General features: G+C 62.7%; 45 protein-coding genes (1 of these 45 running past the window's edge). 13 read left to right on the top strand and 32 right to left on the bottom strand.

Annotation, left to right across the window (positions count from 1 at the left end; all coding sequences use genetic code 11):
- The 4 genes from DF200_RS00230 to DF200_RS00215 all read right to left on the bottom strand — a co-directional run.
- On the bottom strand, positions 1-349 hold the 5' portion of the coding sequence (locus tag DF200_RS00230; RefSeq protein WP_109136300.1) for a flavodoxin. It extends 131 nt beyond the left edge of the window; 349 of the gene's 480 nt are visible here — the first part of the coding sequence; it begins with the start codon at positions 347-349; its stop codon lies beyond the left edge, outside the window.
- Positions 350-445: 96 nt separating this feature from the next.
- Positions 446-1990: an amidohydrolase family protein gene (locus tag DF200_RS00225; RefSeq protein WP_109136299.1), complete on the bottom strand. Its 1545-nt coding sequence runs from the start codon at positions 1988-1990 to the stop codon at positions 446-448.
- Between the two features lie 7 nt (positions 1991-1997).
- The gene (locus tag DF200_RS00220; protein ID WP_241520052.1) at positions 1998-5354 is read right to left on the bottom strand and encodes an ABC transporter permease; all 3357 of its coding nucleotides are present in this window, start codon (positions 5352-5354) and stop codon (positions 1998-2000) included.
- The gene (locus DF200_RS00215; RefSeq protein ID WP_109136298.1) at positions 5348-6049 is read right to left on the bottom strand and encodes an ABC transporter ATP-binding protein; all 702 of its coding nucleotides are present in this window, start codon (positions 6047-6049) and stop codon (positions 5348-5350) included. The genes DF200_RS00220 and DF200_RS00215 overlap by 7 nt, the downstream gene beginning before the upstream one ends.
- A 285-nt stretch (positions 6050-6334) precedes the next feature.
- On the opposite strand from DF200_RS00215, the gene DF200_RS00210 reads away from it, so the two are divergent.
- Positions 6335-6988 (top strand): TetR/AcrR family transcriptional regulator, encoded by a 654-nt coding sequence (locus DF200_RS00210; RefSeq protein WP_170112457.1) that lies wholly within the window; start codon positions 6335-6337, stop codon positions 6986-6988.
- Between the two features lie 58 nt (positions 6989-7046).
- On the opposite strand, the gene DF200_RS00205 is transcribed toward DF200_RS00210, so the two are convergent.
- The 4 genes from DF200_RS00205 to DF200_RS00190 form a co-directional block, all read right to left on the bottom strand.
- Positions 7047-8222 carry a pyridoxal phosphate-dependent aminotransferase gene (locus DF200_RS00205; protein WP_109136297.1) on the bottom strand — a complete coding sequence of 392 codons (1176 nt, stop codon included), beginning with the start codon at positions 8220-8222 and terminating at the stop codon, positions 7047-7049.
- Between the two features lie 267 nt (positions 8223-8489).
- Positions 8490-9827, bottom strand: coding sequence for a radical SAM family heme chaperone HemW (hemW, locus tag DF200_RS00200; RefSeq protein ID WP_241520051.1), 1338 nt, complete (start codon positions 9825-9827; stop codon positions 8490-8492).
- A gap of 53 nt (positions 9828-9880) precedes the next feature.
- Entirely contained in the window at positions 9881-11758 is a 1878-nt protein-coding gene (gene lepA, locus DF200_RS00195) for a translation elongation factor 4 (RefSeq protein WP_109136460.1), read from the bottom strand.
- 123 nt (positions 11759-11881) lie between these two features.
- Entirely contained in the window at positions 11882-12763 is an 882-nt protein-coding gene (locus tag DF200_RS00190; RefSeq protein WP_109136296.1) for an aldo/keto reductase, read from the bottom strand.
- 194 nt (positions 12764-12957) lie between these two features.
- On the opposite strand from DF200_RS00190, the gene rpsT reads away from it, so the two are divergent.
- Positions 12958-13218, top strand: a complete 261-nt coding sequence (rpsT, locus tag DF200_RS00185; RefSeq protein ID WP_109136295.1) for a 30S ribosomal protein S20 — start codon at positions 12958-12960, stop codon at positions 13216-13218.
- 95 nt (positions 13219-13313) lie between these two features.
- Here the strand turns inward: rpsT and DF200_RS00180 are convergent, their stop codons facing one another.
- The 4 genes from DF200_RS00180 to hrcA all read right to left on the bottom strand — a co-directional run bounded on the left by DF200_RS00180 (position 13314) and on the right by hrcA (position 17487).
- On the bottom strand, positions 13314-14057 hold the full coding sequence (locus DF200_RS00180; protein WP_109136294.1) for a trimeric intracellular cation channel family protein: 744 nt from the start codon (positions 14055-14057) through the stop codon (positions 13314-13316).
- Between the two features lie 99 nt (positions 14058-14156).
- A complete protein-coding gene (locus tag DF200_RS00175) occupies positions 14157-15149 on the bottom strand; it encodes a nucleoside hydrolase (RefSeq protein ID WP_109136293.1) in 993 nt (330 codons plus the stop codon).
- A 9-nt stretch (positions 15150-15158) separates the two neighbouring features.
- Positions 15159-16307 carry a molecular chaperone DnaJ gene (gene dnaJ, locus DF200_RS00170; protein WP_109136292.1) on the bottom strand — a complete coding sequence of 383 codons (1149 nt, stop codon included), beginning with the start codon at positions 16305-16307 and terminating at the stop codon, positions 15159-15161.
- A 73-nt stretch (positions 16308-16380) separates the two neighbouring features.
- The gene (gene hrcA, locus DF200_RS00165) at positions 16381-17487 is read right to left on the bottom strand and encodes a heat-inducible transcriptional repressor HrcA (RefSeq protein WP_109136291.1); all 1107 of its coding nucleotides are present in this window, start codon (positions 17485-17487) and stop codon (positions 16381-16383) included.
- A gap of 288 nt (positions 17488-17775) precedes the next feature.
- On the opposite strand from hrcA, the gene tkt reads away from it, so the two are divergent.
- Both tkt and tal read left to right on the top strand, forming a co-directional pair.
- Positions 17776-19881, top strand: a complete 2106-nt coding sequence (gene tkt, locus DF200_RS00160) for a transketolase (protein ID WP_109136290.1) — start codon at positions 17776-17778, stop codon at positions 19879-19881.
- 171 nt (positions 19882-20052) lie between these two features.
- On the top strand, positions 20053-21156 hold the full coding sequence (gene tal / locus DF200_RS00155; RefSeq protein WP_109136289.1) for a transaldolase: 1104 nt from the start codon (positions 20053-20055) through the stop codon (positions 21154-21156).
- Positions 21157-21296: 140 nt separating this feature from the next.
- Here tal and DF200_RS00150 read toward each other — a convergent pair whose 3' ends face one another.
- From DF200_RS00150 to DF200_RS00090, 12 genes are all read right to left on the bottom strand, one after another.
- Complete coding sequence (locus DF200_RS00150) at positions 21297-22856, bottom strand: aminotransferase class I/II-fold pyridoxal phosphate-dependent enzyme (protein WP_109136288.1); 1560 nt, start codon at positions 22854-22856, stop codon at positions 21297-21299.
- 260 nt (positions 22857-23116) lie between these two features.
- Complete coding sequence (locus tag DF200_RS00145) at positions 23117-23956, bottom strand: HAD family hydrolase (RefSeq protein WP_170112460.1); 840 nt, start codon at positions 23954-23956, stop codon at positions 23117-23119.
- Between the two features lie 117 nt (positions 23957-24073).
- Positions 24074-24322, bottom strand: coding sequence for a preprotein translocase subunit SecG (secG, locus tag DF200_RS00140; protein ID WP_109136286.1), 249 nt, complete (start codon positions 24320-24322; stop codon positions 24074-24076).
- 70 nt (positions 24323-24392) lie between these two features.
- The gene (gene tpiA / locus DF200_RS00135) at positions 24393-25199 is read right to left on the bottom strand and encodes a triose-phosphate isomerase (protein WP_193903084.1); all 807 of its coding nucleotides are present in this window, start codon (positions 25197-25199) and stop codon (positions 24393-24395) included.
- A 68-nt stretch (positions 25200-25267) separates the two neighbouring features.
- A complete protein-coding gene (locus tag DF200_RS00130) occupies positions 25268-26476 on the bottom strand; it encodes a phosphoglycerate kinase (RefSeq protein WP_109136284.1) in 1209 nt (402 codons plus the stop codon).
- A 178-nt stretch (positions 26477-26654) separates the two neighbouring features.
- The gene (gene whiA, locus DF200_RS00125) at positions 26655-27611 is read right to left on the bottom strand and encodes a DNA-binding protein WhiA (protein ID WP_109136283.1); all 957 of its coding nucleotides are present in this window, start codon (positions 27609-27611) and stop codon (positions 26655-26657) included.
- A gap of 201 nt (positions 27612-27812) precedes the next feature.
- Complete coding sequence (gene rapZ, locus DF200_RS00120; RefSeq protein WP_109136282.1) at positions 27813-28730, bottom strand: RNase adapter RapZ; 918 nt, start codon at positions 28728-28730, stop codon at positions 27813-27815.
- Entirely contained in the window at positions 28730-29623 is an 894-nt protein-coding gene (locus DF200_RS00115) for a shikimate dehydrogenase (RefSeq protein ID WP_109136281.1), read from the bottom strand. Before DF200_RS00115 ends, rapZ begins: the two co-directional genes overlap by 1 nt.
- Before the next feature lie 244 nt (positions 29624-29867).
- Positions 29868-31823, bottom strand: coding sequence for a YhgE/Pip domain-containing protein (locus DF200_RS00110; RefSeq protein ID WP_109136280.1), 1956 nt, complete (start codon positions 31821-31823; stop codon positions 29868-29870).
- A gap of 28 nt (positions 31824-31851) precedes the next feature.
- A complete protein-coding gene (locus tag DF200_RS00105) occupies positions 31852-34767 on the bottom strand; it encodes an MMPL family transporter (RefSeq protein ID WP_241520050.1) in 2916 nt (971 codons plus the stop codon).
- Positions 34733-35119 (bottom strand): ArsR/SmtB family transcription factor, encoded by a 387-nt coding sequence (locus tag DF200_RS00100; RefSeq protein ID WP_109136278.1) that lies wholly within the window; start codon positions 35117-35119, stop codon positions 34733-34735. The genes DF200_RS00105 and DF200_RS00100 overlap by 35 nt, the downstream gene beginning before the upstream one ends.
- Before the next feature lie 148 nt (positions 35120-35267).
- Positions 35268-36560, bottom strand: coding sequence for an NADH:flavin oxidoreductase/NADH oxidase family protein (locus DF200_RS00090; RefSeq protein WP_109136276.1), 1293 nt, complete (start codon positions 36558-36560; stop codon positions 35268-35270).
- A 309-nt stretch (positions 36561-36869) separates the two neighbouring features.
- Between DF200_RS00090 and DF200_RS00085 the strand changes: the two genes are divergently transcribed.
- Complete coding sequence (locus tag DF200_RS00085) at positions 36870-37736, top strand: LysR family transcriptional regulator (RefSeq protein WP_109136275.1); 867 nt, start codon at positions 36870-36872, stop codon at positions 37734-37736.
- Between the two features lie 39 nt (positions 37737-37775).
- Here DF200_RS00085 and DF200_RS00080 read toward each other — a convergent pair whose 3' ends face one another.
- Positions 37776-39200, bottom strand: coding sequence for an MFS transporter (locus tag DF200_RS00080; protein ID WP_109136274.1), 1425 nt, complete (start codon positions 39198-39200; stop codon positions 37776-37778).
- Positions 39201-39340: 140 nt separating this feature from the next.
- On the opposite strand from DF200_RS00080, the gene DF200_RS00075 reads away from it, so the two are divergent.
- On the top strand, positions 39341-40264 hold the full coding sequence (locus DF200_RS00075) for a LysR family transcriptional regulator (RefSeq protein ID WP_109136273.1): 924 nt from the start codon (positions 39341-39343) through the stop codon (positions 40262-40264).
- 89 nt (positions 40265-40353) lie between these two features.
- On the opposite strand, the gene DF200_RS11200 is transcribed toward DF200_RS00075, so the two are convergent.
- Together DF200_RS11200 and DF200_RS00065 are read right to left on the bottom strand one after the other, a co-directional pair.
- Positions 40354-40761: a DapH/DapD/GlmU-related protein gene (locus DF200_RS11200; RefSeq protein ID WP_206603394.1), complete on the bottom strand. Its 408-nt coding sequence runs from the start codon at positions 40759-40761 to the stop codon at positions 40354-40356.
- Positions 40762-41092: 331 nt separating this feature from the next.
- On the bottom strand, positions 41093-41926 hold the full coding sequence (locus tag DF200_RS00065) for an aldo/keto reductase (protein WP_109136271.1): 834 nt from the start codon (positions 41924-41926) through the stop codon (positions 41093-41095).
- 152 nt (positions 41927-42078) lie between these two features.
- Here DF200_RS00065 and DF200_RS00060 point away from each other — a divergent pair, with 152 nt between their 5' ends.
- Positions 42079-42507: a MerR family transcriptional regulator gene (locus tag DF200_RS00060; protein WP_109136270.1), complete on the top strand. Its 429-nt coding sequence runs from the start codon at positions 42079-42081 to the stop codon at positions 42505-42507.
- A 200-nt stretch (positions 42508-42707) separates the two neighbouring features.
- Here the strand turns inward: DF200_RS00060 and uvrC are convergent, their stop codons facing one another.
- Complete coding sequence (gene uvrC / locus DF200_RS00055; RefSeq protein ID WP_109136269.1) at positions 42708-45044, bottom strand: excinuclease ABC subunit UvrC; 2337 nt, start codon at positions 45042-45044, stop codon at positions 42708-42710.
- A 15-nt stretch (positions 45045-45059) separates the two neighbouring features.
- Entirely contained in the window at positions 45060-47981 is a 2922-nt protein-coding gene (uvrA, locus tag DF200_RS00050; protein WP_109136459.1) for an excinuclease ABC subunit UvrA, read from the bottom strand.
- Positions 47982-48284: 303 nt separating this feature from the next.
- On the opposite strand from uvrA, the gene DF200_RS00045 reads away from it, so the two are divergent.
- The gene (locus DF200_RS00045; protein ID WP_109136268.1) at positions 48285-50690 is read left to right on the top strand and encodes a carbon starvation CstA family protein; all 2406 of its coding nucleotides are present in this window, start codon (positions 48285-48287) and stop codon (positions 50688-50690) included.
- Between the two features lie 107 nt (positions 50691-50797).
- Complete coding sequence (locus tag DF200_RS00040; RefSeq protein WP_109136267.1) at positions 50798-50995, top strand: YbdD/YjiX family protein; 198 nt, start codon at positions 50798-50800, stop codon at positions 50993-50995.
- On the opposite strand, the gene DF200_RS00035 is transcribed toward DF200_RS00040, so the two are convergent.
- Together DF200_RS00035 and DF200_RS00030 are read right to left on the bottom strand one after the other, a co-directional pair.
- On the bottom strand, positions 50996-51292 hold the full coding sequence (locus DF200_RS00035) for an acylphosphatase (protein ID WP_241520048.1): 297 nt from the start codon (positions 51290-51292) through the stop codon (positions 50996-50998). It abuts the gene before it with no gap.
- A 49-nt stretch (positions 51293-51341) separates the two neighbouring features.
- Positions 51342-51710, bottom strand: a complete 369-nt coding sequence (locus DF200_RS00030) for a metallopeptidase family protein (protein ID WP_109136458.1) — start codon at positions 51708-51710, stop codon at positions 51342-51344.
- Positions 51711-51929: 219 nt separating this feature from the next.
- On the opposite strand from DF200_RS00030, the gene DF200_RS00025 reads away from it, so the two are divergent.
- A complete protein-coding gene (locus tag DF200_RS00025) occupies positions 51930-53420 on the top strand; it encodes an MATE family efflux transporter (protein ID WP_109136265.1) in 1491 nt (496 codons plus the stop codon).
- Positions 53417-53905: a KdsC family phosphatase gene (locus tag DF200_RS00020; protein WP_206603393.1), complete on the top strand. Its 489-nt coding sequence runs from the start codon at positions 53417-53419 to the stop codon at positions 53903-53905. Before DF200_RS00025 ends, DF200_RS00020 begins: the two co-directional genes overlap by 4 nt.
- 45 nt (positions 53906-53950) lie before the next feature.
- Here the strand turns inward: DF200_RS00020 and DF200_RS00015 are convergent, their stop codons facing one another.
- Positions 53951-54274, bottom strand: a complete 324-nt coding sequence (locus DF200_RS00015) for a hypothetical protein (RefSeq protein ID WP_109136263.1) — start codon at positions 54272-54274, stop codon at positions 53951-53953.
- A gap of 178 nt (positions 54275-54452) precedes the next feature.
- On the opposite strand from DF200_RS00015, the gene DF200_RS00010 reads away from it, so the two are divergent.
- Both DF200_RS00010 and DF200_RS00005 read left to right on the top strand, forming a co-directional pair.
- Positions 54453-56054: an ABC-F family ATP-binding cassette domain-containing protein gene (locus DF200_RS00010; RefSeq protein ID WP_109136262.1), complete on the top strand. Its 1602-nt coding sequence runs from the start codon at positions 54453-54455 to the stop codon at positions 56052-56054.
- A 151-nt stretch (positions 56055-56205) separates the two neighbouring features.
- Complete coding sequence (locus tag DF200_RS00005; RefSeq protein ID WP_109136457.1) at positions 56206-57243, top strand: cation diffusion facilitator family transporter; 1038 nt, start codon at positions 56206-56208, stop codon at positions 57241-57243.
- The last annotated feature ends 428 nt before the right edge of the window (positions 57244-57671 follow it).

Here is a 57671-nt window from a genome sequence, read left to right as displayed (position 1 = left end):
TGGACCCGGAGGTCGCGAACGTGACGATGGTCCTGCCCTCCCAGTCCTCGCTTTCGAGGAATGTGCGCACGACGCGCGGCGCGGTCTCCCACCACAGCGGATATCCGACGAACACGGCGTCGTAGCCGCTCACGTCGATCGGCGTCTTCAGCTCCGGTCGCATGGCGCGGTCGCGATGCTCCACGCTGGTGCGGCTGCCGGAGTCGCGCCAGTCGAGGTCGGCGGCGGTGTACGGCTCGGCGGGTTCGATCTCTTTGAGATCGGCGCCGATCGCGTGCGCAAGGCGTCCGGCGACCTCACGGGTGGTGCCGGTGGCGGAGAAATACGTGACGAGCATGCGCTTGGACATGATGCTTCCTTTCCTTCATCCCGATACGGGCAGTCTGTCGTTCGATTTCAGTAATACCCACCTCAAGCGCTCGAAGACAAACGCATGCGAGATCGATCAGCGCCGCCGGCCGGTGAAGGGCATGGGCCTGCGATGGGGCGCGACGGCCGTGCCCGCGACCGAGCCGTCGGGTTCGGACACGTCAGCATTGAGGTGGACGGTGAGCGGGCCGAAGGGCAGACGCACGCGAATGTCGAACGAATGCCGCGTCCCGTCGCGCACGCCATCCCGGTAGGATGCCACGATTCCCATGACCTTTGCCTTGCCATGGAACGAGGTTCGGGTCATGTCATCGTAGGAGACAATCACAGGGATCGCGATTACGCCCACCGGCGAGTTGAGCCGCACGTCATAGCGGGCGGTGAGCGCCGGGTCGTCGCAGGGATCGGGTGCAAGGCGCGCGGCGGCGGCATCACGAACGGCCCCGGCGATCTTTGGGGCGGCCTCGTGCGGCGGAACAGGCACGCGCACGGCCACATGCCTACGCGGGAAGAGGTCACGCAAGAGCCGCACATGCCACCGTCCGTCCCGCTTCACCGCGACATTCCCCGCGGGCTCGGAAGCCGCCCGGGCCAATGCCGGGATCCCCGCGAGCTTCGGGTTGACGGCGAGCGCATTGCCGGTGAACGCCATACGCTTCTGCTCCTCGGTGAGCTTGTCGGTCCCTTCCAGCGCCCGAGCCTGACTGAGCACCGCCTCGATGGGCGTGTAGGGGGTGTCCGACCCGTACAGCAGGTGGGTGTCCGGCACGTTGCGTAAAAGGTCGGCGAGCTGCTTGGGCTCACTGAATCCGGCAAGGTCGTAGTACACATGGGACATGGCGTCCATATAGTCGACACGGCGGTCCGGGTCAGCGAAGCGCAGCATGAACGCGAAGCTTTCGAACCGGTCTGCGAGGACGGAGACGAACGCGCCGGCATGCGGCATCACCCAGCGGATGTTCGGGAACTTGACGAACGTATCCTCCAGCACCATGTTGGTGAAGGCCCGCGTGGTTTCCACGAAGTATTCGAAAGCAGGAAGGGACAGGCCCTCGCACGCGCCGGGCACGGACACGTGCGGCGCGGTGGGATGGACGATCGCCATTGCGCCGCGGCCGTCCAGTTCGCGCATCACCGGATCGAGTCGGGGGTCACCCAGATACACGCCATGGTGGTTGGTCGTCAGTCCCACGCCGTCGGCCTTGAGCTCGTCGAGCGTGCGCCGGGCCTCTTCCGCGGACGCTTCGGCCCATGGCAGGGGCAGTGTGGCAATCAGCCCGAACCGGGTCGGGTTCTCGGCGACGATTGCCGCCCCCTGATCGTTGATCTTCCGTGCCAGCCGCAGACAGTCGTCCGCCTGCAGCAGGAAGACATTCGGCGAGGAGAGTTCCAGATGTGCGTAGGCGATGCCGAGCAGGTCCATCTTGTCACGCTGCCAGTCGGGAGTCCAGTAGTCGGGCGTGGGATAACCGTCCGGGCTGCCGGGATAATGCGCGCGCAGGAATTCCAGGTACGCGGGAGGCAGGTAGTGCGACTGGAAGTCGATCTTGCCGCGGAAGCGCAGCGGGGCGGCATCATTCGATTCGACCGGATGGTTCACGGTTTTCCTTTCTTTCTCCATTCCCGGCTCATTCCACGCTCTTCAACGCGCCGAGCATGTCCACGTCCTTGAGCCGACGCCAGACCACCCAGCCGAGCATGGCGAGCACCGCGACCACCACGGCGAGCGGCACGGCGAACGCGGGCCAGGCGAGGGCCGGGTCGAACATGACCTCGTCCGGCGGCACCTCGGTGATGATGTATCGGTGCAGGCCGGCACCGAACACGTATCCGGCCAGCACTCCGAACGCGGACAGGACGATCGTTTCGCGATAGATGTACATGGTCGTCTCCCCGGTATGGAAGCCGAGCACCTTGATGGTGGACAGTTCGCGGATGCGTTCGGACACGTTGAGGTTGGTGAGGTTGTAGAGAATCACCACCGCGAGCAGCGCGGCCACTAGGATGAGCACCTCCATGATCTGGTCGAGCGAGTCGACGATCGTGGCCACTTGGTTCTTCATGGTGATGTTCTGCACCACGCCCCTGACCCCGTCCACGGCCATGAGGTCCGCTCCCTGCCTGTTGGCGTTGTCCACGGATGAGTCCTTGAGGCGGACCATGTAGGCGTTGGACTGGTAGTCGGCGTCGAACGCACGACCGTAGCCTCCGGAGGACATGAACATGAAGTGACCGATGTACATTTCGGTCACGCCGTCCACACGCACCTGACGCTTCGCGCCGTCGGGATCCGTCACGGATATGGCGTCCCCGGCCTTGGCGCCGAGCATATCCGCCATACGTTCGGAGATGATCGCGCCGCGGTCAGTCATGACCTGCGGGTCGTGCGAGACACGGTCGCGCAGGGTGATGTAGTCGCCGAAGTTGTAGGCGTCGTCGGTGACGATGAGCGTGATCGTCTGCTTGTCGCCCTGTTTGCCGGCGGTGGTGGTGAGCTCCTCGTAGCGGATTGGCGCGGATTGGTCGATCGCCCTGTTGCCGTCATCCCCGTCCGCCGGGGCGACGGCCTTGGATACGGCGTCGCGCTGGTCCGCGTTGTTGTCTGATTTCTCCGCCACGATCAGGTCGTAGTGTATGATGCCGCCGAACTGGTGCTCGCCGATCTGGCCGATCGACGCCTGCACGCCCAGTCCCGCGGTGAGCAGTGACACTGCGCCGGCCACGCCGAAGATGGTCATGAGTCCGCGCGACTTGTAACGGAACAGGTTGCGGGCCGTGACCTTACGGGTGAAGTTCAGGCGCTCCCACACGGGCGCGATCCGCTCGAGGAAGATCTTCGAGCCCTTGGCGGGAGGCTTGGGCAGGAGCAGCACGGCGGGCCTCTCCTTAAGCTCGCGGGACGCGGCGATCCACGCGGGGGCCACGGCGCTCGCCCATGCGAGTAGGAACGCGGCGGCGGTCACGCCCAGGTGGAAGTGCAGCTCGATGCGCGGCATGGTGAATCCGGAATCATAGGCGTGGTAGACGATGAGCGGCAGGATGGTGTGCCCGGCCGCCACGCCCAGAATCGTGCCGGCCGTGGAGGCGGAGAAGCCGTAGACGAGGAATTTCTTCATGATGTCCGCGTTCCCATATCCCAACGCCTTAAGGGTGCCGGAGTTGGTGCGCTCCTCGTCCACCATGCGGCCCATGGTGGTGAAGGTGACCAGCGCGGCCACGAAGTACAGGAAGATCGGGAAGATGCGCGCGAGCTTCATGACGATGTCCGCGATGATCTCGTACACGCGATATCCCTCGGAGGTGAGTCCCTCACGCCGTCCGTCGATCGAGTACGCGGGCACTTCGAGGGTGTCCACCTTTTCGCTCGCCAGTTTGATCTGACGTTCCGCGTCAGCGATCTGCTTCTCGGCCTCGGGCTTGGCGTCATTGAATTCCTTGAGCTTCTGGTCGTATTCGTCCTCGGCCTTCTCGAGGTCGCGCTGGCCTTGGATCATCTGTGAGGCACCGTCGGACGCCGATCCGGATGTGGCCGTGGAGACGGCGTGCCCGAGTTCGGTCTGCTTGGATGCAAGCAGTTTTTGGGCTTCCGCGATCGCGGCCGCGTTCTTTTGGTACTCCTCGGATCCCTGATCGAGCTTGGCGGCCCCTTCGTTGAACTGTTCAAGACCGCTGTTGTATTGGTTCAGCATGGCGTTGTATGTGTCCGCGGCCGTGTTCCAGTCGGCGAGCGCCTGATCGTACCGCCCCTTGAGGCTTTGGTATGCCTTGCCGGTTATTCCGGTTTTCTTCCATGAAGCGAGGAGACGGCCAGTGGCGTCGAGCGCTGTCTTGGATGCGTCGAGCGCCGCGCGGGCCACGGTGAGCTGCTTGCCGGCCTGATTGAGCTGCAGCCAGGCGAGTTCAAGACCGCTCTGGCCCTGATTGAGTTGCTGTGCGCCGGCAGCGAGCTGGGTTTGGGCGGCGGAGAGCGTGGAGTTGGCGGAAGCGATCTGCGAGGTTGCGCCGGCGAGTTCGGCGGCCGCGGAGGATGCCTGGTCGACGGCGTCGAGCTGGCCTTGGGTAATCTGGTCCTTGCCGGATTCGATCTGCGCCTTGGCGTCGTCAAGCCGGGCTTGGGCGTCCGCGAGCTGCTGTTTGGCGTCGTCCACCTGCTCCTGCGCCTTGGCGATCTGCTCACGGCGTTCGGAGCGGATGGAGGCGCGGCGGGCGGCGGGCTGGTTGGCGAGCCGCCGGGAGAGCATGGTCTTGTGGTCCTGCACGCGGTCGCGGTAGGCGTCATCCCAGTAGTTCAGTCCGGCTGTGTCCTCAAAGGTGACGCGGCCGATCATCGCCACTGACGAGTCGAACGTGCCCGCAGTGACCACGGCGTATCCGTCAAGCTCGCCGGATCCGGCGGTGGACTGTCCCATGTTGAGGTTGGAGACGATGTCGCTGGCCTCTACGAAGCCGACCACGGTGAAGTCGGTCCGTTTGAGCACGGTATCGCCGGCGATGTCCGGCATCTCGGTCACGCTGATGGAGCTGCCCACTGCGAACCGGTCGCGCTCCCCTGTGTCAAGCGCGATCTCCCCGGTCGCTTGCGGCAGCCGGCCCTCCATGACCTCGTAGGTGGAGACGGTTTCGGGCAGCGAGTGGACGCGCAGGCTGTGGTCACTGTCCGCGATCGTCACATCCTTGAAGTAGCCGAATTCAGCGTCCTTCACGCCGACGGTTTCGCGGATGATCGCCTCGTCGTCGGCGGTCAGGCCGTAGTCGCTGATCACGGTCACGTCCGCGAGATTGTGCTCGCCGTAGAACGCGCGGCCGGTGGCACGCATGTCGGGCGCGGTGGCGAACAGACCTACGAGAGCGAACGATCCCAAGATCATGAGGCTCACGATGGAGGCGAACCGTCCCTTGGACTTGGCGAGGGTGGTGCGGATGTCACGCCACAGCATGCGCTTGCGGAGCCTGCGAGGCTTACGGTGCGTCATGGCGTTCACCATTCCAGGTCCTCGATGTCCATGGGGTGCTCGTTGATCTCGATGTCCTTAACTCGCGCGTCGTGCATGTGGATCACACGATCGGCGATGGGCGCGATGGCGGAGTTGTGGGTGACGATCACCACGGTGGCGCCCTTGATTCGGCTCTGGTCCTGCAGGATACGCAGCACCTGCTTGCCGGTGTTGTAGTCGAGCGCGCCGGTCGGTTCGTCGCACAGGAGGATCTTGGGGTTCTTGGCCACGGCGCGTGCGATGGCGACGCGCTGCTGCTCACCACCGGAGAGCTGCGCCGGGAAGTTGTCGATGCGGTCCTTCAGCCCCACGTCCACGAGCGCCTGAACCGGGTCCTGCGCATCGCGCACGATTTCGGAGGCGAGTTCCACGTTCTCCCGGGCGGTGAGGTTGGCCACGAGGTTGTAGAACTGGAACACGAACCCGATGTCGGTGCGGCGATAGTCGGTCAGCTGACGTGCGGTGTAGTTCGAGATGTCCTTGCCGTCGATGATCACCTGTCCCTCGCTGTTGGTGTCCATGCCGCCCAGAATGTTGAGTACGGTCGATTTCCCCGCGCCGGACGAACCGAGGATGATTGCCAGTTCACCCTTCTCGATGCCGAAGCTCACGTCATTGTTGGCGACGATGACGGTGTCTCCCATGTGGTAGCGCTTGTAGCTGTGCACCATCTCGATATATGCCACGGATCCTTCGCCTCCTTGTGTCCCTTATGGTTGCCTCAACCACTGAATAAACAACATGTTGATATAATGATTTCGATGATAGGAATCGATGACCTACCCGGTCAATCAACATCTTCCGATGATCCGTTCAGATTAGACACTGTTCCCCAAACCGTTCATATCGCCATAAATCACCCATTAAAAAGACAACATGTTGATATAATGCATCGGTATCAGCATCCCCTCGCAGCAATGCAGACCCCATGGCGCGGCCACAGACGACCGCATGAATCCAAGGAGCACCACATGCCTTCCACCACATACACCGCAATATCCGAGAGCGCGCCGGCCAAGCGCAACACGAAGACCGAGGCCAGGATCAAGGCGGCCTTCACCACGCTGATGCAGGCCAAGGGCTTCGACTCGATGACGGTCAGCGACATCGCCCGCACCGCGGGCATCAACCGCGGCACCTTCTACATGCACTATCTCGACAAGATGGACCTGCACCAGCAGCTCGTCGACGACGCCATCGAGGACCTGACGCGCATCCTCGTCACCGATGCCGCATCCCCCGGCGCGAACGCCACCGCACCGCACCGGGGCAAGGCCATCTGCGACGCGTTCCAGTCGAACTCCATAGCCGACGCCCTGCGCTACATCCGCGACGACTACGCCTTCTTCAGCGTCGTCTCCCGCTCCGGCAACGACATGCAGCTCTACTACCGCATGAAGGAGGTGCTCAAGCGTCTCATCGTCGCGCAGGCGACACGGTTCGGTGCCGAACCGAAGACCGATTACAACGGCATCCCCGCCGACTACGCGATGGAGATCCTCGTCTCCGCGGTCTCCTCGATCATCTGGCTGTGGATCCGCCGCGGATGCAAGGAGAGCCCGGAGGAGATCTGCCGGATCATCGAAGTCAACAAGACCACCGCACCGGTGGACATCCTGTGGTGAGCATCACGAGCGTCACGAGTGCCACCCGCCGGAGCGCCCCGCCAAACACGATCACGGATCAACGCCCGGAGTCAAGTCCTTCGAGCCATATACGCATACGGTTCAGGCCTTCGGCGGTGTCCTCCCGCGTACCCACGTAGGACAATCGCACATACCCGGCGCCGCGAGCGCCGAAGCCGGATGCCGGCGTGACCACGACCCTGCCTTCGCTGAGCAGACGCACCGCGAACGTATGGTCATCCATGCCTGTCGCCGTGACGTTGACGAGCACGTAGAACGCACCATCCGGGACATCGCAGCGGACCAGCGGCATATCGGCGATCGCATCGACCACCATGTCGCGGTTGGCGCGGTAGGCGTTCTTCATCGTCGCAAGGATGTCCGACGAGCCTTCAAGAGCCGCGACCGCACCGGCCTGCAGCGCACCGGGCACGCAGGAGACGACGTTCTCCTGCATCACCATCATCCGGTCGATGACCTTCTTCGGACCGAAGACACAGCCGATGCGCCATCCGGTCATCGCGTATGTCTTGGAGAGGGAATCCACGACGAGCGTGCGTTCCTTCATGCCGGGGATCTGCGCGATGGACATGCATGGTGTGCCATCATCGTAGACGAATGCGCGGTACACCTCGTCGCTGATCACCCACAGATCATGGCGTTTCGCCACGTCGGCGATGCGCGCGAGCTCGCCGGGCTCGATGATCGCGCCGGTCGGATTGGACGGGGAGTTGAGCAGCAGGGCGCGCGATTGCGGAGTCACCGCGGCCTCCACGTCCTCGGCCCGCATGCGCCATCCGTTGTTCTCATGCAACGGCACCGGCACGACGTGCGTCTGCGTCATCTGCGCCTGACCGAAGTAGTTCGCGTACCCGGGGTCGGGGATGAGGATGTCGTCGCCCGGATCCATCGTCGCTGTCATCGCAAGGAACACGCCCTCCATGCCGCCCGTGGCGACGATGATCTCCGACTCTGGGTCGTAGTGCGTGCCGTCGTCGCGTTCGCGGGCGGCGCACCATGCGTGGCGCAGCGCCTCCGCTCCCCTGTTGGGCGTGTAATGCGTGTCGCCGGCGAGCGCCGCCCGATATGCCGCGTCGACCATCGGCCGGGGTGTGTCGAATCCCGGTTCGCCGATCGCGAAGGAGATCGCGTCGGGCACGTGCGAGGCGAGTTCGAACATCTCGCGAACCGACGGGTACAGCGCCTCGCGGGCGCGGTTCGATATCTCCGGCATGGCTGCTACGTCCTCTCCAAGCTGCTTTATGACCGACGTTGTGCCGATGATAACGCGTCTGCGTTTCGGCGGAGACCAATCTCAAACGTGACGGCCTGCGGTGCGGACCACTATGACGCGTATGGTCGGGAGCGCCTTGAACGCCATGGACCATGGCGTTCCGTGCAAGACCTGCCGAGCAGACCCGAGACGGGCAGTCGGCACCGGACTCCACACTGCAGGAGGCCGGGTGTATGCCGCGTCGGGCGACGGACGTCCTCATATCGCTCACACACCGATGAGGTCGAAGAGGCGCTCGATGACGGCGTCGTTGAGGAGACGCCCCTTTCGCGTGGGGATGGCATGGACGCCATCGGTTCCGACGCCACCGGAACCCCGGGTCAGGGTGATGAGCCCCTCATCGACCATGGGCTTGAGTTGAGTGGGATCGATGGGCTTGAGCCGTGAGGAGCCGTCCGCATCAGTGTCGGAGGAGGATGCGATAGCCCGGTTGAGGCGATTCAGATCGAGCCCTTCGCGGATGCGCAGACCGAGCATGATGAGCTCTTCGAGGTTCTCGTGCGGGGTGATCTCCTCGCTGCCTCCCCACGGCACGCGGCCTTCGTTGATGGCCGTGCCCCACATGCGTGGATGCGAGATATCCCATGCACGAAGGGCGTTCATGCCTGTGATCTGTTCCTTCGGTTGCGCCGACGCCGTCTCTCCCCCAGTCAGCTTCTCTGACAGCGCCCTCGTCAGAGGGGGCCGGGCACCCGCATCAACGCATGCATTGTAGTGCGAATGCGCGCCGGGGCCGATGCCCGCCCAGTCGACGTTCCTCCAGTAGCCGAGGTTGTGACGGCTCTCATAGCCGGCTCGCGCCCAGTTCGAGACCTCGTACCATTCGAGGCCGGCCTTCGAGAACAGGTCGTCGGCGATCTCGTATTTGGCTGCCTCATCGTCGTCATCCGGCTTGGGCAGCGTGCCCGCGGCGATCCGACGCCCCATCTTGGTCGTTGGCTCGACGGTCAGCGCGTAGGCGGAGATATGGTTGACGCCGAGCCCGATGGCGGTCTCGACCGAGGTGCGCCAGTCGTCGAGGCGCTCCCCCGGCGCCCCGTAGAGGAGGTCGACGCTGGTCCGGGGGCCGGCCGCATCGGCGGCGCGCACACCCGCCTCGACGTTCGCGGGCGTGTGCGTGCGGTCGAGGGTCCTCAGCACATGCGGCACGGCGGACTGCATGCCGAAGGAGATGCGGGTGAATCCGCCTTCGGCCAGACGGCCGATGTAATATTCGTTGACGGTGTCCGGGTTGGCCTCGGTGGTGATCTCCGCTCCGGGCGCGAGCCCCCAGATGCGTCGGACCGCGTCAAGCATCGTCACGAGGTCGTCTGCGGAAAGAATCGTGGGCGTGCCGCCGCCGAAGAACACGGTCGACGCCGCAGGCTCGTCGATGCCGCGCGTCTCCTGCCACCGTCTGGTCAGTTCCATCTCGCGGATGGCCATGTTCGCATAGTTGCCGCGTGAGGCGCCGCCGCCGAGATCGGCCGCGGTGTAGGTGTTGAAGTCGCAGTATCCGCAACGGCGCAGGCAGAACGGCACGTGGACGTATATCTCGTAAGTCACGTCAAAGACCTTTCTTCGGTCCGGTTCGGTCGCGGTCCGGCCGCCCGGCGCAGTCAGCCTTCCTTCTTCTGCGCGGCGCGGATCTTGTCCTTGGTGTCGCGGTCCGTGGGCTCGTCGGTGGACAGGGCGGCGATGAACGCCTCCTGCGGCACCTCCACATGGCCGAGCATCTTCATGCGCTTCTTGCCGGCCTTCTGCTTCTCCAACAGCTTGCGCTTGCGTGTGATGTCGCCGCCGTAGCATTTGGCGAGCACGTCCTTGCGCAACGCGCGTATGGTCTCGCGCGCGATGATGCGCGAGCCGATGGCCGCCTGGATCGGGATCTCGAACTGCTGGCGCGGGATGAGCTCACGCAGCTTCTTGGTCATCATCACGCCGTAGCTGTACGCCTTGTCGCGGTGGACGATGGCGCTGAACGCGTCCACCCTGTCGCCCTGGATGAGGATGTCCACCTTCACGAGGTCGGCGCTCTGCTCGCCGTCCTCATGGTAGTCGAGCGACGCATAGCCTTTCGTGCGGCTCTTGAGCTGGTCGAAGAAATCGAACACGATCTCGGCGAGCGGCATGCGGTAGTGCATCTCCACACGGTCGGTGCTGATGTATTCCATGGTGCCCATCTGCCCGCGGTTCTCCTGGCACAGGTCCATCACCGCGCCGATGAACTCCTTGGGCAGGATGATGTCGGCCGCGACCATGGGCTCCACGATGCGTTTGATCTTCCCCTCGGGGAATTCGCTCGGATTCGTGACGTGATGCACGGTGCCGTCCTCGCCGGTCACCTCATAGGTGACGTTCGGCGCGGTCTGGATGAGGTCCAGCCCGAATTCGCGGGAGAGCCGCTCGGATACGATCTCCATGTGCAGCAGCCCCAGGAAGCCGCAACGGAAGCCGAATCCGAGGGCGACGGACGTCTCCGGCGTATAGACGAGCGCGGCGTCATTGAGCTTGAGCTTGTCAAGCGCCTCACGCAGTTCGGGGAACTGCGCATTGTCCACGGGAAACAGGCCCGAATACACCATGGGCTTCGGATCGCGGTACCCGGGCAACGGATCGGATGCCGGCCTCACCGCGGAGGTCAGCGTGTCACCGACCTTGGACTGGCTCACGTCCTTCGCCCCCGTGATGATATACCCCACCTCGCCGGCGCCCAACGCCTTCGTCGGCGTCATGTCCGGGCTGATCACACCGATCTCGATCGGCTCATGGGTCATGCCGATGCCCATCATATGGACCTTCTCGCGGCTGTGCAGCTCGCCGTCCTCCATGCGGATGTAGGTGACGATGCCGCGATAGGAGTCATAGACGGAGTCGAAGATCAGGGCTCGCGCCGGGGCCTCGGGATCGCCGTGGGGCGCCGGCACATCCATGACGATCTGGTCGAGCAGGTCGGCCACGCCCTCGCCCGTCTTGCCGGACACGCGCAGCACCTCGGACGGCTCGCAACCGATGAGTCCCGCGATCTCCTCGGCGTGCTTCTCGGGTTCGGCGCTCGGCAGATCGATCTTGTTGAGCACGGGGATGATGGCCAGATCATGGTCGATGGCCATGTACAGGTTCGACAGCGTCTGCGCCTCGATGCCCTGCGTGGCGTCCACGAGCAGCACGGCACCCTCGCATGCGGCCAGAGCGCGGGAGACCTCATAGGTGAAGTCGACGTGCCCCGGCGTGTCGATCATGCCCAGGGTGTATTCGGTGCCGTCGAAGGTCCACGGCACGCGCACGGCCTGCGACTTGATGGTGATGCCGCGCTCCTGCTCGATGTCCATGCGGTCGAGGAAGCGGTCGTGCATCTCACGTTCGGGGACGATGCCGCTCAGCTGCAGGATGCGGTCGGCCACGGTCGATTTGCCGTGGTCGATGTGCGCGATGATGCAGAAGTTGCGAATCAGCGACTGATCGGTGTATCCGGGCTTGTTGTGCGGCTCTTTCACCAAACGTGTCTCCTTGCTGTACTGAAATTCCAAAAAGACAAGTATACGGCCTGCCATCGGCAATCCCGGCGGTGCGACGCCGGGCCGGAAAGCCGATGGCAGGCCGTTCGCAGACGCGTGGGATCAGGCGACGTTGCCGCGGGAGAACTGGTCCGCCCACGACTGGGAGTTCACGTTGGTGGCGGGGTCACCCGAGACGCGGCCCGAAGGATCGTGCAGCGCGTCGATGGCCTTGACCTCCTCGTCCGTGAGACGGAACCCGAACAGGTCGAGGTTCTGCCGCATGCGGTCGGGATGCGACGACTTGGGGATGATCACGCGTCCGGACTGGATGTGCCAGCGCAGCACCGCCTGGGCGGGGGTGACGCCATGCGCCTCGGCGGCGGCCACCACCTCGGGGGCGTTCATGTCGGCGCCGTGGCCGAGCGGGGAATACGCCTCCACCACGATGCCATGCTCGGCGCAGTATGCCCTCACATCGGGCTGCGAGAAGCGCGGATGCACCTCGATCTGGTCGATCGCCGGCGTCTCCCCGGTCTCGTCTATCAGACGCTGGATGTGCTCGGGCAGGAAGTTCGACACGCCCGCCGCGCGCAGCACACCCTGCTCGCGGAACTCAAGAATCGCCTTCCAGCTCTCCACATACCGCCCGATGAGCGCGAACGGCCAATGGATGAGGTACAGGTCCAGCCTGTCGAGCCCCAGCCGGCGCAGGGAATCCTCGAACGCCACCTTGGTGGACTCGTAGCCCTGGTCGCAGTTGCGCAGCTTGGTGGTGACGAACACCTTGCCCGCCATGCCCGTGGCCTTCAGTGCGGCCCCGACGCCCTCCTCGTTGTAGTATGCGGCCGCGGTGTCGAAGTGTCGGTAGCCGATCTCCAACGCCTCCTCGACGGCCTTCTGCGTATCCTTGCGGGGAATCTGGAACACGCCGAACCCGACCTGGGGGATGCCCACTCCCCCGGCGAGCTCCACATCCGCCACGGGATTCTTTCCATCGCTCATCGTTCACGCCTTTCGCTAATCGAAGGTCAAACGCATCCTCATAGATGCGTTCCCAGCGTACCGCCGCCGCACGGCGACACGGCATATCGTCTTATCTGACAGAAGAAATTCCCCGGATGGTCGCCAACGACTGTAAAACCGTGATATCATATCCGTTTGTATGTCCGTTTAGAACACGTCGTTTGGAGTACATAGTGGCAAACATCAAGTCGCAGAAGAAGCGCGTCCGGACCAACGAGAAGGCGCACATCCGCAACGTCGCCTACAAGAGCGAGCTGAAGACCGAGATCCGCAAGGTCCGCGAGGCCATCGCCGCCGGCGATAAGGAAGCCGCCCAGGCCGCCTACAAGGTCGCCTCCCGCAAGCTCGACAAGGCCGCCGGCCGTGGCATCATCCACAAGAACCAGGCCGCCAACCGCAAGTCCGGCCTCGCCGTGGCCATCAACGCCCTCTGATTACTGATTACGCGGTTCCGTCGCGTAGATTCAAATCCCGCAGGATGTTTCCCGCGGGATTTTTTTATCGGGTCTTCGGGGCGACGCCGGCAACGTCATTCGTCCCCGTCCCCGGCCTTCCCCTCGTCGGGGTGGATGACGGGACGCCTGAGATACCGGCCGTTCGGGGGAAGATGCGAGCGATGACGCTTCAGGGCGCCGGGGAACGTGATGTTGAATGCGACGGATAGCATGCGAAGCACGAATACGATGATGACTATGCAGACGTCCAGTATCATCTCGCCGTCGAGCCCCAGACGCCAATGGTCCGTGGCCCTCGCCGCGAAGACGGTGAGAAGGCAGCCGATGAACGAGGGAACGGCGTACAGGTGCTTGTCCCGGAGGATGGAGGGCACCTCGTTGAGCAGCACATCGCGGATGGTGCCGCCGGCCAGCGCGGTGAACATGCCGAGGAACGCGGCGGTCATGCCGGAGGAATGATAGGCCAGCGCCTTGGCCGTCCCGTTGACGGCGAACAGACCGAGGGCCAGGGCGTCGGTCACGATCATCGACCATTTCAGATGTTCGATCTCCGGATGGACTATCGCCACGATGAACCCGGAGGCCAGCGCGGTGAGCACGAACCCCCGATCGGTGATGCCCACGGGCGGCAATGCGCCCAACAGCACGTCACGGGTGATACCGCCGCCAAGCGCGGTCACCCATGCGATGACCAGAATCGAGAAGAGGTCGTATTTCTTATGGATGGCGGCGAGCCCGCCGGAGAGCCCGCAGATGAACACCGCCAGATATTCGATGCCGAGGAACACCGCATTGCTTTCCAAGGCGACCTGATCCATCGTCCCTCCCCGTTTTCCGAGAAAACCGGTAAGACATTAGCATGGCGGACGCCTGACACGCCGACGCGAAAGGGGAAGGTTCATCTTCCGTTAACCGGATCACGTGCGTACGGCGTCCGCCGGACGGGAATGCTCCCCCACATGGAGCGTCCGATAGATATAGGATTTGTACCTTGCCGGGTGGAGCCGGCTGCATATGCGCACGTTCGGCTCGTTGCCGGTGAACCGGTCCCTGTCGATGATGGTCGCGCCGTAGCCCGGTCCGCCGCAGGAGTCCACCTGCATGTAGTAGGCGTCGCATTCGGCGATGCACGAGGGGTGCAACGCCGCCGCCATGGCCGCCGGATCCGCCATGTCGAGGCATGGTCTGCCGAATCGTCGGCGGTTGAGCTCCATGAGGTTGCGGTTGCAGTCGATGGCGAAGCGTCCGAGATCGCCGCTGTCGCGGATGTCCCCGATCTCAGTCGGATCGAGCATGCAATCCCCCAGACAGGCGTCCCAGCCCACGAACATGATGTCCGGCAAACCGGATTCCACGACGATGCGCGCCGCTTCCGCATCCTGCCATACGTTGAATTCCGCGGCCGGGGTCACGTTGCCCGGCCCGAACCCCGTGCCGCCCATGGCCACTATCCGCCGGGCCCTGGCCATGGTGACGGGCGCGAGCTTGATGGCCAGGGCGATGTTGGTGAGCGGTCCGAGGGCGATCACGTCGATGCTGCCCGGTTCCCCGTCCTCCAGCGCTTCGAGCATCCGGATCACGGCGTTGCCCTCCGAGACATGGAGGCGATGCGGGCGAAGTCCCAGATCCCCCATGCCGTCATGGCCATGGGTCTCATACGCATAGACGAGCTCGTTGAACAGCATGTCTCGCGATCCGCGGTAGACCGGAGGCTCATAGGCCCCGGCGTGTTCGATGGTGGTCAACACGTTGTCCACCGCCTGGTCCACGGGCACGTTGCCCGACACCGTGGTGAACATCTTGATCTCGTATCCGGGGTCGTTCAACGCCATGGCGATGGCCATGGCGTCGTCGGACCCGCAGTCCGTGTCGATGATGACGGGACGCCTGCCGTCTCGTTGGTCGGTCATCGCGTCATCCTAGCTCAGGGCGTCCTTCAGCTTGGAGAAGAATCCGCGCGGCTTTCCCGCCTGACGGGGCTTCGGCCCCTGGCTGACGTGGCGTGATTCGGCGTCGGCGTCGTGGGATTCCGCGAACTCCTCGATGAGCCTGCGCTCCTTGTCGGTGACCTTCCTCGGAATCACCACGACGACATGCGCGATGATGTCGCCGCGCTCCCCCTGGGACCGCAGGCGTGTGACGCCGAGGCCGTCGAGGGTCACGGTGTCGTCCTGCTGGGTGCCCGCCGGGATGCTGATCCCCCTGCGTCCGTCGAACGTGTCGATGTCGAGGTCGTGGCCGAGCACGGCCCAGCTCATCGGGATCTCGATCCAGCAATGCAGGTCGTCGCCGTCACGCACGAAGGTCTTGTCCTGCGCCACATGGACGTCGATGTAGAGGTCGCCGGCGGCGCCGCCGCACTCGCCGACCTCGCCCTGCGAGGCGAGGCGCAGACGGGTGTCGTCGGTGATGCCGGCCGGCACGGAGACGCCGACGCTCCTCTTGGAGCGGATGCGCCCATGCCCCATGCACGACGGGCAGGGGCTCTCGATGATGGTGCCATGCCCCTCGCAGCGCTCGCAGGGTGCCGAGGTCATCATCTGCCCCAGCATGGTGCGTACCACCTTCTGCGCGAAGCCACGCCCCTTGCAGTCGGGACAGGTGACCGGCGAGGAGCCGTTGGCGGTGCCGCTGCCCTTGCAGTCGGGGCACAGGGCCATGGTGCGGATGTCGACGTGCGCCGTGCCGCCGAACACCGCGGTCCTGAGGTCGATGGTGACGTTCGCCAGCGAGTCGCGGCCCGGCTGGGTGCGCGGGACGGGCCCCTGGGAGCCGCCGCCGAAGCTTTGGCCGAAGAACTGGCCGAAGATGTCGCCCATGTCGAATCCGGCGGCGCCGCCGAATCCCCCGCCGTTGGGGTCGTTGGGGTCGACGCCCTGATCGTACATGCGCCGCTTGTCCGGGTCGGACAGCACCTCGTAGGCGGAGTTCACCTCCTTGAATTTGTCCTCGAACTCGGGACCCGCGATGTCGGGATGGTATTTGCGGCTCATCCTTCGGTACGCCTTCTTGATCTCGTCCTCGCTGGCGGTGCGGTCCACTCCCAGTACTTCGTAATAGTCAGCCAATGTCGTCTTTCCTGTTGTCGTCGGTTTGATGGTGATGTGGTCGACGGTGCCCGTCGATGATTATGACACAAGACTAGTGGCCGGTGTCGTCGTCGGCGCCGCCCTCCTCGTTCGTCATGAAGTCCGTGAGATACCGCGCCACGGCCCTGACCGCGGATATGGTGGTCGCGTAATCCATGTGAGTCGGGCCTATGGAGCCCACGAAGGCGACAGGTTCGCCGCCCGACGGCGTCTCCCCCGCCTCGTCCCCCTCCTCCTTCGCCGAGGACTGGCCGTAGCCGGTGGTGACCACGGACGCGTGCATGAGACCGGGCGTATGCGTCTCCGAGCCGATGGCTATGCCCACGCCGTGAGACTGGGTCACCTCGCTCAGCGCGGTCATGAGCCGCATGATGACGGCCTGCTCCTCCAAGGCGTCGAACAGGGGGGCGATCACCGCCATGTCGGCCGTCTGGCCGTGGGTGAGCTGTGACGTGCCGGCCATGTACAGATTGCTCGCCTGCTCCTGCGTGGCCAGTTCGTCGTATACCCGCGCAAGCGCATCCATGACCCCCCTGTTGGCGACGTCGGGCTCCTCCTGCGCCAGCAGGCCGACGTCGATCCCGCACCGCCTCAGGGAGCGTCCCGCGCACTTGGCATTGACCCTTGCGCTGATGCGTCCCAGCACCTCGTCCGACGGCCGGTCGGCGCTGATGATCGTGCGTTGCTCCACACGTCCCGTGTCCGTGATGACCACGACCAGAACCGTCGCGGACGAGACCGGCACCATCTCCATGTGGCGCAGGGCGGAACGGGCGAGCGACGGGGACGCCACCACCGCGACCTGTCCGGTTATCTGCGCCAGCAGACGCGCCGACCGCCTCAGCGTGTCGTCCAGGCTGACCGACCCCGACAGGAACGTCCGGATGCCCCGTTTCTGCGCCGGGGACAGCGGGACGACGGTGGCGAGCCGGTCCACGAAATACCGGTACCCCTTCTCGGTGGGTATCCTGCCGGCCGACGTGTGCGGCTGGATGAGGTATCCCTCGTCCTCCAGCGCCGCCATGTCGTTGCGCACCGTGGCCGAGCTGACGCCCAGATCGTGTGTCCTGGTCAGGGCGCCGGAGCCCACGGGCTCCTGGGTCCGTATATAGTCCTCGATGACGGCCCGGAGCACCAGCATGCGCCGTTCGTTCGCCATGTGACCCTCCTTGGAGATAACGCATCGTCTGATGGGAAGACCCCGTTCTTTTTTAGCACTCCCGAGTACGGAGTGCTAGCCGAGGGCGAAAACGAAACCAAACGAACAGCCGTGAACATTTTCCTAACATATTGCGATAGGAAATGTGTCGTGAAGTCTTCGCGCCGGGATACCATGAAAGGGCAAATGAAGCCGATATGCACGTTCCGATTGGAAAGCGTATGTTGTTTACGCTCACAAATTTGAACGTGCGCGTTGGTTCCATCCGATTGGAAGGAAAGTTGATCCATGACCGAATTCAAGGAGACCGAACTGGACGAGCGCGCCATCAAGATGGCCAAGGTTCTTTCGGCCGATGCGGTCGAGAACGCCGGAAGCGGCCACCCCGGTTCCCCCGTCTCGCTGGCGCCCATCGCCTACACCCTTTATCAGCACTTCATCAAGCATGATCCGAACGATCCCAATTGGGAGGGTCGAGATCGCTTCATCCTTTCCGGCGGCCACGCCTCGCTCACCCAGTACGTGCAGCTGTACTTCTCCGGCTACGGACTGACGCTCGACGACCTCAAGCACTTCCGCGGCGGCGCCGACACCCGCACCCCGGGACACCCCGAATACGGCCTGACCCCGGGCATCGAGATGACCACGGGCCCGCTGGGCCAGGGCTTCGCCTCCGCCATCGGCTTCGCCTACGGCGAACGCTTCCAGCGCGGCCTGCTCGACCCGGAGACCCCGAAGGAGGAGTCCCCGTTCTACCACAAGATCTGGGCCATCTGCGGTGAAGGCGACATCGAGGAGGGCATCTCCGGCGAAGCCGCCGCCCTCGCCGCCAACCAGAAGCTCGGCAACCTGACCGTGATCTTCGACGCCAACCGCATCCAGATCGAAGGCGACACCAACCTGGTGCTCGCCGAGGATGTGCTCAAGCGCTTCCAGGCCTACGGCTGGTACACCGACGAATTCAGCTTCATCCAGCCCGACGGCTCCTACAAGGAGGACGTCGAGGGCCTGGCCGAGGTCATCGCCAAGGCAGAGAAGTCCGCGCCCGACCAGCCGAAGCTCATCAAGGTCCACTCCCTGATCGCGTGGCCGACCCCGGGCAAGACCAACGACCCCTCCTCCCACGGCTCCAAGCTGGGCGCCGAGGCCGTCGCCGGCCTCAAGAAGCTGCTCGGCTACGACCCCGAGCGTAGCTTCCAGATCGACGAGGAGGCGCTTGCCCACGCCCGCAAGGTCGCCGACCGCGGCCTTGCCGCGCACGCCGCCTGGGACGAGAAGTTCGAAGCCTGGCGCAAGGCCAACCCGGACAAGGCGGCCCTCTACGACCGTCTGAAGGCCGGAGAGCTGCCCGAAGGCTTCGACAAGGCCATCGACGACCTCGAAGCCACCTTCGAGGTCGGCAAGAAGGTCGCCACCCGCGGCGCCTCCGGTTCCGTCCTCAACGCCATCGCCTCCGTCATGCCGGAGTTCTGGGGCGGCTCCGCAGACCTTGGCGGCTCCAACAAGACCGATCTCAAGGGTGCCGCCACCTTCGCGCCCGAGGAGTGCGCCACCAAGCAGTGGCCGGTCTGCAACGAGTTCGGCCGCCAGCTGCACTTCGGCGTCCGCGAGTTCGCCATGGGATGCATCACCAACGGCATCCTCCTCGGATCCCACACCCGCCCGTTCGGCGGCACCTTCTTCATGTTCTCCGACTACGAGCGCTCCGCCGTCCGTCTGGCCGCCCTCATGGAGATCCCGAACCTGTACGTGTGGACGCACGATTCCGTCGCCGTCGGCGAGGACGGCCCGACCCACCAGCCGGTCGAGCACCTCGCATCCTTCCGCGCCATGCCGCAGCTTGAGGTCGTACGCCCCGCCGACGCCTTCGAGACGGCCGAGGCGTACCGTCACTTCTTCGAGAAGAAGAACACGCTGCCCACCGCCATGGTGCTGTCCCGACAGGGCCTCCCGGTGCTCGCCGAGACCGCCGAGAAGGCCAAGGAGGGCGTGAGGAAGGGCGCCTACGTGCTCGTCGACTCCGAAGGCACCCCGGACGTCATCCTCATGGGCTCCGGCTCCGAGGTCCAGCTCGCGGTCGAGGCGGCCAAGACGCTCGCCGCCGACGGCGTGAAGGCCCGCGTGGTCTCCGTCCCGTCGTTCGAATGGTTCGAGGAGCAGGACGCCGAATACAAGGAGGCCGTGCTTCCGTCCGCCGTGAAGGCCCGCGTGTCCGTCGAGGCCGGCGTGGCGATGCCTTGGTACAAGTACCTCGGCTCCTACGGCAAGCCCGTCTCCATCGAGCAGTTCGGCCTGCAGGGTGACGGCGCCCAGAACCTCGTCGACCTCGGCATCACCGCCGATCACGTGGTCGAGGCGGCCAAGGCGTCCATCGCCGAGGTTCAGGCGGCCTGATTCCGACATCAACCGACAAATGAATGTGGGTCCCCTTTCCCGAGGGGAGCACGCGGGTTCATACCCGAACCGGGGGAGCAGTCAAGCCCACTCCCCCGGTTCCGAACGGACATGCTCCCCTCGATTGCACGGGAAGGGGCCCGGGGCGAGATTTCATCAAGGAGAAATGAAATGACTGAAGCAACTCAGCGCACGTCCGACAACGGCGTTTCCATCTGGCTGGACGACCTGTCCCGCTCCCGCATCGAGTCCGGCTCCCTGCAGGACCTCATCGCCAACAAGAACGTGGTCGGCGTCACCACCAACCCGTCCATCTTCCAGAAGGCCCTGAGCCAGGTCGGACCGTACGACGAGCAGCTCAAGGAGCTGGGCAAGGTCGACGTCGAGACCGCAGTGCGCGAGCTCACCACCACCGATGTGCGCAACGCCACCGACATCTTCCGCGAGATCGCCGAAGCCACCGACTTCGTCGACGGCCGCGTCTCCATCGAGGTCGACCCCCGTCTCGCCCACGAGACCGAAGCCACCGAGAAGCAGGCTGTCGAGCTGTGGGAGAAGGTCAACCGTCCGAACGCGATGATCAAGATCCCGGCGACCCTCGAAGGCCTGCCGGCCATCACCGCCACCCTGGCCAAGGGCATCTCCGTCAACGTCACCCTGATCTTCTCGCTTGAACGCTACGAGCAGGTCATCGACGCCTACATCGAGGGCATCGCCCAGGCCGCCGCCAACGGCCACGACCTCAAGCACATCGGCTCCGTCGCCTCCTTCTTCGTGTCCCGCGTGGACACCGCGGTCGACAAACTGCTCGAAGCCAACGGCTCCGACGAGGCCAAGGCCCTTGAGGGCAAGGCCGCCGTCGCCAACGCTCGCCTCGCATACGAACTCTTCGAGAAGAAGTTCGCCTCCGACCCGCGTTGGGCCGACCTCGCCGCCAAGGGCGCCAAGGTCCAGCGTCCGCTGTGGGCCTCCACCGGTACCAAGAACCCGGCCTACTCCGACTGCAAGTACGTCGACGAGCTCGTCGCGAAGCACATCGTCAACACCATGCCCGAGAAGACGCTGAACGCCCTGGCCGATCACGGCGATGGCGCTCCGTCCATCGAAGGCACCTACGAGGAGTCCCACGCCATCATCAACAAGCTGGCCGAGCTGGGCATCAACCTCAAGGACGTCACCGACAAGCTTGAGGCCGACGGCGTCGCCGCCTTCATCAAGTCCTGGGATTCCGTCCTCGCCGACGTGCAGTCCGGCATCGACCGCGTCAACGCCTGAGATTCCCTACCGTCATGGGCTATCGACGTTCATCGATGACCCATAAGCCTAGATGACATAACAAGGCTTTGGTCCCGAGAGAGGACCAAAGCCTTGTTGTCTTGTGGGGACACCCGACGCATCCCACGATCACCGTCCGTCTACTGCCTGTAGTAGCTGAGGAAGTCGGCGAGTTTGTCGGTGGCGTCCTTGAGCACTTCGATGCGGGGGAGGTAGACGATGCGGAAATGGTCGGGTTCATGCCAGTTGAACCCACCTCCCCGGGTGATGAGAATCCGCTCGTCATGCAGCAGGTCAAGCGCGAACTGCTCGTCGTCGGAGATGTTGAACTTCTTCACATCGAGTTTGGGGAAGATGTAGAAGGCCGCCTTCGGTTTGACCGCGGTCACGCCCGGAATGGAGTTCAACGCATTGTAGATGTAATCGCGCTGCTCATAGATGCGTCCGCCGGGGATGATGTAGTCGTTGACGCTCTGATGCCCACCGAGAGCGGTCTGCACGATGGATTGGGCCGGAACGTTCGAGCATATGCGCATGTTCGTGAGCATGTTGATGCCTTCGATATAGTCCCTCGCCACGTTCTTGTTGCCGCTCAGCACCATCCAGCCCACACGGTATCCGGCGATCATGTGGGACTTCGACAATCCGGAGAATGTTACACAGAACAGGTCTGGTGCAAGCGACGCGATAGATATGTGCTGCATACCATCCATGACCAGACGGTCGTAGATCTCATCGGAGAAGATCATGAGCTGGTGCTCGCGGGCGAGGTCCACGATCTGCTGTAGCACCTCCCTGGGATACAGCGCGCCGGTGGGGTTGTTCGGATTGATGACCACGATCGCCTTGGTGCGGTCGGTGATCTTGACCCGCATGTCGTCGATGTCCGGATACCATTCGGCCTGCTCGTCGCACAGGTAGTGCACGGCCGTGCCGCCCGCCAGGTTCACGCAGGCCGTCCACAACGGGTAGTCGGGGCTGGGGATGAGCACCTCGTCGCCGTTGTCGAGCAGGGCGGACATCGAGAGGTTGATGAGCTCGCTCACCCCGTTGCCGGTGTAGATGTCCTCGATGGAGACGTTGGGCAGGTTCTTCAGCTGGGAGTACTGCATGATGGCCTTGCGCGCGGAGAACAGGCCCTTGGACGCGGAATACCCCTCGCATTCCGGCAGCTGGTGGGCCATGTCGTATATGACCTCGTCCGGGGTTCTGAACCCGAACGGGGCCGGGTTGCCGATGTTGAGTTTGAGGACGTGCGTGCCGGTGGCCTCCATGCGCGCGGCTTCGTCGACGACCGGTCCACGGACGTCGTACAGCACGTTGTCGAGTTTGGTTGATTTGGTGAAGCGACGCATTGCCTGTCCTTTCGGCTCTGTGATGGTCTTCCGTTCGGTTTCCATGGGGTTCAATCCATCGGATTCCGATGTTCTGACGGCCGGTACGCCGGCGTCGCCCGCCTGTTCGGCCCGTTCCATCGGGGCGTCCCCGCCGGCGAGCCAGTCCTCGCGGACGCCCAGCGTATCGGCGAGGAATCGCATGATGTCCGGTCGGGGCGTGGTCTTGCCGCTGGCGTATTGGCTGACATGGCTTTTCCCGAGCTTGACGTTGGCCGCGGCTGCGGCATGCACGAAATCGATCTGCTTCATATGACGTAACGCCATGGCGTAGTTCAGTCTGGATGCGAAAGATGCCTCACCCATAGCTCTCCTTATGGTTCAAGACAAAGTTCAATGTTCAATTGGAAACGACTATACCACCCATCTGCGATCCGCACATCATCGGCGCGGCACCAGGGACGACCAGTGTCCCCTGCGTCCGCATCCGCGTCCAGCCACAAATGTTCAATATTGAACTTCCGATGGATACTACATAGATATATTAGGGGGTATTCAATCCGTAAACTACGTAGTGTTCTAAAACCAGTTTCCCTTATTGCGAAACTTGGCGAAAAACTTGATCGCTACAGGTTGAAGTTCCGTTCGATCCACTGTGCTACCCCATCCTCGTTGTTTGCCGGGCAAATCTCATCGGCGATGGCCAGCACCCTCGGATTGGCGTTCGCCACCGCAACTCCCCTGCCGGACAGTTCAAGCATCCGCACGTCGATGAGGTCGTCGCCGAATGACGCGATCGAGTCCATTGGAATGTGCATTCTTTCGCCCAGCAGGTTCAACGCATGTTCCTTGTTCGCCGACGGATTCATCAGCATCCACATGACCCCCTCGCTGATGCTGACCGTGAAATCGGATGGAATCAGCGGCCGCAAAACATCCCATTGCTCCGCCTGCGGCAGGATGATGATCTTATCGGCGATGCCATCCGGAACATCGGTGAAATCGGTATACCGAAAACTCTGGGTCTTCCACATCGTACGCACATCGAAGTTCGTGTATCTGACGTCGTTCATCACAATGCCGATTCTGACATCGGGAAGCACGTCGAGAATGGTTCTGCATACCTCGCAGGCTCGACGGGAGGGAAAACCAATCTTCATCAGATGCCCGTCATCGGGCATCTGTCCACTTGTCAGCATTCGCTCGTTTGATCGTGCCGGATCGAAATCCACCAATGCGCCGTTGAGATATACGCATGCGTCGACCGGCAGCCGGCTGACGAACCGCATGGCCGTACTGACCGGACGCGCGGTGGCTATGGCGAACTTCACCCCCAAGTCGTCATGCATGCGGATGATGGTCCTGATGGTGCGTTCGGTGATGAATCTTCTCTCGAAGGTATCCCCGTCATGGAGCAACGTGCCGTCGAGATCGGCTACAATCATACGGAATCGTTCATCGGACATCATTCTCCTGTGCTCCTCTATACAAGTTCGGAACCGGCGGTAGGACCGCCTCGTTGGCAAAAGAAAAAACCCGCGGTGCGCAATCCGCGGGCTGAAAACCTGATGCAGAAGATTTGCTCAGATGAGATTGTACTTGGCCATCAATCCCAATGCGATGATAATGGCGACCCAGATAAGGGCGACGATGATGGTCAGACGATTCAGATTCTTCTCGGCGACGCCTGAGGTTCCGGCGTTTGCGGTCAGTCCACCGCCGAACATATCGGAGAGGCCGCCGCCCTTGCCCTTATGCATAAGGATCAGCAGGGTCAGCAGGATGCTGGCGATGACGACGATGATTTCAAGAATGATCTTGACAATGGCCACGGTTACCTCCGGTCGTTTGACTCGTACTTACGATACTCCATGCTCGGGATAAAGTCGATGATGGATGGCGTCATCGCCGCGCCTTGGCCGCCTTGGCGGTAAGCCTTGCGATGGTGGCGAATTCGTCGGCGTCGAGGGCCGCTCCCCCGACCAGGAACCCGTCGATGTCCGGCCCATCCTCCATGAGCTGCGTCGCCTTGGAGGAGTTGACCGATCCTCCGTACAGGATACGGATGCGGTCGGCGACATCCTGTCCGTAGACTTCGCCGAGATGGGAGCGAATCGCCGCTGCAGCCTGTTGCGCCGATTCGGGAGTCGCGACCATGCCGGTGCCGATGGCCCAAACGGGTTCATAGGCGATGAGCATCTGCTCGGCCTCCTTGTCGGAGAGGTCGCGGATGACATCCTGCACCTGTCCGACGGCGAATTCGAGCTCGATGCCCTGCCGTCGTTCCTCGAAGCTCTCTCCCACACACAGGATGGGCTTCATGCCCGCAGCCAATACGGCCCTCACCTGATCGACGATGTTGGCATCGTCTTCGGGATGGTATTTGCGTCGTTCCGAATGACCGACGATGACATAGGTGCAGCCAAGACTGGCAAGCATGTCGGCGGAGACGTCGCCGGTGAAGGCGCCCTGATTGGTGACGGACACGGTCTGCGCCCCATAGGTGAGTTTAAGTCTGTCGGCCTCGATGAGCACCTGCACGCTGCGAATCGAAGTGAACGGCGGCATGAGCGTCACTTCGCAGCGTTTGAAGTCGAAATGGGCATCGCGTAGCGTCCAGGCAAGCTTCTGCACGAAATACGTTGCTTCAAGATGGTTGAAGTTCATCTTCCAGTTGCCGGCGACCACGGGAATGCGAGTCATGGAGATCCTTACGCAAGGAGCCGGCTCCCGCCCCTATGACGATGGCGGGGCGGGAGCCGGGAATGATGGGATGATCAGTCGAGGACGCTCAGGCCCGGCAGGGTCTTGCCCTCAAGGAACTCAAGGGAGGCGCCGCCACCGGTGGAGATGTGCGAGAAGCCGTCCTCCGGGAAGCCGAGGTTGCGCACGGCCGCTGCGGAGTCGCCGCCGCCGACGATGGTGAACGCGCCGGCGTGCGTGGCGTCGACCAGCGCCTCGGCCACGGCCTTGGTGCCTTCGGCGAAGGTCGGGACCTCGAACACGCCCATCGGGCCGTTCCATACGACGGTCTTGGAATCGACGATCTTGTCGTGGAAGAGCTTGCGGGTCTCCGGACCGATGTCCAGAGCCTCCTCGTCGGACGGGATGGCGTCGATGGCGACGGTCTTGGGGTCGATGACCGCGTCGTCACCGGCCGGGAAGCCGGGGTTGACGACCACGTCGACGGGGAGCAGGAGCTCGACGCCGTTCTTCTTGGCGGTCTCCATGTATTCCTTGACGGTCTCGATCTTGCTTTCGTCAAGCAGGGAGTTGCCGACCTCGTAGCCCTGGGCCTTGAGGAAGGTGTAGGCCATGCCGCCGCCGATGATGAGGCGGTCGACCTTGCCCAGAAGGTTGGAGATGACGCCGAGCTTGTCGGCGACCTTGGCACCACCGAGGACGGCGGTCAGCGGGTGCTCGGCGGCGTCGGTGGCCTTGGAGAGGGCCTTGACCTCCTTCTCGACGAGCAGACCGGCGGCGGCGGGCAGGTCCTTGGCCACATCGTAGTTGGAGCCCTGAGCGCGGTGTACGACGCCGAAGCCGTCGGAGACGAACACATCGCCCAGTGCGGCGATCTTCTTGGCGTACGGTTCGCGGACGGACTCGTCCTTGCTGGTCTCCTCCGGGTTGAAGCGGACGTTCTCCAGAAGCACGACGTCGCCGTCCTTCAGTGCGGCGACCTTGGCCTGGGCGTCCTCGCCGTAGGTGTCCTTGGCGAGCTCGACGTTGACGCCGAGCAGCTCGCCCAGACGCTTGGCAACAGGAGCGAGGCTGAGTTCGGGAACGACCTTGCCCTTCGGGCGGCCGAGGTGGGCCATCAGAATGACCTTGGCGCCCTGCTCGCGCAGAGCCTTGATCGTAGGCAGAGCAGCCTTGATACGGCCATCGTCGGTGATGGTGGTGCCATCAAGCGGAACGTTGAAATCAGCACGGACCAGCACGCGCTTGCCCTGGAGATTTCCGAGATCCTTGAGAGTTTTCATTGATATCCTTTCCTGCTGCGGCGCTACGCCGGAACGACGGTTGACGATTCCCACGAAGATGCTCGCATCTGCTTGCGCCACTTGCATCTTACCTTGTCAAACGGATAATCAGCGGCTTTCGGAGCGGGGATGTCATCACACGGACCCGCGGACCGGGAACGCGGAGGCGCACCCATGCCTACTGGTTCTGATCGGCCTCGGCGCGCTGCTTCTCGACCTTGTTGGCGAGCTGCAGCAGACGGCGGATGCGGCCTGCGATGGCGTCCTTGGTGACGGGCGGGTCTGCGAGCCGGCCGAGCTCCTCCAGACTGGCGTCTCGATGGTCGAGCCTGAGCTGTCCGGCCGCACGAAGGTTCTCGGGAATGTCGTCGCCCAGAATCTTGAACGCCTTCTGCACCTTCTCGCTGGCCTCCACCGCGGCCTTGGCGCTGCGACGCATGTTGGCGTCGTCGAAATTGGCCAGACGGTTGGCCTTGCCGCGATATTCGCCGTCGTTGCGCTTGCCGCTCCATTCACGTGCGGTACGGGACGCCCCCATGAGTGTGAGCATCCGCTCGATGACGTCGGGGTCGCGCAGCGTCACGCGTTCGGAGCTGCGTACCTGACGGGGCTTGGCGGAGATGCCGAGTCGGCGCGCCGCGCCGACGAGGGCCAATGCCGCCTCCGAGCCGGGGCAGATGATCTCCAGATAGCTGGCCTTGCCCGGGTCGGATAGTTCACCGTGTGCGAGGAAGGCACCGCGCCAAGCGGCCTTGATCTGCGCGATGTTGCCGGAGACGATCTCCGCGGGCAGGCCCCGGACGGGGCGCTTGCGGCGGTCGAGCAGTCCCGACTGCAGGGCAAGGGCGCCTCCGGCCTTGAGCACGCGGACGGAATACCGTTCGACGATGCCGGTCGGGGTCTTGCGCGCGACCTTGATCAGGTCGGCCTCATGGCCGTACACCTCCTGAATGGTACGTTGCAGCCACTGAGCTGATGCCAACGAATCAAACTGGCTTTCCACCACGATATGACGTTGGATAAGGTGAAGACCGCCGCCGAAGCGAATCATGGCGGCCGCCTGGGCCTTCTTGGCTGCAGGCAGTTCGTCATCTATTGCGGCCAGTTCGCTTTTGACTTCATCTACCAGAGCCAAGAGCTAACCTCCTTTAAGTTGTACAGCTTCAATATCGGTTGCACGGCCTTATTCCCACGGGGAGACAACATGTGTACCGGCTATCTGTGTTACCTAATCAGGTGGACAAAACCGGGGGTGTCATCCCCGTTTCGACTTGGGATTTCAGGATATGAGATGATGTCACGCACCAACTCCGCCGAAGATCCGGACTGCGGGGTTTCAGCGATGCTTCTTCAGCTCACGGGCGGAAACGGTGACGTTGAGCCCTTGTGAACGCAAACGCTCGGCCAACGCATTGCTCATCGCCACGGATCGGTGCTGGCCACCGGTGCATCCGACCGCGATCGTCACGAAGTGCTTGTCCTCCCGGGAGTATCCCTGGATGGCGGTCAGTATCGCCGCGGCATACGAATCAAGGAACCGGACGGCCCCGTCACTGGAGAGCACATAGTCGCTCACCGGCTTGTCGTTGCCGTTGAGCTCGCGCAGCTGCGGGACCCAGAACGGGTTGGGCAGGAACCGGACATCGGCCACAAAATCGGCGTCCAACGGCACCCCGTACTTGAAACCGAAGCTGAAGATATGGACCGCCACGGTGGTGGGACCGGTGCCGAGCAGCGCATCGTACAGTTTGGTGGAAAGCTCGTGGATGCTGAGCGACGAGGTGTCGATGACCACGTCGGCCCGCTCCTTGAGGTTCGACAGCAGCGTGCGCTCCTCCTCGATGCCGTCGATGAGGCGTCGCCCGTGCTGCAGCGGATGGGGCCTGCGCACGGACTCGTATCTCTGGATGAGCACATCGTCCGCCGCGTCCAGGAACAGTATGCGGTATTTCACCCCAAGGTCGTCGAGATGGCTGAACACCTGGGCGAGGTCGTCGAAGTAGGCCCGGGAGCGCACGTCGATCACCGCCGCGAGCTTATGGACCTTGGACCCCGAGGACGTCATCATGTCGACCAGGGGGACGAGCAGGTTCGGCGGCAGGTTGTCGACCACGTACCAGCCCATGTCCTCCACGCTGTCGGCGGCGCGGGAACGGCCGGCACCGGACATGCCCGTGATCAGCAGCACCTCGAAGGAGTCGGCGGGCTGGGGGGATTCGCCGGCCCCGCCGGCGACGTTGGCTTCAGTATTCATCACAGCACCTCTTCCAAAGCCGTTCTGATGGTCGAGTCGAGATTCGACGGAAGGTCGTCGAAATCGGTCCCGGTCATGTATACGATCTGCGGGATGGCCTGATACAGCAGCATCTCCTCACCTCCGATGGCCAGTCCCCCGAGGCTCCGCCACGCCCGGATCAGTTCGGATGGACGGGGGGCGTACACCACATCGAGCAGCACGCCCGGGGCCGATCCCGCGGACAGCCGAGTCAGACTCATGGCGGTGGGATCAGCCGCATGGGAGGGAATCGTGCTGACGATGATGCGCATGTCCTGCACGGCCTCGGCTATCTGGCGCATGGCGATGACGTCGACGCTCATGCCGAACCCCTGAGCCACGGGCGCGAGGGCATGCGCCTTTTCGGGACGACGCGCGGCTATGGTCACGTGCTGGATCTGCATGGTCGACAACGCCGCGATGGCCGAGACGGCGGTCGACCCGCTGCCGATGACCATGCCGTTGCCTGCGATGGCGTCGGGAACGCGTCGTCCATCGTGCGCGATGGCGTTGGTCAGCGCCAGGTTGATGCCCGCCACGTCCGTGTTGTAAAGACGGATGACCGGGGTCCCGCCCCCTCTCGACCAGTCGAATATGGCGGTATTGGCCACGTCGAGCTTCTCCGCCCACCGGTTCGACGGCTCCCCCATCGGCATGATGGCCTTCTTCAGAGGCATGGTGAGGCTCAGGCCGTGCCAGCTGGAGTCGAGTTCGCTGATGAAGTCGGCAAGGGAGCTTTCATCGACCTCATGGCTGTCGTAGAACCAATCATCCAAGCCCATCGCGCGATATGCGGTGTTGTGGATGAGCGGCGACAGCGAGTGCGAGATGGGTTTGCCCAGCACGGCGGCCCGATTCCTGATGTCTGTCACGGTAGTGCTCCTCGCTCCCTGTTTCGATAGCTCTTGATGCGATACGAACATCCAGCGCCAATTCTAGCCTGATGTCGCTGACACTGTGCTAAGCAAGGCCGTGAGTTTCGGCGGTGTCGTTCGGTTCGACGCGGATCGGTGCGATCTCTTATGAGGCGAAGCATCGGCAGCAGACATCTATTGGTTTGCTCCGTAGCGGTAGCGCAATATCGAGGAATGTCTGCGACACCGGTCCCCGACACTATCATGCGTGCTCCTCCGTCACCGTGCGAGGACGCAGCTGGCGCGGATCGAGCATCCGGCGGCGTGCGGTCATGATGACACAGATTGCGAATCCGGCCAGCCACCAAGTGACGAGCGTGCCGATAGGAGCGGCGGTGATGCCGCCACCGGTGACGACACCGCGTAGAATCGCCGTCGCGGCATGGGTGGGCAGAAGCGGGACGACGCCGGCGAGCCATCCGGGAATCGTGGAGATCACACCGGTGGCCACGGTCAATGCCATCATCAGCATCGAACCAATGCGGCCCGAATGCCCGAAACTGCCTACCAGCGCCTGATTGATGGAACCGAAGGTGAATGCAACGACAAGCGATGCCGTCAGCAAGGCGAGTCCCTTCCCCACGTCAAGCCCCAGTGCAACCCATACCAATACTCCAATGACTGCGGCCCCCGTAACCGCCATCAATGTACCGGGAAGGATGGCTTTGACCACCATTTTCCACGTTGGCTCACGGGAAATCAGGATATCCGCGGGTAGGGCGCGAGTGAAGACGTAAGTGGCTATGGCCAGACCCCAGAGCGCCAACGTGGCCAGGAACGTGATCGCCATGACGCCGATGGACGGCGCGGATACGTCAATGCGGCTGGGCTGGGCCGCAGTATCCGCGAGTTTGTCGCGCGCGTATTGGCTGAAGGTCGGTATCTTCTCGAGAGCGTCGCCAAGGCCGTCCGCGAGTTGTTTGGTCCCATTGTCGAGTTTGTCGGCTCCGCCGCCCAGCTGGGTGATTCCGGTGTCGAGAGCGGCGGCACCGTCTGCAAGCTGACGGGCTCCGGTTGCCGCGGAGGCGATGCCGGACTGCAGTGCGGGCGCGGCGCCCGCGAGCCGTTTGGCGCCATCGGCGACCTGCTGCGATCCGTCTGCGAGCCGGTTCACGGAGTCGCGTGCGGTGCTGATGACAGTTTTGGCGTCGGTCTTGGCGACGTCAATGCTTTGGGCAACGGTCCGGGCATTGGACAGGGCCTCTTCGAGACCGGCGCACAAATCGTCCGGAGCGTTGTCGTCTCTGCACTGTTGCGCCAGCGGCTGGATTTGGTCGAGGAGGCTGTTGGCGGATGGCGTTGCGTCGATCGTGCTGACAGCCCGGTCAGCCATCGGTGCCACGGTTCTGGCAATCTGTCGATTGCCATCGGCTACCTGTTGCGCGCCATCGGCCAGCTGTTGTGTGGAATCGGGTAGTGTTTCGGTCTGTTTCGCCGCATCCTCAAGTCCGTCGGCGAGCTGGTCGGAACCGGTGACGAGCTTGCCGCTGCCGTCGGAGAGCTGATCGATGCCCTTCGTAAGCTGGGATGTTCCGTCATGCAAGTCTTTCGCGCCGCCGGCGGCTGAAGAGATGCCGTCATGCAAGGTATTGAAGCCGGAGTAGATGTTCTCCAGATATGTGGTGAGAATCATGTCGTCGAGCTCGGTGCGGACGTTGTGCGCCGAGGCGCCGCTGGCAGCGGGATCGAGTACGCCGGATGCCGTGGATGCGTCGAGACGTACCAATCCTTGTGCGACCTTAGCTGCATCTCCCGTTGTGGTGGCTTTGGCGGTCGCGGCAATCGATTCGGAGAAGTTCTTCGGAATCGTCACCTTCGCGGCATATGTTCCGCTGGCCAGACCCTTGTCGGCGTCGTCTCCGTTCGTGAGCACCCATGTGTAGGCGGAATCATCGGCGTGCGTGAGCTGACCGGCCAGTTGTCGCCCCAACGGCAGAATCTGCCCGTCGACGGTGACCGGTTCGTCATTGTTGACGACAGCGGCCCGGGCCGTGCCATGGTTCGTTCCAGGATGCAGGAAGGCGCTTGTACACAGGGCCATTATGAGCACGGGAATCAACACGATTGCCAGCCATGTACGCAAGGTGAGACGTTTTCCGTCTTGGGATGCAGAGATGGGCGTAAGCGATGCGCTCACGGATTCGGGAATCAGGGACATGGTTGCAGCTCCTTGGCGTTCGGTGACGTTATGCACGGTATTTGGAGGATTCGGCGTCTAGAGAGAGTATCCTCACGCCGTCTGAAGGTAGGATGTCGGCGAGCTGGCCGGCGTTCTGGCAGGTCATCACATAGGTGACGGGGGATGATCCGGCCGTTCTGGTTGCAAGCAATTTCCGCAACCTGTTGCGGGCGTTGGGATAGAGGACCGCGTCGGCGTCGTCGAGGAAGATGATGCCGGCATGGTCGGCCAGTGCCTGTTCGATGGCGTCAAGCGGACCGGGAAGGTTAGCGCATCCGATCAGGGCGACGGTCGAACGAACCGCGCGCACATGCTGCGGCAACGTCTGTCCGAGCACTTTGAGATCGCCGCGGAATGTCGTGACGCGACCGGACAGTGTGTAGAGCAACGCCGATTTGCCGCTGACACCGGCACCCTCGATCACGAGCACACCGCCATCGGGCACATGCAGGTCGAGATTCTCGAACAAGGGGACGCCGCGATCATCATCCGCGGATAGCCCGGCGGCACTGATTGATTCATGCGAGTCGGGGGAAGGCCAGTCCTTCAAGCGGAGCTCCTGCGACAGACCGTCACCTTCGGCATCGAACACCGGCAGGCTGCGGTCGATTGCGGCCGGCAGATGCCAAGCGCGTTTGCCGAGCAAGGCGAGCACGGCTGGCACAAGAGTCAGTCGGATCACGAACGCGTCGACGAATACACCCACGGCCAGTGAGAACGCTATCGGTTTGATGGTGGCGGAACCCTCCGGAATGAACGCGGCGAACACGGCGAACATGATTGTTGCGGCGGCCACCACGACCTTGCTCGCCGCCGCGAAGCCCTCGGTGATGGCGGCTTTCGCATCGCCATGATGGGCGTAGTGTTCGCGGATGCGCGAAACGAGGAACACCTCGTAATCCATGGCCAGACCGAAGAGCACGCCCATGAGGATGATCGGCAGGAAACTGATGATAGCGCCCACGCGCTGCACATGGATCAGATCCGCCCCATGGCCGAGCTGAAACACCCACGAGGTGGCGCCGAACGCGGCCAGCACCGACAGCAGATATCCGACGGTGGCCTTGACCGGCACCCATATCGAACGGAACACCATGGCGAGCAGCACCAGTGACAGTCCGGCGACCAGTATGCCGAACGGCAGCAGCGCGTTGCCGAGCTTGGACGACACATCAATTGCCACGGCGGTGATGCCTGTGACGGCCGTGGTCGTGTCGTATTTGTCGTTGAAATACGCTTCTTTGTCGCGCAAGGTGCGTACAAGCTGTTCGGTGCGTGGGTCGGAGGGGCCGGTTTCCGGCACGATTTGGATGATGCCCGTGTCTCCTTTGGGATTGGGGGTGGCGAGCGGAACAGATTTGACGCCTGGAATGTCGCGTATGTCGTCAGCCAGATCGTTCACCAGTCCAATCGGATTGCTGCTTTGTATGACATCCGCCGTAACGATAAGCGGCCCGTTGAAGCCCGGTCCGAAATGTTCGGCGATCGCGTCGTAGGCGCTGCGGGCCGGCGTGCCCGACTCCTCGACGCCGTTGTCCGGTAACGCCAGTCGCAGCTGAGTTGCGGGAACGGCCATGGCGGCCAGTGCCGCGACAATCGCCATCAAGGTGATCAGCGGCTTAGCGGTGACCACACGCACCCAGAAACGGGCGAACCGGTTGCGGGAGCGGTGCCGGGAATCGCCGTCGGCGGCCTTGGGACGCAGACGGTCTCCCGCGAACGCCATCAACGCCGGAACGAGTGTTTCCGCCACGGCCACCGCTACGACCACTCCGAACGCCGCCGACAGCCCCATCGTCGTCAGGAAGGGGATGCCGGCAACCGACAGTCCCAGCAGAGCAATCACAACGGTCAATCCGGCGAAAATCACGGCCGATCCCGCAGTCGCAACCGCACGCGCAATCGACTCTTCTACATCCAGCCCTTGTGCCATCTGATCGCGATGACGCGAGATCAGGAACAGCGCATAATCAATGCCGACCGCCAGACCAAGCATCACCGCCAGCATGGGCGCGGTGGACGAGATGGTCGCCCAAGCGGTCATGGCGTAGATGGATGCCACGGCAACGCCGACACCGATGATCGCGGTGAGCAACGGCATGCCCGCTGCGATCATCGAACCGAACGTGAGCAGCAGCACGATGAGCGCGATAATCAGGCCCAGCCCCTCTGTGGGAGACAGTGAGGGAATGGCGTTGCTGAACGCGCTGCCTCCGACATGGACGGCGATGCCGTGGCCGAGACTCCGACGAAGTTGTTCACCGTCCGATTCGAGTTTGGCCTTGATCTCGGGTTTGAGCTCGTTGACGGCAACTTCGAACTGGATAGCGATAATCGCGGCATGACCATCCTCGGATACCGCATCCTTTACCGTGTCCGAGAACGGGTCGGCAGCCAATGCGACCTGATCGTAGCCGCCGATCCGTTGAGACAACCTACCGATGGCCTCACGATTCTCGGGCGTATCGACGGATTCGCCGTCAGGCGTGACTACAACAATCTGAGCTGATGTGCCCGATACCTCCGGGAAGACATGCTTCAGGTGGTCGAGTGCACTTTGCGACTCAGAACCAGGAATGGCGAACTCGTCGTTGGTTCCCTTGGCAAGCGCCGACATCGAAGTAATCGCCAGCACAAGAATGAGCAACCATGTGACGAATACGGTGCGTCGCCGACGAGACATCGCCCGACCAAGCCGGTACAGGAATGAGGACATATGAAGGAATCTCCTTGATTGGAACCTCGCATGCTTTTGACAGCCAGCCGATATATGCACAGAGACATGCAAGATCGCGACGATACGGGTATGAAGGCGCGTTAAGGCATAGCTCGCGCATGGGTATCCTGAAAATGTAGATAAGAAGGAACGAATCCGGAACCGGAAAGTGTTACTTTCCGATCCGTTCTCGCTCCGCCGCCGCAAGGTCGGTCTTCAAAGCGGAAGACAACTCATCGAGCAGCGGCAGCCACCGATCCGCACGCACCGAACAGATGCGGCGAGTGGCGTCTTTACTGATATCGATGAATCCGGCTTGCTCCAGCAGTTTGATGTGATGTGACACGGCCGTGCGGGACAATGCCGACGATTCGGCCAGCTCCCCCACCGTCTGCGGACCATGGCACACCAACTGCACCAGCAACTGCTGCCGGTTCGGATCCTTCAGCGTCTCGAACAGCGGAATGCACTGGTTGAGGATTTCCAAGCTCCTGATCGGCTGGTCACATGACTCGCGGCCTGCCGCCGCCGCACTGTCTGGCCTATTATCAAACGTCACGCCGCTACCTCTTTCTCAACCTCGCTCTTGGCCGCCGCCCGAGCTTCATGGTCTCCAGTATCATCGCGGCCAACGACGGCGGCCGAACGCCGGACGAGAGGCTCTTGCCTTGGATACCGTCTGCCGCATGCAACCCGGTTTTCGCGATTCACTGATGGCCTTTGCGCCGGCGCGGGGCCAGAGCACCCATGCCGTGCTGTTTCAGTACGAACAGCAGCGCGCGCATGCCGCCGATGCGCGGGTCAGGCTCCTTGCCGCGCCCGATACGATTCATCTGCAGTTCGAACCAGCTGATGACCAGCACGCCGCCGAACGCCTTGTCAAGCGCCTTGATTCCGGTCGTCACCCAAGGCAGTCGCACCGGCGCGCGCCAGTTGCCGTACATGATGAGGTTGGGCAGGTTCGGGCGCACCACAAGTGGCCGCGCGATACCGATCATCTGCGTGATGCCGCTCTCCAAAGCGGTCTCCATATCGGAGGCGCTGCGGAATCCGCCGGTCAGAGCGATTGGGGTATCAACCATACCCTTGATACGCTGGGCAAAAGCGGTGAAGTACACACCTCTCCGCTCATCTTCCTTGGCTCCGGTAGTGGTTTGAATCACGGGCTTTTCCAGAGTGCCGCCGGAGATGTCGATGAGGTCCACGCCCATGTCGGCCAGCCGCTGAATCACCCAGATAGATTCCTCTTCGTCGAACCCGCCGGGCACCCCGTCAGGCGCGTTGACTTTCGCCGCGATGGGCACATCACTGGAGTTGATCTTCACCGCGACCGGGAACTTCGGGCCCACCGCCTCGCGCACTGCGGCAACCACTTCGAACAGGAATCGCGCTCGGTTTTCCAGACTGCCGCCGTATTCGTCCGTGCGACGATTGTCGAGCGGGGACAGGAACTGGTTGATGAGGTAGCCGTGCGCCGCATGAATCTCCACGCCCGTAAATCCGGCCTTCTTGGCGATGCCGGACGTGGCGGCAAAGCGGCGGACGATGTCGTGAATCTGCGCCACGGTCAGCTCGCGCGGCGGGGCGAAGAACCGCGCGTAGTCGCCGTCCAACGCGCCGGCGCTGGGCGCGTACGGATGCGGGTTGATGGTGGCCGGCGACTGACGCCCGGGGTGATTGATCTGCATCCAGCAGTGCGCGCCGTTGCAGGTGCCGGCCTTGGCCCAGCGGCGCAACATGTTGAGGTCACGCTCGTCCTCGATGGCCACGTTGCCCGGCTCGCCCAGCTGTGTGCGGTCGACCATCACGTTGCCGGTGACCAGCACGCCGGCCCCGCCCATCGCCCAGCGATGGTATAGCTTCACGTGTTCCTCGGTGGGCGCGCAATCCCGGCCGGCGAGCGCCTCGTTCATGGCCGATTTGTAGAATCGATTCTTCACTGTCACCCCACAGGGCAGGGTCAATGGTTTGGCTACGTTCAATGCGCTCGTTGCCGGCATAACGTTCTCCTTATGTTCAGATGTCTAAATGTTTAAGTGTTTCGACATTTAGATATTATCATATGGTGGGACAATCGGCTCACAGAGAATGTCGGCCTCCACAAACAGTGTGAGGCCATCCCGCAGCCAAGCGAACATGGCGATAGACAAAACACTGGAATATCAAGCATTTCTTCATTGTGCGATTGTGCGACAATGCGCGGATGGCTCACACTTTTCTTATTGAGAACCATTCGCTGCGACACCCAAGCCCCTCCCCGCAGGCATAATGGCACTAAGAGCACATGCCCACATCAAAGGAGACCAAGGATGGAACTGCGAGTCCTGCGATATTTTCTGGCGGTTGCCGAGGAAGGCAATATCACGTGGGCCGCGCAGTTGCTGCGCATTTCCCAGCCGACACTCTCCCGCCAGCTCAAGCAACTGGAAGAGGAGCTGGGCGTCACGCTGTTCGAACGTGGCAGTCATACCATCACGCTCACCGAAGAGGGCAGGCTACTGCGCGAGCGTGCGCAGACCATCGTTTCGCTGGCGGACAAAACCGAATTCGAATTGAAGCAGTCCGGCAATGACCTCAGCGGCGAAATCGCCGTGGGATGCGGCGAAGTGCGCGGTATGACGCTGTTGTCCCAACGCATGGCAGCATTCCGCGAGATACATCCTGGCGTACGATTCCGGGTGATCAGCACCACATCGGATATTATTCAGGAGCAAATCGAGCAAGGTCTCATGGACTTTGGCTTACTCACCGATCCGGTGGACGTCAGCCAATACGAGTTTCTACGCACCGGCATCACGGAACACTGGATGGCCATGGTCCCGCACAACCATCCGTTGGCGGAACGCGAATCGTTGACCCCACAGGACCTCAAAGACGTTCCGCTACTCTTCCCGGTGTGCACACCCGTACATAATCTGCTGCTGAACTGGTTTGGACAGTACGCCGACCAAGCGAGAGCAAACATCGCTGGATATTGTTCGCTGACCAACAACGCCATCGTCATGATGACCAACGGACTGGGCATTTTCCTAGGGCTAGATCTGGGCATGTGCTACCCCGGCGTTCGAGCCATACCACTCTCCCCCGCCCTGCAAACCGGCTCGGTCATCGTCTGGAAGAAGCAGGCCTCAACCTCGCCTGCTGCCGCAGAATTCGCCCGATTCCTGCTGAGCTGAGATCACGACCGCCGAAATCTTGCGATCGCCAAGGAGAAGTCAGCGCTCAGCCCAGCGCAGTCGGGCGTAGGCGAATGCGGCGATGAGCAGCACGGCGGCCGCGATAAACACAGCGCGCAGGGAGCCGTCAAGCGAGGGAGTGAAGGTGGCGACCACACCGAATACGGCCACGCCGATCGCACCGCCGACCTGGCGGAACGTGTTGAACACCGCGCTGGCGATGCCCGCCTGCCGTTGCTCCACGCTCACCAGCACCAATCCGGACAGTGCCGGCGTGACCAGTGCGCCGCCAAGGCCGACGACGCTCAGGGCGACGGCAATCACCCATGCGGGCATCGGAGCCGGCACCAGCACCGCGGCAAGGAAGCCGACGGCCATGGCGATCAGTCCGATGGATACGGTGAACCGGGTGCCCATCGAGTTGATGACCTGCCCGCTGAACACGTTGGTGACCACCATGACCACCGCGGAGGGAATGAACACCAGCCCGGCGGCGAACGGGCTCATGCCTTGTTCGCTTTGCAGGAACAGGGTGGAGATGAAGACCATGCCAAACCAGTTGAAAATCATGATAAAGCCCACAATCAGCGAGATGTGCATGCCATCGTTGCACAACAGGTTCAGCGGTACCATCGGATGCCTGACCCTGGCCTGCACAACCACGAACAGCACGAGGGCGGCGACGCCGACGGCCAGCAGCGCAAGCGTCACCGGCGAGGAGATGCTCAAGGAACCGATCTCGATGACGCCGGCCACCAGCGAGGCAAGACCGATCAGCGCGAGTGCCTGGCCGAGCCAATCGAACGAGATGGCACGGGTGGGCGATGGTGCGACCTTCGGCGCGAGGGCGAGCACGATCAGGCAGAACGGCACATTGACCGCGAAGATCAGACTCCAGTGAATCGGTGTGAGCAGGCCGCCGAACAGCGGGCCGAACGCGGATGCCGAAGCCGAGCCGGCACCCCACAGGCCGAGTGCGAACGCACGGCGGCGCGGGTCGGGATTAGCCTCATTTATCAAGGCCATCGACGCCGGCAGAATCAGGGCTGCGGCCACGCCCATCAGGCAACGGCCGACGATGAGCACCAGCATGGTCCACGCGAAGGTGCTCAACAGGGATGCCGCGCCGAACAGTGCCGTGCCGAAGAAGAACATGCGCTTGGCTCCGAACTTGTCGGACAGGCTGCCGGCAAGCAGCAGCAGCGAGGCGAACAGCAGCGTGTACCCGTCGATCATCCACTGCTGCAACGCCATGTCGCCGCCGAGGTCGGCGGTGATGGTCGGCAGGGCCACGTTGACGATCATGGTGTCCATACCGGTCAGGAAGAACGCCAGTGAGGTGGCGAACGTGGTCAGTCCGGCGCTGTAGCGGGCCGAGCGACGCGACGCGCGACGGGTTTCATGTTCGGGACTTTCGTCTTCGCATACGAGGCCGAGGGTGGCGGATTCGTTGATTGATGTCATACTCACCTATATCCCATTGGTTTATATGTTTCCGTTTGGTTATTGCAGTAGCTATGGTATTCTTCAAGACATCAGTAAAACAGCGGTTTATAAATGCTTATGGTTTACATCATATAAACCTTTGGTTTATGGAGGTCGCAATGTACGACAGAAGACTGGACGCGGTGATCGCCGCCGCACAGACCGGCAGCTTCGCCAAGGCCGGCCATCGCCTTCATATTTCCACGCCGGCGGTGGCCAAACAGGTCAATACGTTCGAAAAGGAATACGGCCTGACGTTGTTCGACCGATCACGCACTGGCGTGCAACTCACCAAAGCCGGCCGGGAGTTCGTCGAGGACGCGCAGATGATCGTGCGCCAATGCGAGGAGATTCTGCGCCGTGCGCAACGGAGCGGCACTGACGGCATCGCCACCGTTCGCCTTGGCGTTTCCATCCTGCGCCCCGGCCGCCGCATCCTCGACCTTTGGCAGCGCGATGCCGGCAAGCACACCGACATCCGCCTGGAACTGGTGTCGATGCCTGACGACTCCGAAGCCATCAACGACATCATCATCCATCTCGGCAAGGACGTCGATCTGATCTCCACGGCTTTCGACACCGGCTATTGGGACGACACCTGCAACACCCTCGCCCTCGATTCCGAGCCGCTGTGCGTGGCCGTGCCACGCAACCACGCGCTGGCGAGACGCGCACGACTCACATTGAAAGACCTCGAAGGCACGCGCATCCGCATCCTCAAACGCCATCGCGGCGCCAACGACACGTCCCGGGACCTGTTGGAACACTACCCCGCCATCGACCTGATCGACATCGACCACTACGACCTCGACACGTTCAACGACTGCGCCGAATCCGGCGACCTGCTCGTCTCCAAACCGATGTGGGCCGGCATTCACCCGCAACTTGTCAACGTGGCCGTGGACTGGCCCGAACCCGTCATCATGCACTACGGACTGCTCTATCCACTCGATGCCTCCCCGGTGATTCGCGCGTTCATCTCCCGTATCACCGAATTATCCGGCCTCACAGACAGCACCTCATGCCAAGCTGACGGGATGTAAGGCCACGACCCAAACCCATATGAACCGGTCCGCACGAAGACGAGGGTTCGGACCGGTTCACCGCCTATGCGACCTATACGCCGATAGCGTTATTCCCACTGTTGCAGCGCATCCAGCGTGACGATGTTGCCGGCTATTGGTTTGCCGTGATCGTAATGGACATCGTCCGGCGTTATCTCACGGGCGACCTTCGCCGGGCTCCTCATGGCGATGACGTTCGCCGGAACATCCTTCGTGACGATGGAGCCCGCGCCGATAATCGCATTGTCCCCGATATGCACCCCGGGCAGAATGATGACGTGGGACGCGATCCACACGTTGCGGCCGATATGCACGGGCTTGTTGCAGCCATAGCCCTCCGCCCGAAGCTTCGGCGACACCGGGTGCGACTCGGCGACGATCGTCACGTTGGGCGCGATCATCGTCCCGTCGCCGATAGTGATTTGCACGTCATCCACCAACGTGCAGTTGAAGTTGATATAGACGTTGCTGCCCAAATGGACGTGACGCCCACCCCACATCGCGTGATACGGCGCTTGGATATACGCGCCGTCGCCAACCTGCGCAATATCTCCTGTTTTGCAGCTTCGGCTTCCGGAGAATAGCCGAGCCGGTTGTACTCCTCCATCCGCTGGAGATAATCGCGGTAATGCGGGTCCTGCTCAGTGAATTCCATCACCTTATACAGCTTCCCCGAATTCATGACCTCCTCGTACGCCGTCATCGCCATGGTGTCTTGCTCACCGCTCTTTCATCCAATACGTATCGCCTTCTTCGGCACTTGTAGACATTGTACGGATTCTTGGCATTACGCTGTGCATCGTCCAGTTACCAAGTCATTGCGGTCTCCACCATTTCCGGCTGCTCCGGATTTCCGATCATCGGCGCACGGGCATCAAGCCGTTGCAGAGCATCCTGTTCCTCTTCGGAAAGGGAGAAGTCGAAAACATCGGCGTTCTCCGCGATCCGACGCTCATGAACGCTTTTGGGAATCACCGCCACACCCTGCTGAATGAGGAACCGCAGCAGAATCTGCGCAGGGGTTTTGCCATATCGCCGCGCCAGAGCCATCACTTCCGGACAGGAGAACATTTCTTTCCGCCGTCCTTGTCCCAGCGGAGCATACGCCATATGCCGCATCCGATATTTCTCCATCCACCGACGTTCGCTACGCCGTTGACACAACAGGTGGGTCTCGATCTGATTGACCACCGGCGCGATCTCATGGAAATGGATGAGGTCGACCAGACGATCGGGCTCGAAATTCGATACGCCGATCGCCCTGATGAGTCCCCGCGCATACAACTGCTCCAGTTCTTTCCAAGCGGCATAGTAGTTTCCGAACGGCCAGTGCAACAGGACAAGGTCCAGATAATCCGTTCTCAGGTCGCTCAGTGATTGTTCCACGGATGCGCGGGCATGGTCATAGGAATGGAAATCGACCTTGGTGACCAGAAACAAATCGGATCGAGATATTCCGCTGCGTGCGATCGTATTGCCGATTGCGGCCTCGTTGCCGTACGCCTCGGCGGTATCAATCATGCGGTAACCATTTCGGAGCGCTGCTGAAACGCTGTGCTCGCATTCGTTCCCGTTCATCAGGAATGTTCCGAAACCCAGCATGGGCATGGTGACGCCATTATTCAGTGTGATGTAATCCATGTATTCGTGCCTTTCGTGAGTGCGACGATCCGTTGTGTCCGCCGCTTGAACGGCTTTCCTGGCCGTATTACAATCACCGTAACCAGTTCGAGTAGCCCGAAGTCAAATGCAGCAACGATGATTTTCGGAATCATGCTCAGAGAGGCACGCTTATGGTCTATACACTGCGGCAGTTCGCCGAGATGTTCCACACAACAGGCCATACCATCCGCTATTACACCGACATCGGCCTGCTGCCTTGTGAACGGGATGCCGGTAATCGTCGGGTCTTCAACGAGGAATCCGTGAATTGGATGCAGGGCATCCTCTGTCTGAAAGGCTGCGGAGCTTCAATTGAAGGCATCAAGGAATACGCTGATTTATGCCGGCTTCCGGAATCCGAAGACACCCTTCGAGCACGCTATCGCATCATTCTGCAACAACGCGAGCAAGCGTATCGCAAAGTCGAGGAGGCCAAGGCGACCGCAGCCTATATGGATGACAAAGTACGGCATTATGAGGCAATATTGTCCGGCAGAATCCCGGATGACACCAATCCCGAACATTGGAACGCAGACGCACGGCCAGAACGTCATGCGTAGGCCTTTCGTCGGATTCCCATCCGCAAGACATCACCGTCCGGATGACGATGCATACATCACCGCGGCATAGGTTGCCGGTGTGTTACGTAATGCGCAGTCGCCTTCGCATCCAATGAGTGGAACGGCCCACATCGTATGGGCGCGGGCAGAGGCTCCACGCCCATACATGAAGAACATCCTGTAAGAGACCCGGTAGAAAGTCAGCGCCGACCGTCATCGGCATGCAGGGCGGTGACGATGGCGTCGGCCTTCTTGCGTCCGATGCCGGGAACCTCCATCAGCTCCTCCATGCTTGCCGCCCTCATGGCCTTGACCGAACCGAAATGCCGCAGCAGTTTCTTCTGATGGCTTAATCCGATGCCGGGTATTGAATCCAACGCCGAACGCAGGCCGCCTTTGCTTCGTGCCTCACGATGGTAGGTGATCGCGAACCGGTGCGATTCGTCGCGGACACGCTGCAGCAGGTACATGCCCTCGGACTGCCGCTTGAGGATGATGGGATAGTCGTCGTCCGGCACCCAGACCTCTTCCAAACGCTTCGCCAGACCGCACAGCGCCACATCGTCCACGCCGCAATCCACCAACGCCTTGGCCGCAGCCGCGACCTGTGGTTGGCCGCCATCGACCACGATGAGGTTCGGCTTGTAGGCGAAATGCCGATGGCTGGTGTTCTGCTGCACGATCTGCGAGGCATCGGCACCCATCGGCATCGCCTTTCCGCCGGCATCGCACTCCCCGCCATCTTGTGCGGAGGCCTTGGCGATCCGCTGCTCGTTGTCGATGCTCTCACCCGAATCACCGGCGATATTGCCATGACGGAACCGACGCGTCAACGTCTCATACAGGGCCGTGGTGTCGTCAACCGCCCCCTTGCCATCCTTGCCGCGAATGGCGAACCGGCGGTATTCCGACTTCTTGGCGACGCCGTCCTCGAACACCACCATGGACGCCACCTGATAGATGCCGCCGACGGTGTTGGAGATGTCATAGCATTCGATGCGCAACGGGGCCTGTCTGAGACCGAGCGCCCTCGCCACGTCGTTCATGGCCTCGGTACGCATGCCGACGTCCTTGATGCGGTTCATCTTGCTGCGCTGGAGCGATTGCCGGGCGTTCGCCATGGCGCGGTCCATGAGGTCCTTCCTCTCTCCACGGGAGACCGCGCGGATGCTGACCGCGGACCCGCGTAGCCCGCCCAGCCAATGTTCAAGCTCGTCTCGGCGGGCGGGTTCCACGGGAACGATCACCTCCCTCGGCACCGGCGCTATGGGGGCGAGAAGATCCTCCCTGCCCGTGCGCTCCCGTCTGGCGTTGCGGGACCGGGTGGCCTGGGCGCGCGCAATGGAGTCCGTGGCGGTCACGTTCTGCGTCGAGCCGATGGCGCTCCTTCGCTCGGAGACGGTGACGGCGGCACCGTCATGACCGATGTCCGTCGAGGCCGCGGACCCGCCGCCGGTGACGTCCGAGTACACCTGGGTGATGAGATCGGCCATGAGTTCGCCGTCGCCGATGTCCTCCACCCGCTCCACGCTCCAGCTTTTCTCTCCACGAATCGTCCCCGCACGCACGAAGAACGCGTGCACGCTCGCCTCAAGCTCATCCGAGACGAAGCCGAACACGTCGGCGTCGACGTCGGTTCCGAACACGACGGCGTTCTGCTGCATCACGGTGCCCAGCATGGCGATCTGGTCTCGGATGCGCGCGGCCTTCTCGAATTCCAGTTCGGCGCTCGCGGCCTTCATGTCGTCGGTGAGACGGGCGATGTACGTTTTGCCGAGACGACCGGTCATCACGCCGACGAGCCGCTCGCACATCGTGCGGTGTTCGTCGGCGTCGATCCTGCCCACGCAGGGCGCCGAGCATTTGCCTATCGACGCGAGCAGACAGGGACGGCCGGTCAGCTGCGCCTTGTGGAACGCACTGTCGGTGCATGTCCGAACGGGGAAGCTCTTCAACAGCTTGTCGAGTGATTGGCGTACGTCCCATACCTTTGCATATGGCCCGAAATAACGGGTGCCGCGATGCTTTCGGCTGCGCGTTATCCATACGCGCGGATACTCGTCGCCTATGGACAGCGCCAGATACGGATAGGTCTTGTCATCACGGAACACCACGTTGAATCGTGGATCGAACTCCTTGATCCACGTGTATTCCAGGGTCAGCGCCTCCAGCTCGGTGCCCACGACCGTCCATTCGAGGCTGCGGGCCGTGAGCACCATGGTCTGCGTGCGCGGATGCATCTGATACAGCGGCTGGAAGTAGTTCACAAGACGGTTGCGCAGGTTCTTCGCCTTGCCGACGTAGATGACCCTCCCCTCGCCGTCACGCCATTTGTAGACGCCCGGCTCGGCGGGTATGTCCCCTGTCTTCGGCCGGAACAGGTCACGGGAGTCACCGAGAAGGGGCGCGCCGTTGGCGTTCACCCCGGGCCCGTTCCCCGTCGCCCGTCCGTCCGCGGCCGGGGAGTCGTGCGACTGTCCGCGTCGTACCGCGTCCGCCGTCCTCTGCCACACTTCGGGCGAGTGCCGTTCCAGCATTCCTGACGCCATGGCCTACCCCAGCATGGGCTTGAGGAAACGCCCGGTCCACGATTCGGCGCATTCGGCGACCTGTTCGGGAGTGCCCTCGGCCACGATGGCGCCGCCGCCGTCCCCGCCCTCCGGGCCGAGGTCGATGATCCAGTCGGCGGACTTGACCACATCGAGGTTGTGCTCGATCACGATGACCGTGTTGCCCTTGTCGACGAGTCCCTGCAGTACGTCAAGCAGTTTGCGCACATCCTCGAAATGCAGTCCGGTGGTGGGCTCGTCGAGGATGTACACGGTCTTGCCGTCGGAGCGTTTCTGCAGCTCGGTGGCGAGCTTCACACGCTGGGATTCTCCGCCGGACAGCGTCGGGGCGGGTTGTCCGAGGCGTATGTAGCCGAGTCCGACGTCCACCAGCGTGTTCAGGTACCGCGCGATGGAGGGATACGCCTTGAAGAAGTCCGCCGCCTCCTCGATGGGCATGTCGAGCACGTCCGCGACGGTCTTGCCGTTGTACTTCACCTCCAGCGTCTCCCGGTTGTACCGCCGTCCGTGGCAGACCTCGCAGTCCACGTACACGTCGGGCAGGAAGTTCATCTCGATCTTCAGCGTGCCGTCGCCGTGGCACGCCTCGCAACGTCCGCCCTTCACGTTGAACGAGAACCGTCCCGGACCGTATCCGCGCACCTGGGCCTCCGGGGTCTTGGCGAACAGCTGCCGGATCTTGTCCCATACGCCGGTATAGGTGGCGGGGTTGGACCGCGGCGTGCGTCCTATGGGGTTCTGGTCCACGTGGATGACCTTGCGCAGCTGATCCACGCCCTCCACGCGCGTGTGCTTGCCCGGTACGATGCGTGCACCGTTGAGCTTGTCGGCGAGCACCGGGTAGAGGATGGTGTTCACCAGTGTGGATTTGCCCGAGCCGGATACCCCGGTCACGCAGGTGAACACTCCGAGGGGGAAGTCGACCCTGATGTTCTTGAGGTTGTTCTCGCGTGCGCCGACCACGGTGAGCGTTCTCGTCTTCCTCGCCTTGCGACGACGGCCGGGAACCTCGATGGCGCGGCGTCCGGCGATGTAGTCGCCGGTGATGGACCGCCGTGCGTCGACAAGATGGCCAGCCGGACCGGAGTAGACGACCTCTCCCCCGTGTTCGCCGGCGCCGGGGCCGATGTCCACCAGCCAGTCCGCCTCCTCGATGGTCTCCTGGTCGTGTTCGACCACGATGAGCGTGTTGCCGAGGTCGCGCAGATGGTGCAGCGTCTCGATGAGCCGTTCGTTGTCCCGCTGATGCAGTCCGATGGACGGCTCGTCGAGCACGTACATGACGCCTACCAGCCCGGAGCCAATCTGGGTGGCGAGCCTGATGCGCTGCGCCTCGCCTCCGGAGAGCGTGGCCGCGGCCCGTGACAGCGTCAGATAGTCGAGCCCCACGTCGTTGAGGAATCCCAGGCGGGCTCGGATCTCTTTGAGCACCTCGCCGGCGATCATGGCCGCGGAGCCGGTGAGCCTCAGCCCGTTCACCCACGCCAGGGCCCTGCGCACCGGCATGTCGCATACGTCGAAGATGGACAGGCCGTCGACGGTCACGGCCAGCACCTCGGGCTTGAGCCTTCTGCCGCCGCATTCCTGGCAGGGCACTTCGCGCATGTACGACTCGTAATACTGCTTCATCGAGTCGGAGTCGGTCTCCTCGTGCCGGCGCATGAGGGTCCTCACCACGCCTTCGAATCCGGTGGAGTATTCGCGGAGGCGTCCCCAGCGGTTTCGGTAGGACACCCTCACCTTGAAGTCGTGACCGTACATGATGGCCCGACGGACATCCTTCGGCAGGTCCTTCCACGGGGTGTCCATGGAGAACCCCATCTCGTCGGCGAGGCCTTCGAGCACGTGCCCGTAGTACTGCGACGTCGTCTTCGTGTTCGACCATGGTTCGATGACGCCCTCGGCGAGGGACTTGCCGGGATCGGAGATCACGAGTTCGGGGTCGATCTCCAATTTGAACCCCAGTCCGGTGCACACCGGGCATGCGCCGTACGGCGCGTTGAACGAGAACGTGCGGGGCTCGATCTCATCAAGCTCCAGCTGATGGCCGTTCGGACAGCTCCGCTTCTCGGAGAACGGCTGTCGGCGGGCCGGGTCCTTCTCGTCGACATCCACGAAGTCGGCGACCACCACGCCGTTGGCGAGCTTCAACGCCGTCTCGACCGAGTCGGTGAGCCTCTGTCTCATGCCGTCCTTGACGACCAGACGGTCGACGACCACCTCGATGGTGTGCTTCTTCTGCTTGACGAGCCTGACGTCGTCGGACAGCTGCGTCATCCTGCCGTCGATGAGCGCACGGGCGTACCCGTCGGACCGCAGCACTTCGAGCATCTCGACGAACTCGCCCTTGCGTCCCCTCACCACGGGCGCGAGGATCTGGAACCGTGTACGCTCCGGCCGCGCCATCAGCGCGTCCACGATCTGCTGCGGCGTCTGCGCGGTGACCAGTTCGCCGCATTGCGGGCAATGGGGCACGCCGGTCCTTGCGAACAGCAGCCGCAGGTAGTCGTACACCTCGGTGATGGTGCCGACGGTCGAACGCGGGTTGCGGTTCGTGGTCTTCTGGTCGATGGAGACCGCGGGGCTCAGTCCCTCGATGAAGTCGACGTCGGGCTTGTCCATCTGCCCGAGGAACTGCCTCGCGTAGGCGGACAGCGACTCCACATACCGGCGCTGCCCCTCGGCGAACAGCGTGTCGAACGCCATCGACGACTTGCCGGAACCCGAAAGGCCGGTGAACACCACCATCCGGTTGCGAGGAAACGCCAGATCGACGTTCTTGAGGTTGTGTTCCCTGGCGCCCTGTATCACGATCTTGCGGTCGTTCGGCACCGAGGACAGGTCGGCCACCAGCGAACCGTCCCGTTCCCCGCCGCCGTGCAGCCACGTCACGGAACCGCCCATGCCATCGCCGACCGCGCCGGCATCCTTCAGACCTTCGCCGTTCACGGCATCGTTCCTATCCGACAATGCTCCCCTGCCTTGCTATGATTCCTCACCACGGTTTGCCGCATCCCACAATACCGCATGACGACACATTATTCGAACAGCTGTTCGACGATGGCGTAGCCGGATCGATTCCGGCATCGAAGCCGCCGGGAATCATGTAGATTAATTCATGGAAAACACCCTTGACATCGGTTTTTTCTTCAAACTATCCTTACAAATCAGAAACGCAGAGTCGCGTTTCCGTAAGGAGAAGGGGCCATGTCTACAACAGTGGCTGAACACAAGGAGATTCCCTCCTACACCAAGGACGAGGAATCCCGAATCATCAGGAACAAGCAGGGCGTCCCCGTAGGAGTGGAGCCCGATTACAAATGGACGCCGAAGAAGGTGATCATCTGGGCCGCCATCACCGCCCTCGGCGTGCTCGGATGGACGATGCTGGCCATCGTCCGCGGGGAGCAGGTCAACACAATCTGGTTCGTCGTGGCCGCGGTGTGCACGTACGCCATCGCATACCGCTTCTACGCCCTGTACATCCAGCAGAAGATCATGAAGCCTGACGACCGCAACGCCACACCGGCCGAGCGCATCAACAACGGCAAGGACTTCGACCCCACGAACCGCGTGGTGCTCTACGGGCATCACTTCGCCGCCATCGCCGGCGCCGGACCGCTCGTGGGACCGATTCTGGCGGCGCAGATGGGCTACCTGCCCGGCACCATATGGATCATCGTGGGCGTGTGTCTGGCCGGCGCCGTGCAGGACATGCTCGTCCTGTTCTTCTCGATGCGCCGCGGCGGCCGCTCCCTCGGCCAGATGGCCAAGGACGAGATCGGCCGTATCGGAGGCTCCGTCGCCACGATCATCGTGTTCGTCATGCTGATGATCGTGCTCGCCGTGCTCGCCATGATCTGCGTCAACGCGCTCGCCGCCTCCCCGTGGGGCGTGTTCTCCGTGGGCTGCACCATCCCGATCGCCATCTGCATGGGCCTGTGGCTGCGCTACGTCCAGCCGGGCAAGATCACCGAGGTCTCCATCGTCGGATTCGCCGTGCTGATCTTCGTCATCATCGCCGGCCGCTGGGTGTCCGAGTCCTCGTTCGGCCAACAGTACCTGCACCTGTCCCCCACCGCGTTGGTGTGGTGCATGGTCATCTATGGATTCTTCGCGGCGATCCTGCCGGTCTGGCTGCTGCTCACGCCTCGTGACTACCTCTCCACGTTCATGAAGGTCGGCACCATCTGCATCCTCGCGCTCGGCATCGTCATCGTCCGCCCGATCGTCGAGATGCCCGCCGTCACCGCCTTCGCCACCAACACGGACGGCCCGGTGTTCGCAGGGGCCATCTTCCCGTTCCTGTTCATCACCATCGCCTGCGGAGCGCTTTCCGGCATGCACGCCATGGTCTCCTCCGGAACCACGCCGAAGATGATCCAGAAGGAGGGCCAGGCGAGGATGATCGGCTACGCCGGCATGCTCATGGAGTCGTTCGTGGCCGTCATGGCCATCGTGGCCGCGATCTCCCTCAACCAGGGCATCTACTTCGGCATGAACACCTCCGAGGCCACCAGCGAGAAGCTCGCCGGCCCCGCCGTCGTGCAGGTCGCCAAGGACAAGGAGGACATCATGGCCGCGGCCGTGAAGAACCTCGGCGTCACCGACGTGCATGGCGACAAGATCCACGCCGAATGGGATTCCTGGGACGCCCAGGGCAACGACAAGGTCTACACCGACGCCGACGCGTACCGCCAGCTCGCCAAGGACGTCGGCGAGCCCTCGGTCGTATCCCGCACCGGCGGCGCACCGACGCTGGCCGTCGGCATGGCTCACATCCTGCACCAGATAGGCGGCGGCCGCACGATGATGGGCTTCTGGTACCACTTCGCCATCATGTTCGAGGCCCTGTTCATCCTTTCCGCGGTCGATGCGGTGACCCGAGTCGCGCGCTTCCAGCTTTCCGACGCCCTGGGTAACATCTGGCCCAAGTTCAAGGACCCGTCGTGGCGCATCGGCGCATGGCTCTGCACGGCCGTCGTGGTCGCCGCATGGGGTTCGCTGCTCCTGATGGGCGTCACCGATCCGCGAGGCGGCATCCAGACGCTGTATCCGTTGTTCGGCATAGCCAACCAGCTGATAGCCGCGGTGGCGTTGCTCGTGGTCACCGTCATGGTGGTGCGCAAGGGCTTCGTCCGGTACGTGTGGATTCCGCTGATTCCGCTTGTGTTCGACACGGCCGTGACCTTCGTGGCGTCGTGGCAGAAGATCTTCTCCACCGATTCCGCGGTCGGCTACTGGCAGCAGTGGCGTGACGCCAACGCGAAGCTCGCCACGCTCACCGATCCGGCTCAGATCGAGATCGAGAAGGCCATCGTGCGCAACACGTTCATCCAGGGCACGCTGTCGGCCGTGTTCCTCGTCACCGTGGCGTTCGTCATGGTGTGCGGCGTCATTCGAATCGTACAGACGATCCGCACCAAGGACACCGCCACCAGCGAGGACCCGTTCGTCGAGTCCAACTTCTTCGCGCCGGTGACGATGATCCCGTCCAGGCTGGACCGCAAGCTCGTCAAGGAGTACGCAATCGTAGGCGATCCTGAGCTCATCCCCGGTCTCAGCCGCGAACAGCGCGACGAATTGGAGGGAAAGGCCGTGCGGACGGCGTGACAAACGCCTGACGCAGGACCGTTGACATGGCATTATGGCCGCCGGACGGCATGGTTCCGATCCGGCGGCCATAATGGGTTTTCAGAACAGCTTCAGGAGATGCAGACATGAACATGGCAGCCATCCGCACGACTTGGCGCGAGTTTCGCGCATTCTGGCGCGACCTCACCGGGGAGAACGCCTATGACCGGTATGTGGAACGGCATCGTCGCAACCATCCCGGCCACGCGCCCATGAGCGAGCGCGAGTTCTGGCGTGCGCGCGACGATTTCAACGAGACGCACCAGTCGACCGGATGCTGCTGATCATTCCCGGTCGCGCCTGACGGTGAAGGACCGTTCTCCGGAGACGACGGGGATATGGTCGACCGCGACATGCTCGACCATGCTCCAACGGGGGCCGACGTGCAGCCGGGCGACGAACCGGCCGACGTCGGGGCCCGTTCCCTGCGCCTCGGTCTCCACCGTCCCGTCCATTCTGTTGCGCACCCAGCCGGTCATGCCGAGGCGTTTCGCCTCGGTGACCGTGAAATAGCGGAATCCGACCCCCTGCACCGTGCCGGAGATGCTGGCACGCACGCGTATCTGCTGTGTTTCCGTCACATACGCCTGTCTATCCCCGGTCTCGGACAACGGCGTCCGGCGCGATCGGTCAGTAGCCGTGCGCGTGCAGGTAGTCGTCATCGAAGCCGAAATAATGGCCGATTTCATGCATCACCGTCTTGCGAATCTGCATGACCAGTTCCTCGTGGGTGTCGCAGACACGTTCGTGGGGTCCTTTGAAGATGGTGATGACGTCGGGCATCACTCCCCCGTATTCGTTCGTGCGCTGCGGCAGCGGTATTCCCTCGTACAGGCCAAGGAGCTCGCCGCATTCGTCGTCCATGCCGGCCAGCTCGCGTTCGTTCGGCTCGTCGTCCATGGCGATGCCGATGTTGTCGAGCACGCGATGGAACCGTGGGGGAACCGAGGATAGCGCCTCCTCGATGGCCGTCTCGAAATCCTCGTCGCTGATGCGCATCATCGTCCCCTCCGTCCTCGTCGATGGATATCGACTTCCAACTGTTCTATGAACCGACGACTTTTCATGCGGCCGAATGTCCACCCATATGCGGTTTACTACAGGGGAAGAGATACAGGCAACCGCGCAGCGACAGAGCACAGCGATGCAGGCGCCGGAACGTATGGGCAGGACGTGTGGCCCGTTGTCGAAGAAGAAGCGCAGGAGACAATACCCATAATGGACAACGAACTTTTCGAAAAGGCGCCGATTCCCAAAGCGTATTTCAGCCTCGCCATGCCGGTGGTGATGAGCATGCTCGTCACGCTGGTGTACAACATGGTCGACACCTATTTCATCGCCCATACCGGCAATGCGAACATGGTGGCCGGCGTCTCCCTTTCCGCTCCCGTGTTCATGGTGATGATCGCCATCGGCGACATCTTCGGCCTCGGCGGAAGCTCGGTAATCTCCCGTCTGTTCGGACAGCACCGGTATGCGGACGGCAAGCGGCTCAGCGTGTTCTGCTTCTATGGATCCCTGCTGGTCGGCGCCGTGATCCTCGTGTCCGGGCTCGTGTTCCGGGCCCCCATACTCTCCCTGCTCGGCGCCAACGCCGGCACATGGGAGCACGCCTCGGCCTACTACACATGGATCATCATCGGCTCGCCACTGATTATCGTCTCCATGACGCCGGTCAACCAGCTGCGCACCGAGGGCCATGCCGTACCGTCCATGATCGGGCAGATCCTCGGCACCGTGGTCAACATCATCCTCAACCCGCTGTTCATTCACGTGTTCGGCTGGGGCGCCGCCGGCTCGGCTTTCGCGACCGTCCTGGCGAACGTGTTCACCGACGCCTACTTCGTGTGGTTCCTGCTGCGACGCAGCGGCAACCTGTCCATCGACCCGCGTCTCATGCTCCGGCGTCCCTCCGACGCCTCGGCGAATCCGGCGGCCAAACACTATGGCAAGGCGTTCGTGGAACGTCCCGTTCCCGTGCGGCGCCGGCGGCTGGACATCACCGCGCTGGAGATCAAGGACATCCTTGCCATCGGCATCCCCGCGGCCATCACCAACCTCACGCAGAGCTTCGGCGTCATCATGGTGAATCTGTATCTCCTCCGATACGGCAACGCCCCGGTGGCGGCGATGGGCATCGCGCTGAAGGTGGTGCTCATCGCGGTCTCCGTGTTCGTCGGGTTCGCGTTCGGCGCACAGGCGCTCATCGGGTACAACTACGGGGCACGCAACATGAGGCGTCTTGCCGGCATACTACGGTTCTCATACATTTTCCTGAGCTGCTTCGCCATTGCGATGACCGTGCTGCTCAGCGTCTTCGACCGTGAGCTCATGGGCTTCTTCATCAGCGATCCCCACATCATCGACCTCGGTGCCGGGATGCTGCGTGTGCAGCTGCTCAGCCTCGTCTGCGTCGGAATCGTCATGGTCACCACCTGCACGTTCCAGTCGACGGGCAAGGCGATGGGCGCGTTCATCCTCTCGATCAGCCGTCAGGGTGTGGTGCTGGTCGCCGTGCTGGCGGTCGCGTCCCGCGTCGGCGGCTATCAGGGCGTCATCGCCTCGCAGGCGATCGCCGACCTGATCACGGCGATCATGGCGGGTGTGCTGTTCGCCGTCATGCTCCCGGAGCTGAGGAACGGCCCGCACGGGAGGAAGGAGAACGCCACCGGGAGGCCGGACGGCGAAGGCAGGGCGGTGGAATCATGATGATTCGACTTCTGGTCATGGATGTCGACGGCACGCTGACCGATGGGCGCATCCTCATCGGACCGGACGGCGAGGCGTTGAAGGCGTTCGACGCGAAGGACGGCTACGGCATCAAGCATCTGCTGCCCGATTCCGGCATCGAACCGATGATTATCACCGGCCGCCGGTCCCGCATCCTCGAACGCCGCGCCCGGGAGCTGGGCATCACGGCGTTGCATCAGGGCGTGCACGACAAGCTGCCGTTGCTGAACCGTCTGCTGCGCGAACGCGGACTCGCCCCGGATGAGACTGCCTATATCGGCGACGACCTCAACGATCTGGAGGCGATGCGCGCCGTCGGCGTCGCCGGATGCCCGGCCGACGCCGTACGGGGAGTCATCGACATAGCCGACCATGTCTGCATCCATGAGGGCGGCCGCGGCGCCGTACGCGAGTTCATCGAATACCTCATCGCACGCAACGACGGCTTGCAGTGCGCAAAGTGACCGGAAGCCGACGTCATGACGCGTCAGACGTCATGACGACCCCCATCAGACGAACAGCCCGATCATCTGCGTCACCAGCAGGATGAGCAGGGCGCATGCGACGACGAACCATACGCCCCCGACGACGGCGACCCCGATGCCGACCGCCTTGCTCCATACGGGAACGGGCTGGCGACGGTGCAGACGCCATGCCCTCCATGCGAGCAATGCCGCGCCTTCGACGGCGAGCAGGAAGGCGACACCGAGTCCGATGCCAGCGCCCACGGCCAATGCGGCGGCGGCACCCAGCGCCACCAGTCCTATGGTCATCACGGCGAGCATGGCGATATACAGGATGATGAGCAGTATGAACAGTCCGGCGATGATCATCGCACCCCTTCCCCTCCAACATTCGTTGCGACGTCTCCATTATCCCTCAGGCCGGGATCCGGAGGCGTCGCGACGGTCGGGGATTGCGTCATCCATCGCTTTGGCACACCGTTCGGTATCATGGTCGGTTGGACTTTACGCAGGAACGTGATTCGACACATGAATCGGCAGGTGAACCATGGCAATTGACGCTCAGGGGCTTGAAATCCGCATCGGCGCTCGCACGCTGCTCAACCCCACGGACTTCCACGTGGCGAAGGGCGACCGCATCGGTCTCGTCGGCCGCAACGGCGCCGGCAAGACCACGCTCACCCGCGTCATCACCGGGACCATGCTGCCCTCCGCCGGCAAGGTGCGTGTCAGCGGCAAGCTCGGATACCTGCCCCAGGACACGCATACCGGTGACCAGGAGCAGACCGCGTTGGACCGCATCATGAGCGCCCGCGACATCAACACCATCCTCACCCGCATCCGCAAGGCGGAGAAGGATATGACGAACCCCGATCCCGACATCATGGAAAAGGCCATGAAGCGCTACGACAAGGCGCAGCAGGACTTCGAGAACGCGGGCGGCTACGCCGTGCAGTCCGAAGCCATCGTCATGGCCGAAAGCCTCGGCCTTGACCAGGAGGTGCTCAAGCGTGAGCTCGGCACCCTTTCCGGCGGTCAGCGCCGCCGCATCGAGCTGGCGCGCATCCTGTTCTCCGACGCCGACACCATGATCCTCGACGAGCCCACCAACCATCTTGACGCCGACTCCATCGAATGGCTGCGCGGATATCTCAAGAAGTTCCAAGGGGGCTTCCTCGTCATCTCCCACTCCACCGAACTGCTCGACGAGGTCGTCAACAAGGTATGGCATCTTGATGCGCAGCTCGGGCAGATCGACATGTACTCCCTCGGCTGGAAGGCCTATCTGCACCAGCGCGCCGTTGACGAGGAACGCCGCCGCCGCGAACGCGAGGTCGCTGAGAAGAAGGCGGAACGGCTCATGAAGCAGGGCATCCGCCTGCACGCGAAGGCCACGAAGGCCGTCGCCGCCCAGAACATGATGCGCCGCGCCGAGAAGCTTCTTGAGAACACGTCCGAGGCACAGAAGAAGGAGAAGGTCGCGGACATCCGATTCCCCGAGCCCGCACCCTGCGGCCGCACGCCCATCATGGCCAAGGACATCTCCAAGGCATTCGGATCCAACATCGTATTCGCGGGCGTCAACCTCGCCATCGACAAAGGCTCCCGCGTCGTCATCCTCGGCTACAACGGAGCCGGCAAGACCACCACGCTGCGGCTGCTCGCCGGCATCGACAAGCCCGACACCGGCGAGGTCGTCTTCGGTCACGGCGCCAAGATCGGCTACTTCGCACAGGAGCACGACACCCTCGACAACGACGCCACCGTCCTTGAGAACCTCACCCACGTCGCCCCCGACCTCAACGACACCCAGGCACGCAGCATCCTCGGCTCGTTCCTCTTCTCCGGCGACGATGCGCTCAAACCCACTCATGTGCTTTCCGGCGGCGAGAAGACGCGGCTCGCGCTCGCCACGCTCGTCACCTCCCGCGCCAATGTGCTCCTGCTCGACGAGCCCACCAACAACCTCGACCCCGCCTCCCGAGAGGAGATCCTCAAGGCTATCGCCAAATACGAGGGCGCCATCGTGCTCGTCACCCACGACGAGGGCGCCGTCAAGGCGCTGAACCCCGAACGCGTGCTGCTCATGCCCGACGGGGACGAGGATCTGTGGAGCGACGACTATCTCGACCTCGTAGCCGAGGAGTGATGGAACGTCTGCGGCGTTAGGGCACCCCGGCGCATCATCCTTCGTCTCCGCTTTCCGACACGGTCCGTTCCCATGGTCCCGCATCGGCCTATAGTGTGTTTCGGCTACGGAACCGATGAACGACCGATGGATGAGGGAGAGTGAGCCGCTGATGAGCGAGTCAGCCAGTGGAACAGCGAACGATTCGATAACGCCGAAGAAAGTGGTCGCCGCCCGGGAGCCCGAGCATAAGGGCGCCGCGGTCAAGGCGGCATTGGCGGCGAACATCGGGGTGGCGGTCTGCAAGGTGGCGGCCGCCGTCTTCACCGGATCCTCCGCCATGCTGTCGGAAAGCGTGCATTCCGCGGCCGACTGCTCGAATGAGATCGTGCTCATCATCGGTGAGAAGGCATCCCACCATAAGACCGACGGCGATCATCCGTTCGGCCTCTACCGTGCGAAATACCTTGCCTCGTTCGTCGTCGCCACCCTGCTGTTCTTCGTCGGCGGCTTCTACTCCACGTCCGAGGCCGTCAGGAAGATGCAGCTCGTACTTTCCAACCCGGCCGCGCACACCGCCAACCGCTTCGAGCTGTCCGTCGCGTTGGCCGTCTGCGTGGTCAGCGCCTGCTTCGAGGGCATGGGATTGCACAAAAGCGTTCTTGAGGCTCGCGAGCGCATGGACCGCATCGGTATAAAGCGCATCGGATTCCTGCGTTTCTGGCGGCGCACCAAGTCCGCCGAGCTCGCGTCGGTCATCATGGAGGATACGCTCGCCCTCATCGGCCTGGCGTTCGCCGGAACCGGCATCGGCATCGGCATCATCACCGGCGACGAACTGTGGGATGCGGTCGGTGGCCTCATGGTCGGCCTGTTGCTCATGGTCGGCTCCGTGCTTCTGGCCACCAAGTCCGGCTCGTTGCTGCTCGGCGAGACCGTCGACGCCGAGACCCGCACCAAGATCGTCGAAGCCGTCACCTCCACGCCGGGAGTGGATCGCCTGCTCAACATGCAGACAATCCATATGTCGGAGGACGACATCCTGCTATGTGTCAAGGTGCAGACCTCGAAGCTCGACCGCGACTATGACGTGCAAACGGTCGATAAGATCGAGAACGCCGTGCGTACCGCCCTGCCTTGGTATCGTTTCGAAATCTATGTGGAGCCCGACATCTACCGTCCCGACCACGACGGGAACGCCATCGCGTAACAATGAAACGAGGCCCCGGAGCCGTGTTGCAAGCCCCGGGGCCTCATCGATGTTTGGTGTCTTCCATAGCCACCTCTTCAATTGTCGGGCGGGCGAACCGTCGTCCGCTTTCACTTCGGGCTGTCTTTCTCTTTCCCTGTCATCTTCTCCACGCCATCCGTCACGATGCGGTCATCGTTTCCACGACCTCGGTCCGTCGCGACTCTTCGTACCGCATCTTGCCATGGCGGCGTATCTTCTTGTGAAGATTGGGTTCGATGAATCAAACACTGCATCATGTTCGGTTTTCTAGGTCGAACATCTCCAACCTTCATTTTCATTATATCATACACACACAAAGAAATCTGCAATCGACGTGACTCATGTTTTTTGAGCGCGTAATGGTTAGTGGTGCCTCATCGGAAATGAGCGCGAACGGTACCGGTCCT

The sequence above is a fragment of the Bifidobacterium catulorum genome, from assembly GCF_003129925.1.
Lineage (GTDB): Bacteria > Actinomycetota > Actinomycetes > Actinomycetales > Bifidobacteriaceae > Galliscardovia > Galliscardovia catulorum.
This window is presented reverse-complemented; position numbering and strand designations above follow the sequence as displayed.

What these genes read in the sequence shown, in the direction of transcription:
- DF200_RS00175 (WP_109136293.1), bottom strand. Translation starts at nt 15,149, where the DNA reads ATGACCGACCAACGAGACGGCAGGCGTCCCGTCATCATCGACACGGAC.
- tal (WP_109136289.1), top strand. Translation starts at nt 20,053, where the DNA reads ATGACTGAAGCAACTCAGCGCACGTCCGACAACGGCGTTTCCATCTGG.
- uvrA (WP_109136459.1), bottom strand. Translation starts at nt 47,981, where the DNA reads ATGGGCGGTTCCGTGACGTGGCTGCACGGCGGCGGGGAACGGGACGGT.
- DF200_RS00180 (WP_109136294.1), bottom strand. Translation starts at nt 14,057, where the DNA reads ATGGATCAGGTCGCCTTGGAAAGCAATGCGGTGTTCCTCGGCATCGAA.
- tkt (WP_109136290.1), top strand. Translation starts at nt 17,776, where the DNA reads ATGACCGAATTCAAGGAGACCGAACTGGACGAGCGCGCCATCAAGATG.
- DF200_RS00210 (WP_170112457.1), top strand. Translation starts at nt 6,335, where the DNA reads ATGCCTTCCACCACATACACCGCAATATCCGAGAGCGCGCCGGCCAAG.
- DF200_RS00130 (WP_109136284.1), bottom strand. Translation starts at nt 26,476, where the DNA reads ATGAAAACTCTCAAGGATCTCGGAAATCTCCAGGGCAAGCGCGTGCTG.
- DF200_RS00225 (WP_109136299.1), bottom strand. Translation starts at nt 1,990, where the DNA reads ATGGAGAAAGAAAGGAAAACCGTGAACCATCCGGTCGAATCGAATGAT.
- uvrC (WP_109136269.1), bottom strand. Translation starts at nt 45,044, where the DNA reads ATGCTGGAACGGCACTCGCCCGAAGTGTGGCAGAGGACGGCGGACGCG.
- DF200_RS00205 (WP_109136297.1), bottom strand. Translation starts at nt 8,222, where the DNA reads ATGCCGGAGATATCGAACCGCGCCCGCGAGGCGCTGTACCCGTCGGTT.
- DF200_RS00060 (WP_109136270.1), top strand. Translation starts at nt 42,079, where the DNA reads ATGGTCTATACACTGCGGCAGTTCGCCGAGATGTTCCACACAACAGGC.
- DF200_RS00045 (WP_109136268.1), top strand. Translation starts at nt 48,285, where the DNA reads ATGTCTACAACAGTGGCTGAACACAAGGAGATTCCCTCCTACACCAAG.
- DF200_RS00075 (WP_109136273.1), top strand. Translation starts at nt 39,341, where the DNA reads ATGTACGACAGAAGACTGGACGCGGTGATCGCCGCCGCACAGACCGGC.
- DF200_RS00005 (WP_109136457.1), top strand. Translation starts at nt 56,206, where the DNA reads ATGAGCGAGTCAGCCAGTGGAACAGCGAACGATTCGATAACGCCGAAG.
- DF200_RS00025 (WP_109136265.1), top strand. Translation starts at nt 51,930, where the DNA reads ATGGACAACGAACTTTTCGAAAAGGCGCCGATTCCCAAAGCGTATTTC.
- DF200_RS00030 (WP_109136458.1), bottom strand. Translation starts at nt 51,710, where the DNA reads ATGCGCATCAGCGACGAGGATTTCGAGACGGCCATCGAGGAGGCGCTA.
- DF200_RS00010 (WP_109136262.1), top strand. Translation starts at nt 54,453, where the DNA reads ATGGCAATTGACGCTCAGGGGCTTGAAATCCGCATCGGCGCTCGCACG.
- DF200_RS00220 (WP_241520052.1), bottom strand. Translation starts at nt 5,354, where the DNA reads ATGGTGAACGCCATGACGCACCGTAAGCCTCGCAGGCTCCGCAAGCGC.
- DF200_RS00080 (WP_109136274.1), bottom strand. Translation starts at nt 39,200, where the DNA reads ATGACATCAATCAACGAATCCGCCACCCTCGGCCTCGTATGCGAAGAC.
- DF200_RS00110 (WP_109136280.1), bottom strand. Translation starts at nt 31,823, where the DNA reads ATGTCCCTGATTCCCGAATCCGTGAGCGCATCGCTTACGCCCATCTCT.
- DF200_RS00150 (WP_109136288.1), bottom strand. Translation starts at nt 22,856, where the DNA reads ATGGGTGAGGCATCTTTCGCATCCAGACTGAACTACGCCATGGCGTTA.
- DF200_RS00145 (WP_170112460.1), bottom strand. Translation starts at nt 23,956, where the DNA reads ATGTCCGATGAACGATTCCGTATGATTGTAGCCGATCTCGACGGCACG.
- DF200_RS00040 (WP_109136267.1), top strand. Translation starts at nt 50,798, where the DNA reads ATGAACATGGCAGCCATCCGCACGACTTGGCGCGAGTTTCGCGCATTC.
- DF200_RS00065 (WP_109136271.1), bottom strand. Translation starts at nt 41,926, where the DNA reads ATGGATTACATCACACTGAATAATGGCGTCACCATGCCCATGCTGGGT.
- DF200_RS00190 (WP_109136296.1), bottom strand. Translation starts at nt 12,763, where the DNA reads ATGAGCGATGGAAAGAATCCCGTGGCGGATGTGGAGCTCGCCGGGGGA.
- DF200_RS00015 (WP_109136263.1), bottom strand. Translation starts at nt 54,274, where the DNA reads ATGATCATCGCCGGACTGTTCATACTGCTCATCATCCTGTATATCGCC.
- rapZ (WP_109136282.1), bottom strand. Translation starts at nt 28,730, where the DNA reads ATGAATACTGAAGCCAACGTCGCCGGCGGGGCCGGCGAATCCCCCCAG.
- DF200_RS00085 (WP_109136275.1), top strand. Translation starts at nt 36,870, where the DNA reads ATGGAACTGCGAGTCCTGCGATATTTTCTGGCGGTTGCCGAGGAAGGC.
- DF200_RS00020 (WP_206603393.1), top strand. Translation starts at nt 53,417, where the DNA reads ATGATGATTCGACTTCTGGTCATGGATGTCGACGGCACGCTGACCGAT.
- DF200_RS00090 (WP_109136276.1), bottom strand. Translation starts at nt 36,560, where the DNA reads ATGCCGGCAACGAGCGCATTGAACGTAGCCAAACCATTGACCCTGCCC.
- hrcA (WP_109136291.1), bottom strand. Translation starts at nt 17,487, where the DNA reads ATGGCGAACGAACGGCGCATGCTGGTGCTCCGGGCCGTCATCGAGGAC.